We start from the raw sequence: 55300 nt of genomic DNA, 5'->3' as shown, positions 1-55300 counted from the left end.
GTCGGCCTGGCGCCGCTCGGACACCGCATCCCCGCCGGACTGGCCGTGGTGCCGCTGGCCGGCCTGGCGCCGAGCCGGGTGGTGGCGGTGTGGAACGAGGGCGACGCCAACCCGCTGATCCGCTCCTTCGTCGAGACCGCCGCGGCCGCGTACCGGCGCTGAACGGCGGGCTGAACGGCGGGCAGAACGGCGGTGGGCGAACGGCCTTTCCCTGCCCTCCGCAGGCGCATCGTCGCAGTTGGGAGGCGGTCTGTTCAGGGGCCCGACGGCCTGTCAGGCTTCGGCGCGCCGGACACGGACCAGAAGGGGCGCAGCAGATGACAGGACTTCGGACACTACTGACCAGGTGGATCACGGTGGCGGCCGTGCTGCTGGGCGCGTTCTCGCTCACCGGCGCGTTGCCGCTCACGGGCGCGCCGAGCGCCCAGGCCGTCGAGCAGGGTGCGACCACGACGATCTGCGGCTACACGCCGGTCCCCGCCGGCTGGGTGATCACCGGTGCGAACTGGGGCGGGTGCAACGGCTACGGGCTGTTCACCATCACGGAGTTGGGCGACGCCACCACCATTCAGGCCTGCTCGAACTCGCCGGTGCCCACCGGCTGGGTGATCACGGCGATGCAGAACGGCCCGACCTGCGGCAGCAGTTACCCGCTGTACTCGCTGCTGAAGGTCACCACCCAGACCACGCTGAAGGACTGCGCGCAGTCGGCGATCCTGCCCGGCTTCGTGATCACCGCGATCGAGACCGTCTCGGCGGCCTGCGGCACCTGGGGGACGTACACCGTCACGCTGATACCGCCCACCGCCACCTCCTACCAGGCGTGCGCGATCTCGCCGATCCAGGACGGCTGGGTGATCACCAGCTCGCAGAACAACGCCGGCTGCGGCAACTACCCGCTGTACTCGCTGCTGAAGGTCACCACCCAGACGACCCTGCAGGACTGCGGCCAGTCCGCGATCCAGCCCGGCTGGGTGGTCACCGCCGTCCAGCCCAACTCGCCCGCCTGCGGCACCTACGGGACGTTCACGGTGATGCTGGTGACCAACCAGACCTCGCTCCAGGTGTGCGGCAACTCGCGCGTCCCGGACGGCTGGGTGATCACTGCGATGCAGAACAGCTCGACCTGCGGCAGCTACTCGCTGTACTCGCTGGTCAAGCTCGCCGACCAGCCGACGCTCCAGGTCTGCGGCCCGTCCACCGTCCCGACCGGCTGGGTGATCACCGGGGTGCAGAGCGGCAGTTCGACCTGCGGCACGTACAACATCAATACGTTGACGAAGGTCACCACCCAGACGAGTCTCATCGTCTGCGGCCAGTCCCCGATCCCGACCGGCTGGGTCATCACCGGCGCCGGCAGCGGCTCCGGCCAGTGCGGCGTCTACACCGTGTACACGCTCACCAAGATCACCACCCAGACCAGCATGGTGGTCTGCGGCCCGTCCCCGATCCCCGCCGGCTGGACGGCCGGCAACCAGGTCAACGGCACCCAGTGCGGGGTCTACACCGTCCTGGTCATCACCAAGAACCCCTGACACCACCGGCCCGCCCGCGCCACCAGGCCCGGGCGGGCCGACACTTCGAGCCGCGCAGCGCTCCCGCGACGTCGGCCTCCGGTCCCGGGCCGGCAGCGGATCGTCCGGGGCGGGTGGGGCTGTCGCCGGGGGCTGTCGGTGGTGGCTGCGATGCTGCGGGGATGGCCATCTGGAACCTGATCGACATCGACCGTGCCCTGCGCGCGAGTTGGGCCGCCGACACCTGTTCGCCGGACGACCTGGCCCGCGCGGGGTGGCAGGCGGACAACCCGGCGTGGGGGCACTGCGACATCACGGCACTGCTGGTGAACGACCTGCTCGGCGGCGACCTGGTGGTCGGCGAGGTGCACCTCGGCGGGGAGCGCCAGGGCTTCCACTGGTGGAACCGGCTGCCGAGCGGTGCGGAGCTCGATCTGACGCGCGAGCAGTTCCGCGACGGGCAGCTGGTGACCGCGGCGCGGGTGGTCGAACGTCCGCCCGGGCGGCCGCCGCGCCGGTGGGAGGAGTACCTGCTGCTGCGCGAGCGGGTCGGCGCGCGCCTCGGCGTTCTGCCGGGGGAGCCCGGCTGAGCTGAGTGGCTGGGCCGATGGGTGCAGTGCGGCGGGCTCCGGCGGTGGGGGAGGGCGACGATCGGCGGACAGGAGGTCCGTGCGTCGGGTACGGGCGGAGAGGTGCGCCATGGGAATGGATCGTCGGCGGTTCCTGACCGTCGCCGCGGTGTCGGCGGCCGGGCTGGTCGTGGGGACGGGGCAGGCGGTGGCCGCGTTCCCCGCGCGGCCGCGCGGGTGGCGGGCCGCGCCGCCGGACTGGCAGGCGCTGCGCCGGCGGCTGGGCGACCGGCTGGTGCTGCCCGCCGACTCCGGGTACGCGACGGCGCGGCTCGGCTTCAACGAGCTGAACGACGGTCAACTGCCCGCTGCCGTCGCCAAGTGCGTCTCGGCGGACGACGTCCGGGCCTGCCTGGACGTGGCGCGCGGCCACGGCCTCCCGATCGCGGCGCGCAGCGGCGGGCACAGCTACCTCGGCTACAGCGTCCCGGACCGGGGCCTGGTGATCGACCTGCGCGGCATGGCCGCCGTCGAGGTCGCCCCGGACGGGACGGCGCACGTCGGCGCGGGCGCCCGGCTGATCGAGGTGTACGCGGGCCTCGCCGCGGCGGGCCGGCTGCTGCCCGCCGGGAGCTGCCCGACCGTCGGCGTCGGCGGGCTCACCCTCGGCGGCGGCATCGGCGTGCTGGCCCGCAAGTACGGTCTGACCTGCGACCGGCTCGGCGCCGCGCAGGTCGTCACCGCCGACTCCGCCCTGCACACCGCCTCGCCCGCCGGCGACGAGGACCTGTACTGGGCGCTGCGCGGCGGCGGTGGCGGAAACTTCGGCGTGGTCACCCGGTTCAGCTTCGACACCGCGCCCGCGCCCGCCCTGACCGTCATCTCGCTGGCGTTCCCCGCCGGGTCGGTGCCGCAGGTGCTCGGCGCGTGGCAGCCGTGGGTGGCCGGCGCGCCCGAGGAGCTCTGGGCGAGCTGCCAGATCGCCGGCGGCAACCCGCCGAGCTGCCGGGTCGTCGGCTGCTGGGTCGGCGACCCGGACGGCGCGAACCAGCAGGTCGACCGGCTGGTGAAGGCCGCCGCGACCACGCCGACCAGCCGCACCGTCGCGTCCAAGGACTACCTGGCGGCGATGAAGTACATGGCGGGCTGCTCGAAGGACACCATCGCCGAGTGCCACCCCACCTGGGAGGGCGGCCGGCTCACCCGGACCGGGTTCGTCGCGGTCTCCCGGATGCTCGGCCCCCGGCCGGTCGACCCGGCGAAGGTCACCGAGCTGATGACCGGTCACAGTGGCGTCGACCTGCTGCTCGACTCGCTCGGCGGCGCAGTCGCCGACCTCGCCCCGGACGCCACCGCCTTCCCCCACCGGCACTCGCTCGCCAGCGCCCAGATCTACGCGGGCGCCACCCCCGCCACCGAGGCCCGCGTGAAGGCCACCGTCGACGCGATCCGCGACGGCCTCGCCCGCCTCGGCGCGCACGGCGGCTACGTCAACTACATCGACGCCACCCTGCCGGACTGGGGACACGCCTACTACGGCGAGAACCTGCCCCGCCTACAGTCAGTCGCCTGCCGGTACGACCCCGACGGAGTCTTCGCCTTCCCGCAGTCCGTCACCGCGGCGGCGAGCGGGCTCGCGAAGGCCGCCTAGGGAGTCCAGGTCATCTCCGGATGTCGCCAACGGGCGGTCGGAGAAAGACACTTCGGTTGCCTCGTAGATGCAGTCGACCGTCAGGTCGGGGTCGGGTGCCTGGCGCAGGACCGATTGCCGGGAGCGATGGGGGAGTTCGTGGTGGGGGCGGTGGCGGTGGAGTTGATGGATCCGGGGCGCGAGGGGCTGAACGGCCGGTCAGGGTGTGCGGTGGCGGAGGAGGTAGATGCCGGAGGCGGCGGCGAGGGCGGCCATGCAGGCGGTGAAGATCAGGGCGGCGTGGGTGAGGCCGAGTGGGCCGGTGAGGAGGCCGATGCCGATGACGGGGATGGAGATGCCGAAGTAGGCGACGACGAAGAGGGCGGAGAGGACGCCGCCGTGGGCCTCGGGCGGGGAGGCGTCGGCGACCTGTCCGACGGCGCCGCGCAGGCCCATGCCCTGGCCGGCGCCGCCGACGAGCGCGGCGAGTACGAGGGGGAGGAGGGTCTCGGTGGCGAGGGAGAGGGCGAGGAGCGCGAGGCCGGCGATCAGGACCAGGCAGCCGAGCGGGATGGCGCGGGACGCGCCGAGGCGGGGGACGAGGAGCTGGCCGGCGGTGGAGGCGAAGAACGCCAGGAAGACGATCGCGCCGACGGCGGCGTGGTTGTGCACGTCGAGGTCCTGCGCGAGGAACGCCGGCGTGACGGAGGTGAAGACGCCGAGCAGCGCGAACCCGGCGAACGCGGCGATCGCGGAGGGCACGAAGACGCCGCGGACCTGCGGCGGCAGGCTCGGCCGGCGGGGACGGGCCTCGCGCAGCGGGCGGGCGGCGGCCACGGTCTCGGGCAGGGCCCAGGTGACGGCGAACGAGGCGGCGAGCAGGGCCAGATGGACCAGGTAGGGGAGCGTCAGCGGGTGGGAGGTGTACTCGGCGAGCAGCCCGGACAGCAGCGGGCCGAGGCCGAGGCCGCCCATGTTCGCGGCGGTGGCGACGAAACCGGCGCGGGCCCCGCGCCCGGACGGGGCGAGTTCCAGGACGTACGCGGTGGCGGTGCCGGTGAACAGGCCCGCCGAGAAACCGGACAGCAGCCGGCCCACGAACAGCAGCGGCAGCCCCTGCTCGGCGAGGAACGCGACCGCGGCCGCCGCCGCGCAGCCGAGGCCGACCAGCAGCACCGGCCGCCGCCCCACCTGGTCCGAGACGTTGCCGACCAGCAGCAGCACGCCGATCACCCCGAACGCGTAGACGGCGAACACCACCGTCACCATCAGCTCGGAGAACCCGATCTGCTCCTGGTACAGCCCGTACAGCGGCGTGGGCAACGTCGTCCCCGCCATGCACACGGCGAACGCGCCCGCCGCCCCCAGGTAGCCGGAACTCCGACGAACAGTCATTCGCCCACCGTAGCCGCGCGATCGACCCGCACGCCCACCGCAGGGCCGCCGGTCGGGGAGACGGGCGGGAAGTCGGCGCAGGACGGCCCGTTCCCGTCGGGTCCGCACCGGCGACGGCCGCCGCCGTGTTCCGGCGGGACGCCTCAGGCGGGGTAGAGCGCCGACAGGCGGGGCAGGCGGCGGGCCAGCTCCGCGCTGTCGTCGAGGTCGAAGTCCCAGTCCGGGTCCAGGCTCGGCCAGGGCGGGGTCGGGCCGGAGGACTGCGGGAGCTCGGTGGAGGTGGCCGCACGGTGGGCGGTCCAGGCGAGGGAGAGGACGTCCCCGCACTCGATGTCGAGGCCGTCCCGTGCACATGCGCGGACGGACGGGAGGGCGGCGAGGGTGTCGGGGTCGGCGAGGGCGCGTTCGAAGGTCTCGCGGCCCTGGGTGATCAGCCAGCCGCGGAAGTAGTCGAAGCCGTCGTCGGAACAGCCGCCGTTGATCAGATAAGCAGCGGCCCAGAGTGGGGCCAGATAGGAGTCGGCCATCAGACGGTCGAGGGCCTCCTGGGCGGCGACGATCTCGGCGGCGGGGCGCAGCGCGAGCAGCGCCACCGCCCGCTCGGCGACGGCGTTGCCGTCGCCGTTTCCGTCGTCGTTCCCGCCGTCGGGGTCCGGGGCCTGCGCGCGGGCCTGGTCGATCAGCTGCCAGAACTGCTGGTTGTCCATGACGGCCGAGCATGGCACGGGCCGCCGACAGGCTGGGCCGGGCGGGTGAGGACGGTGCCGTCCGAGCGTCGGTTGCGGGGGAGTCGGCGGGGCGGGTGCCAGAGTGGCGGGGGTTTTGATCGTCCAACGGGTGCGCGGCGTCCGGTGGATGACGCATTCGAGGCATTTCATCGCACTTCGAGCGAGGACGGTGCACTCCCATGTCCCGTGGCACCCCCCGGTCCTGGCGGTCAGCGGTGCTTCCGCTCGCCGTGGCGCTGCTGGTCGCCGCCGCCGCACCCGGCGCCGCCGAACCGGCGCCCCCACCCGACAGCGCGACCGCCGGAACGGCGCTCGACCAACTCGCCCACGACCTCGCCGACGCCCGGCACAGCGCCGAGTCGGCCGAGCAGCGCTCCACCGCCGCCGAGGCCCAACTCGGCAGCAAGCAAAGGGAATCGGCGGACGCGGCGAACCGGGCCGAACAGGAGCGGGCCAAGGTCGTCGAGGCCGAGGCGCAGGCCGCCGAACTGGTCGCCGAGCAGTACCGCAACGGCCCGCTCGGCGCACTCGGCTCGCTCGCGCGGCTCTTCCTCTCCGACCGCCCCGAGGACGTCCTCGGCCACCGCCAACGGGAGTTCGAACGGGCCCACACCGCCGCCGAGGTGCTGAACGACCTGCGCCAGGCCCGCGAACGGTTCGTCCTCGCCGCCGAACAGGCCCGGCAGGCCGAGGAGTCGGCGGCCGCCGCCGCGAAGGACGCCCAACAGGCCATGACCGAGGCCCGCACCGCCGCCGACCGCACCGCCCGCCTGCTCGACACCACCCCCGCCGACCAACTCGAACTACTGGAACGGCAGGACGGCGACCGCGCCGACCAGGCCCGCCAACAGGCCCTCGCCGCAGGGGTGTTCGGACCGGGCGGAAGCGCCTCCCGGGGCGGCCGGCGGGCCGTCGCCTTCGCCCTCGCCCAACTCGGCAAACCGTACCTGTGGGGCGGCGCCGGCCCCGACGCGTTCGACTGCTCCGGCCTCACCTCGCAGGCCTGGCAGGCCGGCGGCATCGGCATCCCGCGCACCAGCGAGGAGCAGTGGGCCGCCCTTCCGCGCATCCCGCTGCGCGAACTGCGCCCCGGCGACCTGATCGTCTACCACCACGACGCCGGCCACATCGCCCTCTACCTGGGCGGCGGCACCGTCGTCCACGCCCCGCACACCGGGACGGTGGTCAAGCTCGCGCCCGTCACCATGCTCCCCGTCCTCGGCGCGCTGCGCCCCGACCCGCAGGCCCCGTCCGACCCGCAGGCCCTGTTCGGCCCCTGACCCGCCCGGATGGATGGCTCAGCGGGTGGGGGCGATCGGCCGGACCTGGGTGCCGGGTTGCTGTGCGGCGCGGCGGTCCTGGGGGTTGGCGCCCTCCCAGTGGACGGTGAGGTGCCCGGTGTCGCCCGGCGGCGTCAGCACCATCGAGGTGACCTTGAACTCGTTCTGGCCGCGCTGCCCGCGCCCCCGGTACGGCAGGTAGTCGATCAGGACGTACGCCGTCCCGCCGGGCGGCAGGGTCACCGGCCGGGTCTGCGCCGCGCGGGCCCGGGGCAGGCTCCAGGTGGTGCCGTCGCTCACCAGGTCGACGCCCGGGAAGCCCTGCAGGGTGCAGGTGGACGCGCCGCGGTTGGCCAGCTCGATCCGCTCCACCACCGGCCCGTCCGAGGCCGTCGCCGCCGCACCCGCCGAGACCGTCGCCCGCAGGTCCGCCGCCGTGCACCGGCGCGTCCCGGCCGGGGCGGAAGCGGCGGGCGCGGAGGCAGCGGGCGCGGACGGGGTGCTCTCCAGGACGGGCGAGAGCGGGAGCTCCGCCGCGACCGGGGCCACCGGTCCGGCCGCGGCGACCGGACCGGACGGCCGCTGCTCGGCGCACGCGGTGAGGGACACGCCCAGGGCCGCCACCACGGCGGTCGCGGCGGAGAGCTGACGGATGCGCATGATCGGTTCCACCCATGATCCCGGCGGCCCCGCGACGGGGACCGCGCCGAAACTGACGGCCGATCACCCGTCGAACCCACCCCCGGGACCGGCACGTCCGCCATGGTGGCCCCCGCCGATCAACAACGGATCAACGCGGACGAGACGCGCGGGAGGCCGGTCGCAGCGGGGCCAGGCCCAGGTGGTCGCGGAGGGTGGCGCCCCGGTACTCGGTGCGGAAGACGCCGCGTTCCTGGAGCAGCGGGACGACCTTGTCGGCGAACTCGTCCAGGCCGGTCGGGGTGAGGTGCGGGGCGAGGATGAAGCCGTCGCTCGCGTCCTGCTGGACGAAACGGTTCATCTCCTCGGCGACCCGGGCCGGAGTGCCGATGAACGACTGGCGGCCCGTCACCTCGACGATCAGCTCGCGGACGGACAGCCGCTTCGCCTCGGCGATCTGCCGCCACTCGCGGGCGACGGCCAGCGGGTCGCGGTTCATCCGTACCGAGGCGCGGCCCTGCGCGACGGTGTGCTCGCCGAGCAGCGGGTCCTGCGCGGGGAGCGGCCCGTCCGGGTCGAGGTCGGACAGGTCGCGGTTCCACACCTGCTCCAGCAGCCGGATCGCGGTCTGCCCGCCGACCTGCTGACGGCGGATCAGCGCCGCCCGCTCGTGCGCCTCGGCGTCGGTGTCGCCGAGCGCGAACGTCACCGCCGGGAGGATCTTCAGTTCGTCCCACTGCCGCCCGTACCGGGCCAGTCGGCCCTTCACGTCCGCGTAGAACGCCTGACCGGCGGTCAGCGTGCCGTGCCGGGAGAAGATCGCGTCGGCGGAGGCGGCGGCGAACTCGCGGCCCTGGTCGGAGTCGCCCGCCTGGAAGATCACCGGACGGCCCTGCGGGCTGCGCGGCACGTCGAACCGCCCCGCGATGTCGAACTCGTCGGAACGGTGCGCGAACCGGCCCGCGTCCGGGTCGCCCAGGAAGGCGCCCGAGGCGCGGTCGGCGCGCAGCTCGTCGCCGCGCCAGGAGTCGAACAGCTGCCAGGACGCCTCCAGGAACTGCCGGGCCCGGGCGTACCGGTCCTCCTCCCGCAGGAAGCCGCCGCGCCGGAAGTTCTCCCCGGTGAAGGCGTCCCAGGAGGTGACCACGTTCCACGCCGAACGGCCCGCCGACAGATGGTCCAGCGAGGCGAACTGCCGGGCCACCTCGTACGGTTCGTTGAACGTCGAGTTGATGGTGCCGGCCAGGCCGAGCCGCTCGGTGACGGCCGCCAGCGCCGCCAGCACGGTGAACGTGTCGGGCCGGCCGACCACGTCCAACTCGTAGATCCGGCCGTTCTGTTCGCGCAGCCGCAGGCCCTCGGCGAGGAACAGGAAGTCGAACTTGGCGCGCTCGGCGGTGCGCGCGAAGTGCGCGAAGGACGCGAACTCGATCTGGCTGCCGGCCGCCGGGTCGCTCCACACCGTGGTGTTGTTCACGCCCGGGAAGTGCGCGGCCAGGTGGATCTGCTTGACGGGCTTGCGGGCCTCATCGGTCATGGTCGGTGGGATCCTTCCGGGCGTCAGACGGTGGCGGCGGGCGCGTAGCGGTTGGCGGGGCGCGGCAGGCCGAGCAGGCCGCGCAGGGTGGACGCCCCGTAGGCGGCGCGGAAGCGGCCGCGGCGCTGGAGCTCCGGCACCAGGTCGCGGGTGATCCGCTCCAGGTCGTACGGCAGCGCGCCCGGGCGGAGCCGGAAGCCCGTCACGCCGGTGGCGGCCAACTCCTCGATCAGGTCGGCGAGTTCGGCGGCCGTGCCGGTGAAGATCCGGGCGTCGCCGCGGTACTCGGCGCCGGCGAGCCCGTTCAGCCGGGCCAGCCGGTCGGCGGCCGCGCCGGGGCGCTCGTCCAGGAACACCGCCAGGTCGGCGAAGACGTGCACGGTCTCGGCGTCGCGTCCGGCGGCGTGCTGCGCGGCGCGGATCGCGGCCAGCGCGGCACGGGCGGCGTCCGGGTCGGGCGGGGTGATGAACGCCAAGTCGGCCGATCCACCGGCGAGTTGGAACGTCTCCGGGCCGTGCGCCAGGGACGCGACCAGCGGCTGCCCCTGCGGCGGGCGCGGGGTGATCGACGGGCCGCGCACCCGGAACCTCGGCCCGGCGAAGTCGATGTAGTGCAGCTTGTCCCGGTCGACGAACCGGCCGGTCGCGGCGTCGCGGATCTCCGCGTCGTCCTCCCAGCTGTCCCAGAGCCGGCGCAGCACCTCGACGTAGTCCGCCGCCTCCGCCAACTCCTCGGCCAGCACGTCGGATCGGGTCAGGTCGGGGGCCCGGCGGCGGCCGAAGTGGGCGGCCTCGTCCGGGCGTCCGGAGATCTTCACCCGCAGGCCGGCCCGGCCGGTGCTGACGAAGTCCAGGGTGGCGACGGCCTTGGAGAGGTGGAACGGCTCGGTGTACGGGACGACCGAGGTCGGCACCAGCCCGATGTGCCGGGTCAGCGGCGCGATCCGGGCCGCGACCAGCACCGAGTCCAGCCGGCCCCGCACCCGGTCGGTGCGGGCGTCCGGCGCGAACGGCTCGTCGGACTGGAGGCTCAGGCCGTCCTCGAAGGTCAGCAGGTCCAGCAGACCCCGCTCGGCCTCCGCCGCCAGGTCCGCCCAGTACCGGGCGGTGAACAGCTCCTCGGGCCGGGCCTCGGGCTCCCGCCACGCGGCGGGGTGCCAGCCGGCGCCGTCCAGCGCGACGGCCAAATGCAGGGAGGTGGACGTGGATTCGGGCATGGCGAACCGTTCCTGTTCACGGGTCACGGAAAGGGAAGGGAAGTGAAGGGCGAGAGCCGGACGCGTCGACGGCCGGGGGACGGCAGCTCAGACGGCGGGCGCGGGCGCCGGACAGAGCGCGGTGCTCACCCGCAGCAGATCGACGTGCAGCCGGGCGGCCAACACCCACCCCGGGCGGGCGACGGCCCTGCCTGTGTGCACGAACCGCACCGCCGCCACCTCCTCCGCCACCGTCTCCGTCGCACCGTAACCCCGCACCTCGGCCGCGCACAACGCTGTTCATCCAGCGGTAACGAACCGTCCGCCGAAGGCCGATCGGCAGACCCGGCAAGGGACTTGCGGCCCACCGGCGCCGGCGGAGCGGGGACGGACGGCCCCGGGCGGCGGGACGTCCGGGACCTACGGCGGCCGGCCGCCGGATTCGTAGCGTGGAGGCACGCCCGTGCGTGGGGTCCGTCGGCCCCGGGGCGAGGTGTACGGAGTCCAGGAGGACCGCAATGTTCTGTTACCAGTGCGAGCAGACCGACCGTACCGGGACGGTTCCCGGGTGCGCGGGCGCGATCGGCAACTGCGGCAAGGACGCCGCGACGTCCGACCTGCAGGACCTGCTGATCCACGCGGCGAAGGGCGTCGCGCAGTACGCCGCCGAGGCGCGCACGCTCGGAGCTCCGGACGACGAGGCCGCCCGGTTCCTGCTGTTCGCGGTCTTCACCACCCTCACCAACGTCAACTTCAACCCGTCCCGGTTCGGCGCGCTGATCCAGCAGGCCGTCGCCCACCGCGACCGCGCCCGCGCCGCCTACGAACGGGCCGCCCGCGCCGCCGGGGAAGAGCCCCGCGCACTCGCCGGCCCCGCCGCCTGGCAGCCCGCCGACGACCCCGACGAGTTCGCCCGGCAGGCCGCCGAGGTCCGCGTCGACACCGGCCTCGCCCTGGTCGGACCGGACGTCGTCGGCCTGCGCTCCCTGCACCTGTACGCCCTCAAGGGCGTCTGCGCGTACGCCCACCACGCGCACGTCCTCGGCAAGGAGAGCGCCGAGGTGTTCGCCGGCGTCGAGAACGCCCTCGCCCACCTGGCCGGCGAGCCCGCCGACGCCGCCGACCTGCTCGAACGCGCCGTCGGCCTCGGCCGGCTCAACCTGACCGTCATGGAACTCCTGGACGCCGCCAACACCGGCGCGTACGGTGCCCAGCAGCCCACCGCCGTGCGCACCACCCCCGTCGAGGGCAAGGCGATCCTGGTCAGCGGCCACGACCTGAACGACCTGGAACAGCTGCTGGAGCAGACCACCGGCCAGGGCGTCAACGTCTACACCCACGGCGAGATGCTGCCCGCGCACGCCTACCCGCTGCTCAAGGCCTACCCGCACCTGGTCGGCAACTACGGCGGCGCCTGGCAGGACCAGCAGCGCGAGTTCGCCGCGTTCCCCGGCCCGATCCTGATGACCTCCAACTGCATCGTCGAGCCCCACGTCAGCTACCGCCGCCGGATCTTCACCACCGGCCCCGTCGGCTGGCCGGGCGTGCGCCACCTCGCGCAGCGCGACTTCACGCCCGTCCTGCAGGCCGCCCGCGCGCTGCCCGGCTTCACCGCCGAGGCGGCCGCCGAACCCGAGCAGCTGCTCACCGTCGGCTTTGGCGCCGACGCCGTCCTCGCCGTGGCCGACCGCGTCACCGCCGCCGTCCGCAGCGGCGCGATCCGGCACTTCTTCCTGGTCGGCGGCTGCGACGGGCCCACCCCCGGACGCGACTACTACACCGACTTCGCGGTCGGCGCGCCCGCCGACTCCGTCGTCCTCACCCTCGGCTGCGCCAAGTACCGCTTCAACGGGCACCGGTTCGGCGACATCGACGGCATCCCGCGGCTGCTCGACCTCGGCCAGTGCAACGACACCCACTCGGCGATCCGGATCGCGGCGGCCCTCGCGGAGGCGTTCGAGTGCGAGGTGAACGACCTGCCGCTGACGCTGGTGCTGTCCTGGACCGAGCAGAAGGCCGTCGCCGTGCTGCTGGCCCTGCTCGCGCTCGGCCTCCGCGGCATCCACCTCGGCCCCAGCCTGCCCGGCTTCCTCACCCCGAACCTGGTGGACGCCCTCGTGCAGCGCTTCGACCTGCGGGTGATCGGCGACCCGGCCGCCGACCTCGCCGCCGCGCTGGAACCGGCCGCCGACCTCGCCGCCGCGCTGGAACCGGCCGCGAAGTGACCGGCCACCAGGTGGTCCTCACCACCGCCGACGGCGCCCGCCTGGAGCTGTGCTGCCCACCCGGCGCCACCGTCCTGGAGGCGGCCGCCGAGGCCGGGGCCGCGCTGCCCGCCTCCTGCAAGCAGGGCACCTGCGGCTCCTGCCACGCCACCGTCACCTCCGGCGCGTACGACCTCGGCCCGCACAGCCCGCTCGCCCTCCCGGACGACGAACTCCCGGGCGGCGGCGTCCTGTTGTGCCGCACCGTGCCCTGCGGGCCGCTGACCGCCACGCTCCCGTACCCGCAGTCGCGAATCCTGTACGGCGGCGTGCCGCAGCGGGCCGCCGAGATCGTCTCGCTCACCCCCGTAGCCCGGGACACCCTGCACCTCGTCCTCGCCCTCACCGACAGCCCCGACTGCCAGTTCGACGCCGGCCAGTTCGTCGAACTCGAACGGCCCGGCACCGGGATCCGCCGCGCCTACTCGCTCGCCAACACCGGCAACTGGGACGGCCGGATGGAGTTCTACCTCCGCCACCGCCCTGACGGCGCGTTCTCCGCACCCCTCGCCGAGCGGGCCCGACCCGGCGACCCGCTCACCGTCCACGGCCCGCAGGGCGCCTTCGGCCTCCACGAGACCGGGCTGCGCCCGCGCTGGCTGCTGGCCGGCGGCACCGGCCTGGCCCCGCTGCTCGCGATGGCCCGGCAGGCGGCGGAGTGGCAGGACCCGCAGCCGACCCGGCTGTTCCTCGGCGCCAACACGCCCGCCGACCTGTTCGGCGCCGCCGAACTCGACGCCGTCGCCGCCGAACTCCCGGGCTTCTCCCACGAGTTGTGCGTACGCGAGTCGGACGACGGCTGGTCGGGCCCGGTCGGCACCCCCGCCGACCTGCTCGCCCGGGCGCTGGCCGACCACACCGGCCCCGCCCCCGACCTGTACGTCTGCGGGCCGCCGCCGATGGTCGACGCGGTACGCCGCGCCGCCCCGGGCTGCCGGCTGTTCCACGAACGCTTCCTGGCCACCTGAAATTTTTTGGCAGGGAGGGCCGCGCGGCGAAGGAGGAGACGGTTTGACACGGAAGTGATCAGGAACCTACTTTCACTAATTAATTAGTGAAAGTAGGTTCCTGATGGAGTACCGCCTGCGGCGCGGCAGCAGCATGCCCGCCTACCAGCAGATCGTGCAGCAGACCGAGCAGGCCCTGCGGCTGGGCCTGCTCCGCCCCGGCGACAAACTGCCCACCGCCCGGCACGTGGTCGCCGCCACCGCGATCAACCCCAACACCGTGCTGAGGGCCTACCAGGAACTCCAGCGGGCCGGGCTGGTCGAATCGCGGCAGGGCCTCGGAACGTTCGTGGTCCGCTCGCTCGGCCGGGCCGAGACCATCGCCGGCTCCGGGCTGCGCGAGGAACTGGACGCCTGGGTGGACCGGGCCGCCGAACTCGGGCTCGACCGCGAGGACGTCCTGGCGCTCGCCGGCGCCGCGGTCGACGCCCGCCTCCCGCAGCAGGCCGAACCGGAACTGCCGCGATGACCGGCCGACGGACGGCGGTCGAAGCCCTCGGCCTCGGCATCCGCCACCCCCGCCGGGCGAACGACCCGCACCTGCTCGCCGACTGCTCCTTCCGCGTACCCACCGGGGCGGTCTGCGGCGTGGTCGGCCCCAACGGCGCCGGCAAGAGCCTGCTGCTGTCCGCCGCCGCCGGCCTGGTCCGCCCCACCGAGGGACGGCTGACCGTGCTCGGGCAGCCCTCCGACAGCGAGACGATGCTCGCCGACATCGCCCACGTCGACCAGGAACGCTCCCTCTACCGGCAGTTGAAGGTCGCCGAACTCCTCGACTCCGGCCGGTCGCTCAACGCCCGCTGGGACCGGGCCCGCGCCCAGGAACTGCTGGACCTGGGCCGCGTACCGCTCACCGCCCGGGCCGGCACCCTCTCCGGCGGGCAGCGCACCCTGGTACGGCTGGCCCTCGCCCACGCCACCACCCCCCGCCTGCTGCTGCTGGACGAACCCCTCGCCGACCTCGACCCCTTCGTCCGCCGCGCCGTCATGGGCCTGCTGCTCGCCGACGTCGCCGACGGCGACTGCACCGTGCTGCTCTCCTCCCACGTCCTCGCCGACCTGGACGAGGCCGCCGACCACCTCCTGCTCATCGACGCCGGCCGGGTCCGGCTGGCCGGACAGACCACCGAACTGCTGGCCGCACACCGCTACCTCGGCCCGGCCGACCGGATGCCGGACAGCGCGGAACCGGTGGAGCTCTACGGCTCCGCGAGCCACGGCACCGCCCTGGTCCGGATCACCGACGGACCCGCCCGGCCGGGAGACGAGGACGACCACCCCACCCTGGAGGAACTGGTCATCGCCTACGTGCGCTCGCCCCGGGCGGACTCCTGGCTGGCCCCCTCCATGCGGCCGCTGCCGCGAACGGGCCTGATCGCGGAACCGATCGCATGAGCACGGCCACGCCACGGCTGGTGCCGATCCGGCTCCGGCCGCCGCGCCCCCGCCCGCCCCGCATACCGCACCGCGCACTCGTCCGCACCGCCGTCCGCCAGCACCGCACCGTGCTGGCCGCCGCCGCGATCTGCCTCGCGGCGCTGTCCGCCTGGGCGCTGCGGACCGCCGCCACCACCGCGGACGTCCAGACCGCCCTGAACCGGACCGGCTGCCGGGGCCGCGTCTTCACCGACGCCTGCTCCTCGCTTGCCGACCCGGTCGGCCAGGCCCTCCAGACCACCCAGCAGGTGCAGTTCGCGCTGCTGGCCGTCCCCGTCCTGGTCGGCGCCCTGCTCGGCGCACCACTGCTCGCCCGGGAGTACGAACACGGCACCCACCGCCTCGCCTGGACCCAGTCCGTGCCGCGCCGGCGCTGGCTGACCAGCCACCTGATCGTCCTCGGCGGCGCGGCCACCACCATCGGCGCCGTCGCCGCACTCCTCGGAACCCGGATCCACGCCGCCGCCACCCCCGCGCTCGCCTACGGCTCCTCGGGCTTCGACGCCCTGCCGTACAACGCCTTCGGCCCCGTACTGGCCGCCGCCACCCTGCTGGCCTTCGCCCTCGGCGTCCTGACCGGCAGCCTGATCCGGCGCACCGTCCCCGCCATCGGCATCACGATCCTCGGCCACGCCGGCCTCACCGTCCTGCTGACCTGGCTGCGCCGCTGGCTCCAGCCGCAGCTCACCCGATTCCCCCCGCACGGCTACGACCTGAGCCCCGACGACTGGCTGCTCTGGGACGGCGTCCTCACGTCCGACGGACACCGGCTGCCGTACGCGCAGTGCCCGGACTCCGGATGCCCGGCGGACTCCCGCACCCTCGACGTCTACCACTCCGCCGGTCAACTCTGGCCGATGCAGTGGACGCAGGGCGCGCTGATGGTCGCACTCGCGGCGGCACTGCTCGCGGCGGCCTATCGCAGCATCCGCCGCAACCGGCTGTGACGTGCGACCGGCTGTGACCCGCAACCGGTTGTGACTCGCTGTCACGCCGACCCGCGCCGAACCATCCCGAACCATCCCGCCCTGCGCCGACCCACACCGAACCACCCTCCCACCGAAGAGCGGCACTGCCATGTCCACTCAGCTCCCTGCTCCTGCCCGCACCGGGCCCGCACCGGCCCTCCTCCCGCTCCGCCCGCCGCGCCCCGCCGCGCACGGCGCCCGCCTCGCCGCCGTCGACGCGCTGCGGCTGCTCGCCGCGCTTGCCGTCGCCGCCTACCACTACCTGGGCACGCCGACCCCCGACTTCTGGGGCCGCTTCGACCTGCCGCAGGCCCTGCCCGTCCTGCACCGGATCAGCAGCTACGGCTGGCTCGGCGTCGAAGCGTTCTTCCTGCTCAGCGGCTTCGCCATCTGCATGAGCTGCTGGGGACGGACCCCCGCCCAGTTCGCGGTCTCCCGGGTGACGCGCCTCTTCCCGCTCTACTGGGCGGTCGTGGCGCTGATCCTCGGCTCGGGGGCGGTGGCGGCCCTCGGCGGACTGGAGCCCTCGATCCCGACCGACCTGCGCACCAGCCTCGGCAACCTGACCATGATGCCCGGCCCGCTCGGCCTGGAGGCCACCGACGGCGTCGCCTGGACGCTGTGGGTCGAAGCCCGGTTCTACCTGCTGATGGCCGTCCTCATGCTGGTCGGCCTCACCTACCGGCGGACCATCGCCTTCTGCTTCCTCTGGCTCACCCTCGCCGCCATCGGCCGCGAACTCCACTCCGCGGTCCTGGAGGAGATCCTGCTGCCGCGCTACGCCGGCCTGTTCGTCGCCGGGATCGCCCTCTACCTCATGTACCGCTTCGGGCCGAACCTGATGCTGTGGCTGCTGACGGGCTTCGCCTGGTGCTACACCCTCACCCTGCTCGGTGAGCGCGTCGCCGAGCACGCCGTGCCCGCCGACCGGGGCGACAGCCCCGGCTGGGCGGTCTGCGCGGCCCTGCTGACCGCGTTCCTGGCCGCGCTGGCCCTCGCCGGACCCGGACCGCTGGGACGACTGCGTTGGCGGACCCTGGTCTACGCCGGCGCGCTCACCTACCCGTTCTACCTGGTCCACCAGAGCCTGGGCATACCCGTGGCCCGAGGCGTGATCAAGGTCGCGCCCGGCCTCGGCCTGCTCCCCGCCGTCCTCGCCGGGCTGCTGTTCTCCCTGCTGCTGTCCGCGGCCCTCCACCACGTCGTCGACCGCAGAGTCGCAGTCCGACTCCGCCACCGCCTCACCGCCTCGCTCGACCCGCCACCGCCGGACCGCCTCCTGCCGGCACCGGGTCGAACCTGACCGCCCCGGCGAACTCCTGTCTGCGTTGGGCGAGTTGGCCGAGGACGGCGGCGACGGGCGCGTGGTTCGACCGGCCGATATGACGGTGTCGGCGGTGGACTCGGTGACGGTGGAGCAACTCCCGCGAGTGCGGGGCCGACGGGTTGGTGCGGCGGGTCAGCCACTGCTGGAAGGAGCAACCCCCGCGTGTGCGGGGCCGACCACTCGCGGCGGGTGATGATCCGGCCGCAGCAGGAGCAACCCCCGCGTGTGCGGGGCCGACTTCTTCTTCTCGTCCGGGTGGGACAGGAGGCGGGAGCAACCCCCGCGTGTGCGGGGCCGACGTGCCGTGGAGGACCGCGGTCATCACCACCGTGGAGCAACCCCCGCGTGTGCGGGGCCGACACTTGCTGACCTGTGGGTCTTTGGGTCAGAGGGTGCTGTTTGGTTCAGTTCGATTGAACGGCTTCCTGGATGACAGCGGGTGTGTAACCGTCAACTCCGATTACTCCCGGGCTGGTTGTCAGTGCGGTGGCCTACGCTTCCGAAGCGTAGTCGCATGCGGAGGCCGAGATGGTGGTCGAGGACCGTTGGCGGGGATATCCGTCCGAGGTCGGGGGCTGGTTGGGTGCGCTGTGGGGGAAGTCGGCTGGGCGGGCAGGGGGGACGGCGAATCTTCTGCTGTCGCACATGCTGGACACCGCTGCGGTGGCCGAGGTGGTCTGGGACCGGTACCTCCCGCAGGTCACGCGGTGGCGTCTGGACGGCTTGGCGGGGGGCGTGGGGAAGGGACGGCGCCTGTTCGCGTGGTTGTGCGGGATCCATGACCTGGGCAAGGCCACTCCGGCGTTCCAGCATCTCGATGCCGCGGGTGAGGCGGCCGTCCGTCGGGCGGGGCTCACGTGGGACACGTATGCGGTGAAGGGATCGTCCTGGCGGCACGACAAGGCCGGTGCCCGGGTGCTGAGGGCACTCCTCGCCGAGGCGGGGTGGAGTGAGCAACAGGTCGGCTGGGTCTGGCCGTTGGTCGCAGGCCACCATGGTCTGGTCCCGACGATCGGGCAGCTCGGCCCGCCGAAGAAGAACGAAAAGCTGCAGGGACACAGCCGGTCCTGGAAGATCGCGCAGCAGGCGCTGGTGGAGGTGTTCTCCCGGGAGGTCGGCTACGACCGCGAGTCGCCGCTCGCCGGGGTGGAGCCCGCTCTGGTGCCGAGTCGTGCGATGCAGCTCCAGTTGTCGGGCTTCGTGGTGATGGCGGACTGGATTGCCAGCGACGAACGGCACTTCACCGGCGTGTCGGACCTGTCGAGAGTGACGATGTCCCAGGCTCGGCAGCGGGCCGCGGCGGCGTGGTCGAAGCTCGAACTGCGCGGCGGCTGGGGGGCGTTGGATGTTCCCGGACCGGAGGCGTTCCGGGACCGCTTCGGTCATGGGCCCAGGCCGTCGCAGGAGCTGGTCCTCGATGCGGTGCGTCGGACGGCCGGGCCTGGGCTGGTGATCGTCGAGGCGCCGATGGGGGAGGGGAAGACGAAGGCGGCGCTGGCCGCGGCGGAGGAGTTGGCGGCCCGCCACGGCGCGGACGGGCTGTTCCTGGGGATGCCGACCCAGGCGACCGCGGACCCGATGTTCAGCCAGGTGCGCTCGTGGCTGCGCGAGGTCGGGGACGGGCTGGAGGACCAGGTCGCGCTGCTGCACGGCAAGCGGATGTTCAACAAGGAGTGGCGTGGCCTGCTGGAGGGCGCGGGGGAGTGGGGGCAGGGCGCGGACGACCCGTTCTCCTCGGTGGGGGAGGACGAGTACGGTCTGCCGGCCGACTTCGTCGACGGGTGCGAGGGCGCGGCGCGCAGAGCCCCCGCGGAGTGGTTCCTGGGGCGCCGTCGTGGTCTGCTGAGCCCGTTCGCGGTCGGCACGATCGACCAGCTCCTGTATGCCGCGACTCGCACCAGGCACGTGATGCTGCGCATGGCAGGACTGGCCGGCAAGGTCGTGATCCTGGACGAGGTTCACGCCGCCGATGTCTACATGTCGCAGTTCCTGTTGGAGGGGTTGTGGTGGCTCGGGCAGGCCGGAGTGCCGGTGGTGCTGCTGTCGGCGACCCTGCCGCCCGAGCAACGGCGTCGTCTGGTCGCCGCGTACCTGGCCGGTACTCGGTCGGCGGAGGAACCGACGGGGCTGGAGCTTCCCGAGCCACAGGGCTATCCGAGCGTGACGGCGGCCTGGTCCGGACGTGACGGTCGGCCGGAGCTGCTGGTCGAGAGCGGAGAATCGTGGCGCGGCGACCTTCACGTCCGGGTCGAGCTGCTGAACGAGGCCCTGGCAACGGCCCGGAGCGACGACCCTGGAACGGCCGATGCCGCCGTGGCCGACTGCCTCAAGGACCGCCTGGCCGACGGCGGATGCGCCCTGGTCATCCGCAACACCGTGGCCCGCGCACAGGCCACGTACGAAGCCCTCCGGAAGGAGTTCGGATCCGACGTCCGCCTCCTGCACGGCCGCTTGCACGCCGGCCACCGGGCGGACCGCACGCAGGAGGTGCTGAACCTCCTTGGCGCGCCCCGTGAGGGACACCGGCGCCCCCAGCGGCTGATCGTCGTCGCCACCCAACTCGCCGAGCAGTCCTTCGACGTCGACGCCGACGTGCTGATCACCGACCTCGCGCCGATCGACCTGCTCCTCCAACGCATCGGACGCCTCCATCGCCACGACGGCGTGAAGCGCCCGCACAAGCTGGCCCGGCCCACCGTGGTCGTCACCGGGCTCCACCTTCACAGCGACGAAGCACCGGACATCCTCCGCGCCTCCGAGAAGATCTACGGCCGCTACCTCCTGATGCGCACGGCGGCCGAGATCGAGCGGGCGACGAAGGACGGCGGGAACACGTGGCGCATCCCCAGCCAGGTGCCCGACCTGGTCGCCCGCGTGTACGGCACGGACCCCGTCGTCCCTCAGGAATGGGTCGCGGCCGAGGCACAGGCCTGGCAGGACTGGGAGAAGCGGCAGGCCGAGCGCCGAGAAAGGGCCGCCCAGTATGTGCTGACCCGTGCCGGGGAGCACGCAGAGCCCACCCTGGCCGGCCTGCACTTCGGCGCCCACGGCAGGCTGACCGAGGGACAGTTCGAGGCACTCGTCCGCGACGGCGACCGGAGTGCGGAGGTCGTCCTGGTGCGCCGCACCGGGGACGGCTTCCACGCGGTGACGGGCCGCAAGCTCGGTCCGAACGGCGAGGTCGCCGCCGAGTTGCTGGACGACGTGCTCTGCGGAACGGTGCGCCTCCCCGCCAAGCTGACCGTTGCCGCCGAGCTGACGCTCGGTCCGCCGGCGGGATGGCGCGACCACCCCTGGCTGCGCCACAGCCTTGCCCTCGAACTCGACGAGAACGGCGAAGCGGCCCTCGGCGACTTCCGCCTGCGCTACGACGACGACCTCGGACTCGTCGTGCGCGGAGGACGCCACTACGGATGACGATGCGCAGGGGCGGGCCGGGAAGTCGCCGACCCGCCCCCTCAACCCCGCGATCGCGGGACCGACTCGTGCCCGCCGAAGACGCGCAAACACGGCCAGGGGCCATCCCCGCGCAAGGAACCCGCAGGGCCGAGGGCCAATTCAAGCATTCACCCCACAGTCGGCCGCGGTCGGTGCCACGATGAGTCAGCAACACGCTAAACAGGGCCAGTTGGGAGAACAGCGCGTGCCTGGTTACAACCTTGTCGACGAACCGTGGCTGACGGCGCGGCCCGTCGACGGAGGGCCTCCCGTCGAGCTGGGGATCGCCGAGGTCCTGGCCCGGGCCCACGAGTTCGAGGGCATCGTCGTCGAGTTCTCCACCCAGCTCCCGGCCCTCCTGCGCCAGGTCCTGCTGCCCGTCGTCGCCCATGCCACCGGAGCGCCCGGAAGCCTCAAGGAGAAGGGCGAACGACTCGCGCAGAACGGCGGCTTCACCAAGGACGAGCTCGACCGCCTCCGGGCCTATCTCGACGACCACCGCGCGAAGTTCGACCTCTTCGACCCGGTCGCCCCGTTCGCGCAGGCCGCCGGACTGCGCACCGCCAAGGACGAGACGAAGGGCTCCGCCGCCCTCGTGGCGACCGCGGCGAGCGGCAACAACGTCCCGCTGTTCGCCAGTCGCACGGACGCGGACCCGCTCGACCTGACGCCGGCCCAGGCCGCCCACTGGCTCGTACACGCCCACTGTTGGGACACCGCGGCGATCAAGACCGGCGTCGTGGGCGACGACCAGGTCAAGGCGGGGAAGACCATGGGGAACCCCACCGGCCCGCTCGGCCAGCTCGGCGTCATCGTCCCCACCGGGCGGACCCTGTACGAGACCCTCCTGCTGAACCTCCCGGTCACCCCGCCCAGCCGCTTGGGCGTCCCGCAGTGGTCGAAGGCCCCGCACGGCCCCGCCTGGACGGCGCGCGCAGCCGAGAGCCTGCTCGACCTGTGGACCTGGCAGGCCCGACGGATCCGCCTCGTCCCGCATCGGGACGGCGCCGGACGGCTGATCGTCGCCCGGGTGGTCATCAGCGCCGGCGATCGTCTCACACCCCTGCCGGAGCAGGAGCCGCACACCACATGGACGTTCACCGCCCCGACCAAGAAGTCGGCCACGGCCCGGCCCGAGCGCAGGCCGCGCCGACACACCCAGGGCAAAGCCGCCTGGCGAGGACTGGACGCCCTCCTCGCCCCCAGCCGGCAGAGTACCGACGGCTTCGAGACCAGCACCCTGCTCGACGAGGTGGCCGGCCTGCAGGAGAGCGGCAGCCTCCACCCCGACTACCCGCTGCGGGTCGAGACCTTCGGCATGGTCTACGGCACCCAGTCGGCTGTCGTCGAGGACGTGATTCACGACGCCATCCCCCTGCCACTGCTCGCCCTCCAGCAGGACACCGAGGCCCACCAACTCCTCCTGGACGTCGCCGAGCAGGCCGAACTCCTCGCCAGGGCCGTCAACAACCTCTCCGCTGACCTGCGCCGCGCCGCCGGCGCCGACCCCATCCCCTGGGACAAGGGCCAGCGCCCCGGCGACCTCCTCCTGCACACCCTCGACCCCCTGGTACGTCGCCTGCTCGGCGGCGCGCGGGACTCCGGCACCGACGAGGACTGCCTGGACCGAGGCCGACTGGCATGGGAGCAGATCGCCCACCACCACGCCTGGGACGCGGCGAACACGCTCCTGCTGGCCGCACCCGCCACCACGTTCGGCGGCCGCACGCTCGACCAGCCCGGCAGGGCGGGCAAGGCGCAGACCTACCGGCTCGGCACGTCCGGGGCCAACTTCCGGCGCCGGCTGAACGAGATCCTCCCCCGCCGTACCGACGCCGTCCGGCAGGCGGCCGCCGCCCGGGCAGCCGAGACCGGACCGGCCCCCGACTCGGACCCCGCGCTTGGAGCGGACTTTGACTACTGAGCACACCACCACCGCCAGGCAGCGCCGTTACTGGGACGACGTCACCGCCCCCGACCACACCTGGCGCATCGACCCCCGCACCAAGCAGCAGCGCCGGCCGCCCGGCGAGGACCTCGCGGCCATGCGCAAGGGCCTGGGACGCCCCGTCATGGACGTCTTCGCCATGAACAGGTTCTACAGCTGTGAGGTGGACGACGCCCTCGCGCAGCGCGACGAGGTCTCCGACGAGCAGAAGGCCGAGCACGCCGCCCTGGCCCTTTACGGCCTCCACCAGCAGAGCCAGGCCACGCCGATGCACCGCCGGGGCGTCAAGCTCGGTCAGGCACTCCGCGCCCTTCGCCGCAGCGGCAGGTTCAGCGAGGAGGCCCTCGACACCCGGGTCGCGCAACTCGCGGACGCGACCAGCGTGTCCGCGCTGCTGGTCCACCTGCGCGGCCTGATCACCCAACTGCGCACGGTCGGACAGCCGTTGGACTACAACCACCTGATGGCCGACATCCAGGCCTGGCACCACACCGACCGGCGCCCGCAGGTCCGCCTCAAGTGGGCCGTCGGCTACCAGGCGTGGAAGGAGACGCCGCCCGCCGACTGACCCCCCGGGCCCACCCCGCCGCCCAGACAGTCATCCCCGAGGAGAAGCGCATGACCGACCGCCTCTACATCGACGTGCACATCCTGCAGACCGTCCCGCCGGCCAACCTCAACCGGGACGACAACGGCAACCCCAAGGAGGCCCACTTCGGCGGCAAGCGCCGCTCCCGCGTCTCCTCCCAGGCCTGGAAGCGCGCCACCCGGATCCACTTCGCCGAGAGCCGCGACCCGCAGGACCTCGCCACCCGCACCAAGCGCATCGCCTCCCAGCTCGCCAAGGGCATCGCCCAGCGCACCACCGTCACCGCGGAGGACGCCCGGCGGATCGCCGACGCCCTGATCAAGACCACCGGGATCTCCGCCGGCAAGAAGGAAGGCGACACCGCCTACCTCCTCTTCTACGGGCGCCGCCAGCTGGACGGCATCGTCGGCCTCGTCGCCGACACGGCCGCCGACCTCGCCGCCCTCGACGCGAAGGCGCTGGAGGAGGCCGTCAAGGCCCTGCCGGTCAAGGAGCAGTTGCAGAGCGGCCACCCGGCGGACGTCGCCCTCTTCGGTCGCATGGTCGCCGACATCCCCGGCCTGAACGTGGATGCCGCCACGCAGGTCGCCCACGCGATCTCCACGCACGCCGCTGAGCTCGAGTTCGACTACTACACGGCCGTCGACGACGAGAACACCGCCGACGAGACCGGCGCCGGAATGATCGGCACCATCGGCTTCAACTCCGCCACCCTCTACCGCTACGCCACCGTCGGCCTGCACCAACTGCGCGACAACCTGGGCGACGACAAGGCAGCCATCGACGCCGTCGACCTCTTCGTCGACTCCTTCGCCCGCTCCATGCCCACCGGCTACGGCAACTCCTTCGCCCACCGCACCCGCCCCAGCCTGGTCGCCGTCGTCGTCCGCACCGACCAGCCCGTGAACCTCGTCTCCGCCTACGAGAACCCCGTCCCGGCGAGCCAGGGCATCGTCGCCGAGTCCGCACGCCGCCTCGCCGCGGAGTACGCCACCGCCACCGACCAGTGGGGCGACGACCCGCTGTACGTGGCCATCTGCCACACCCTCGGTACCGGCGGCGACGCGACGGGGCGGGAGCTGGCGGACGCGTTCGGGGCGAACCGCACCTTCACCGCGTTGCGCGACGGCCTGCGCGCGGCCCTCACCGAGCGGGTGAACGGCAACTGATGCCCGCCGACCCCTCACTCGTCCCGGCCCGGCAGGACGAGGATCTGGCGGTACTCGTCCTGCGCCTGGCAGGTCCGCTCCAGTCCTGGGGCGACCGCAGCGCGTTCAACCGCCGCGACAGCCGCCCCCAGCCGACCAAGTCCGGTGTCGTCGGCCTGCTCGCAGCGGCCGAGGGCCGCCCGCGCGAAGCCGACATCACGGACCTCGTCGGCCTGCGCCTGGGCGTGCGCATCGACCAGCCCGGCACCCTGCTGCGCGACTACCACACCGTCAGCGACTACCGAGGCCGCCCGCTGCCGCAGGCCGGCGTCAACGCCAAGGGCCTGCAGAAGCCGACCTCCCCGGCCAAGGACACCCACGTCACCCACCGCTACTACCTCCAGGACGCGGTGTTCGTCGCTGCCGTCCAGGGCCCGGCCGCCCTCGTCACGGCGCTCGCGGACGCGGTCCGCCGCCCCGCGTTCCCGCTCGCCCTCGGCCGCCGCTCCTGCGTCCCCACCCAGCCGATCGCCCTCGGCGCGATGCGCGGCACCACGCTGGAGGACGCCCTCGCCGAGGAGCCCTGGCAGGCGGGCCAGGCCGCGAGGAACGCCTACCGGCGGCGGGCCGAGCGGGCACCGGAACCGTTCTCCCCGCACCGGATCGACCTGGCCGCGACCTTCGACGACCTGTCCGGCGAGGACGTCCTCCAGGACGTCCCCCGCTCCTTCGCCCCCCGCGAACGCGGCTTCTCGACCCGGCGGATCCGCCACGCATGGCTCAGCGTCCCCACCGGCCTGCCCGCCCGCGCCACGTCCGACCGAGCGGCCGGCGAGACCGGCGGCCACGACCCGTTCGCCCTGCTGGGCTGGTGACCCCATGACCTACCTCTCCCGCGTCCGCATCAACCCGCTGCGCGCCGCCAGCCGCTCCCTGCTCGCGAACCCCCGCGCCCTGCACGGCGCCGTCACGGCCGGCATCCCCGACGCCGCCCCCGGGGACCGGACCCTGTGGCGCCTGGACGCCGACCACCCGCGCCGCCCCATGCTGCTCGTCCTCACCCCTTCCAAACCGGACTGGACCCATCTCGTCGAGCAGGCCGGATGGCCCGACGCCGACGGCGAGCACTACGCGATCCGCGACTACAGCCCGCTGCTCGCCCGACTCGCCGTCGGCCGCGAGTTCGCGTTCCGCCTCAAGGCCAGCCCCGTGCAGAACACGTCCAAGCCCGACAGGGCGAGCCCGCACCGCACCCGGACCGAGGCCGAACTGCGCCACCGCTCCTACCGGATGGCCCATCGCACGGCCGCCCAGCAGCTCACCTGGTTCCTGGAACGCACCACCCGCTGGGGCTTCACGATCCCCGAGGCACGGACCGACCGGCCGGCACCGGGCCTCGAACCGGCTCCCCCGGACACCGTCGTCGATGCGCAGCCCGCCCGGGAGGTGAGGATCACCGACCGCGGCCGCAGCACCTTCACCAAGCCCGGCACCCGCACCCCCGTCACCCTCACCACCGCCACCTTCGAGGGCCACCTGCGCGTCACCGACCCCGGCCTGCTACAGGCCGCCCTCCTCGCCGGGATCGGCCCGTCCAAGGCCTACGGCTGCGGCCTGCTCACCCTCGCCCCACTGCCGACAGGGGCACGCTGACCCGTGGCCGACATCTGGTGGAAAGCCCACCCCCACGACCTGCACCGCCTCGCCGACCGCGTCTCCAGCGTCTACGTCGAGCGCAGCCATGTCGACCGCGACGAGAACGCCGTCGTCGTCATCAACAAACGCGAGACCGTGCGCGTCCCCGCCGCCATGGTCGCCGTCATGCTCCTCGGCCCCGGTACCCGGATCACCCACGGCGCCGTCAACCTCCTCGCCGACTCCGGCACCACCGTGTGCTGGGTCGGCGAACAGGGCGTGCGCATGTACGCGGCAGGCCTCGGCCCCAGCCGCGGAGCCGCCCTCCTCAACCGGCAGGCCTGGCTGGTCAGCCGCACCAAGGAACGCCTCGCCGTCGCCCGGAACATGTACCGCATGCGGTTCCCGGGCGAGGACGTCGGCGCGGCCACCATGCAGCAACTGCGCGGCCGGGAGGGAGCCCGCATCCGCAAGCTCTACCAGACCGAGGCACGCCGCACCGGCGTCCCCTGGAACGGCCGGATCTACAAGGCCGGCGACGCCCACGCCGCGGGCGACGACCTCAACCGCCTCCTGTCGGCAGCCAATGCCGCGCTCTACGGCATCTGCCACGCCGTCATCACCGGCCTGGGCGCCAGCCCCGGCCTCGGCTTCGTCCACACCGGACTGGCCACCTCGTTCGTCCTCGACATCGCCGACCTCTACAAGGCCGAATACACCATCCCCCTCGCCTTCGACCTCGCCCAGCAGGGCCACACGGAAGAACGCGACGCCCGCCTCGGCTTGCGAGACCGCATCGCCCGGGACAAGCTGCTCGGCCGCATCGTCCATGACGTCAAGGCCCTCCTCGGCCCGGAGGGAACCGACATGCCCGACGCCGAGGCCAACGAACTCTGGGACGAACGCGCCGGCACCGTCCAGGGCGGCGTCAACTGGGCGGGAAGCGAAGGGGCACCAGTGGCGGCCGGTGTCTCCGACCCGGGCATGGCAGACGAACATCTCGCCATCATCGGCCCGGAGTTCACCCAGGACACGAGCAGCCCATGACCGTCATCATCCTCATCGCAGCCCCCGAAGGACTACGCGGACACCTCACCCGCTGGATGGTCGAAGTCAACGCCGGTGTCTTCGTCGGCACCCCCAGCCGCCGCATCCGTGACCGCCTCTGGGATCTCCTCGCCACCCGCATCGGCGACGGCCAGGCCGTCCTCGTCGAACCCGCCACCAACGAACAGGGCTGGACCGTCCGCACCGCCGGCAAGGACCGCTGGAAGCCCGTCGACTTCGACGGACTGATCCTCTCAGCCCGATCCCGCCGATAAATCCGCAGGTCACGAAGCATCGGCCCCGCACACGCGGGGATTGCTCTGTCCATGCGGCGCGGCTCCTGATGAGCGGCGCATCGGCCCCGCACACGCGGGGATTGCTCCTTCGGCCCGGCCCCGATGACCCACCGGCGCTAGTCGGCCCCGCACACGCGGGGATTGCTCCGCGGAGGGCGGTTGGCGCGAGGGCCTGAAGAAGTCGGCCCCGCACACGCGGGGATTGCTCCGCGTACGACGGCCGCACCCCGGCCGCCCGGACGTCGGCCCCGCACACGTAGGGATGGCTCCCAGCCGTTGCTCGCTGGCAGTTCCACGTCGTTGTCGGCCCCGCACGCGTGGGATTGTTCTTCAGGCCGTGATGCCGAGCTCCTCGGCCAGCCGGCAGCGCCGCACGCGTGGGGACCGTTGTGAGCTGGTCGCTCGTCCGCTTGGCGAGGGACCTGGCGGCTTGGCGGTGATGCTGGGGTGCTGAAGAACTCGCCGAGCTGGTTGGACGCTTGCGGTTCACGTGAGTCGGCGTGAGCTGCCCTGGGTCGGCGTCATGGGGTGAGCCCAGGGCCAAAGATCTGCGGGTTCGTCAACTGTAAGAATTTGACGGTTAGTTCAGGCCGAGGTCGAAGACGGCGGTGACGGGCGCGTGGTCGGACCAGCGCTCGGCGTGGGTCGCGGCGCGCTCGACGCGGGCCTCGGTGCAGCGGGCGGCCAGGCCTGGCGTGGACATGAGGTAGTCGATCCGCCAGCCGGCGTCGTTGTCGAAGGCGCGGCCGCGGTAGGACCACCAGGAGTAGGGGCCCTCCTGGTCGGGGTGCTTGGCGCGGAGGACGTCCACGTAGCCGTGGTCGTCGAGGACGCGGGTGAGCCAGGCGCGTTCCTCGGGGAGGAAGCCGGCCTTCTTCTGGTTGGCCTTCCAGTTGCGCAGGTCGGCCTCGCGGTGGGCGATGTTCCAGTCGCCGCAGACCAGCACCTCGCGGCCGTCGGCGGCGGCACGCTCACGGAGGGCGCCGAGGTGGACGAGGAACTCGGCCATGAACCGCTCCTTCTCGTCCTGGCGCTCGGTGCCGACCTCGCCGGAGGGGAGGTAGAGCGAGGCGACCGTCAGGCCCGGGAGGTCGAGTTCGGCGTAGCGGCCGGAGGTGTCGAACTCGGCCGAGCCGAAGCCGATCCGGACGGCGTCGGGCTGCTGGCGGGACAGCACGGCGACGCCCGCACGGCCCTTCGCCGCCGCCGGGGCCCAGACCGCGTGCCAGCCGTCGAGGCGGGCCAGGATGTCGCCGAACTGGTCGGCCTCGGCGCGAACCTCCTGGAGGCAGACGACCTCCGACTTGGTGTCGTCGATCCACTCCAGGAAGCCCTTCTTGGCGGCTGCCCGGATCCCGTTGACGTTGACCGTGGAAACACTCTTCACCCGGTGAGAGTACCGGGTCGCGGTTGCGCGCGGGTGCGCGAAACCGGCCAGGAACCCACTCCATTGGTCTTGACCATGTCCACGGGCACCCCCTACTGTCACTTACTGCAAAGACCTTTAATAAAGAAGGACGGATAAAGGCCGCCCTCCCCACCTGCTGAAACCGGGGAGCCGCGGCGGACCGTCGCTCTTCAGGGTGGAGGACACGGTGGGGCAAGGAACGCTCACGGCGACGGTTGCGGAGCCGAAGTACTGGCACCTGCGCACGGTGCTGCTGCGCACCATGAACACCGAGTTCTCCACGGGCCAGGTGCTCCCGAACGAGCGTGAGCTGTCGGCGCGCTTCGGTGTGGCCCGCGCCACGCTGCGGCAGGCCCTCGACCAGCTGGAGCTGGAGGGTCGCCTGGTGCGCCGTCGCGGCATCGGCACCCTGGTCGCCGCCCCGCGGGTCGGCGTTCCGGTGGGCGAGCGCGAGTCCGGCCGGGCCGGGGTCGTCCTCGGCCACGAGTGGAAGGCCGTCGACTGCACCACGGCCGCCGCCTCCGCCGCGCTGGCCCGCACGCTCGGCATCGCCGAGGGCGAGCAGGTGCACACGGTCCGCCGGCTGCGGGTCGTCCAGGGCGTGACGGTCGCCGTCGAATCGCTGCACGTGCCGACCGCCGGCCTGCCGCACCTGGCCGTCGTGGTGGACGGCGGCGACCGCGCCCGCGGCGTGCTGCGCCAGCTGGAGCGACTCGGCATCGACGGCGAGTCCCGCTCGGTGGAGCTGGGCGTGGCGGAGTCCGTCGAGGCCGGACTGCTGGAGCGCCCCCCGGGCACCCCGGTGCTGGTGGTCACCACCCAGTACGCGGCGGCGGGCCGGCTGGCGGCGTTCGGCGTCTCCACCTACCGTGCCGACACCTGCAAGCTGACCTTCGGCGAGTCCGGCGCGGCGGCCGTCCAGGTCGCGACCCCGGTCGCCGCCGCCACCGCCTCCTGACCGGGCGCTGATCTGTCGGGGCGGCCCGTTACGCTCCCGCTCACTGACGCAGATCGGTGAACAGGGGTGGTGCAGCGGTGAGTTCGCACGGCAGCAACGGCCGCGACATGAACGGCCACGGCAGCAATGATCACGGCAGCAATGATCACGGCAGCAACGACCACGGCAGCAACGACCACGGCGGTGCGCTCGTCGAGCGGGTGATCGCCGCCGTGGCCGCCGATCCGTCCCGCCCGGTGCCGGCGTACCACCGCTTCGCCGGGCCGTGGGTGGAGGGCGAGCCGCAGCCCCGCGCGGTCGGGGAGTTCCCGGGTGGGCACCCGCTGCCGCCGAGCCTGCGTGCCTGGTTGGCGTACGACGGCGGGATGTTGGAGCGGCACGGCTGGTTCGACGCCGACGGCCGGCTCGCGCCGCGCACCCTCGGGGAGATCGCGGCCGAGGAGTTCGGCGAGCCCTGGGACGCGTGCTTCGCCCCGTTCGAGGAGCGCTTCGGCGGGTGCTTCCTGCTGCCCGGCGGCTCCGACAGCCGCCGCGTCCTCTCGCTCGGGCCGAACGGCGAGCGCGACGAACTCGGCGAGTACCCGGTGTTCGCGCTGGACGTCGACGACCTGCCGTGCGCCGTGCTGATGTACCCGGGCTTCGACGCGTACCTCGCCGACACGGCCGGAATCCTGGACCCGGCCGGGGGCGAGGGCTACGACGCGCTCAAGAACGACCGCCGCTACGCGCACCGGATGCGCACCCACGCCCGCGACCGCTTCGCTGGCGACTACGAGCTGCTCTGCCTGCCGTAGAGCCGCGTCACCGGGCCGGCGGGTCGACCGCGAACAGCTGCTCCTCGACGTGGTCGAGGGCCACCCGCAGCGCGCCCATCGCCACCACCTCGGAGCCGAGCGCGGCGAGTTCGACCTCGGGCGCGCGCAGCGTGTAGCAGGCGAGCTGTTCGCGCAGCGGTTCCAGGACGCCGTCCAGGCCGGCCGCCCAGCCGCCGACCACGACGAGTTCGGGATCGAGGGCGAGGACGAGCGCGGTGACGTCGTGGACGAGGCGGCCGAGGAAGCGGTCCATGGCGACCTGCGCGACCTGGTCGCCCTCGCGGGCGAGCCGCAGGACGCGGGCCACGGCGGCCTCGTCCAGCGGGTCGAGGGGCTGGCCGGTGGTGGAGAGCAGGCGTTCGGGGGTGGCCTGGCGGCCGAGCAGGTGGAGGGCGCCGATCTCGCCGGCGGCGCCGCCGAAGCCGCGGTGGAGCCGCCCGCCGATCAGCGAGCCGGCGCCGGGGCTGAGGCCGGCCATCACGAACACCACGTCGCCCCTGCCGACGGCGGCGCCCTGCCAATGTTCGGCGATGGCCGCCAGGTTGGCGTCGTTCTCGATCACCACGGGGCAGCGGAACGAGCGGCGCAGCCGGGCGCCGAGGTCGAGGCCGGTCCAGCCGGGCATCGCGGTGCCGAGGCGGACGACGCCTTCGCGGTCGACGATGCCGGGGGTGCCGACGACGACCTCCCACAGGCTGTCGCGGGAGACCCCGGCCTTGCGGAGCACCTCGGCGACGGTGGTGCGGAGTTGGGTGAGCCGTTCCTCGGCCTCGGTCGACTCGTCGACCGGCTTGGCGTGGCTGGTGATCACCTCGCCGGCCAGGTCGGCGAGGACGACCCGCAGGTCGTGGACGCCGATCTCGATGCCGAGGACGTGTCCGGCCTCGGCGCGGAAGCGGAACCAACGGGCCGGGCGGCCGCGTTGACGGCCCGACTCCTGGACGTGTTCGACCTCGGCGACCAGGCCGGATTCCAGCAGACCTTCGATGACGCCTTCGACGGTGGGTCTGGACAGGCCGGTGTCGCCCACGAGTTGGGTGAGGGTGACGGCCTGCCCGTCGCGCAACGACCGCAGGGTGACCGCCGCGTTGATCCGCCGCAGCAGTGAGGAGTCCCCGCCGGTAAGACGATCCGCCAAGTCGCTTGCCCTTCCGCTTCGCGCGACTGCCCTGGCGCGCGGTGCCGTGAACGCGGGTCGCGGCGCACCGGCGTTCAGGTGCCGGGCACGCCCCCGTGCGAGCCGCCGCCCGCGGCCGGGCACGAGCATGTGCCGTGAACCGGGGCGTCTGCCCGGATCGTACTCGGGCGTCCCCTGCGGAGCGAGCGTTTCCGCAGCTCATCACGGCTTCGGTATCGAAACGGTACGTGGCCTGTGATCGCGCGGTGATCGTCCGGCCGTGTCGTGGCGGCACGGAAGCGGTGATCACTGCCCCTAGGCTGTGCGCCATGGGGAACGACGCCGCCACGTTGCGGAATGCTGCGGACTGTCAGATCGGCTCCGCCGACGCGGAGTTCGTGCGGGCCCACACCGAGCCCGGGCCGGTGCCGTTCGTGCCCGAGGTGCGGCTGCACATGGCGCAGGACGCGATCGCGCTCTGGGAGGTCACCGAGCGGGAGCGCGGCGAGATCGGACTGCCGCCGCCGTTCTGGGCGTTCCCGTGGGCGGGCGGCGTGGCGGTGGCCCGGCACGTGCTGGACCGGCCCGAACTGGTCGCCGGGCGCACCGTGCTGGACCTGGCGGCGGGCTCCGGCCTGGTCGGGGTGGCGGCGGCGCTGAGCGGCGCGGCCGAGGTGCGGGCGGCGGAGATCGACGCGTACGCGGTGGCGGCGATCGCCGTGAACGCGGCCGCCAACGGCGTGTCGGTGACGGCGGAGCTCGCGGACGTGCTCGACGGCGACGGCGGCGACTGCCAGGTGGTGCTGGCCGGCGACGTGTTCTACGAGCGGGCGATGGCGGCGCGCTTCCTGCCGTTCCTGGAGCGCGCCGCCGCCCGGGGCGCCACCGTGGTGGTCGGCGATCCGGGCCGCGCCTACCTGCCGCGCGAGCGTTTCACCGCGCTCGCCGAGTACGCCGTCCCGGTCGCCGCGGACCTGGAGGACACCGCCGTGAAGACCACCACGGTCTGGACGCTGCGCGGCTGACGCCCCGTCAGTCCGCTCGTTCCAGCGGGTACGGGGTGAGGCAACTGGCCGTCGGCGTGACGGCGTTCGCGGCCGCGGCGGCGCTCGACGGCGAGGGGGGCGGGGGCGTCGTGGCCGGGCGCGACGGGGACGGGGGCGGCGGCATGGTGAACGACCCGCACGGGACCGGGGCGCGCGGGCCGGTCAGCGTCACCGAACTCGCGTGGTACGCCTCCTGCCCGTACCAGCCGTGCACGTACACCGTCAGCCGGGTGGTGGTCGGGCCGGTGGTGACGGTGGTGGAGAGTCGGCCGCTGCTCGGGTAGTTGGCCCAGGTGTAGGTGTCGGGGGTGTCGCCGCCGACCGCGCCGAGGAAGACGTACGGCCCGGAGATCGAGGCCTCCAGCTTGTAGGTGGTGTGCTCCAGCACGGCGACGGTCTGCGAGCAGCGCGCGTAGTCGTCGCCGACGGGGTGGCCGGTGATGCCGGCGCCGTCCCGGGCCACGTTCGTGCACTGCCAGTTCAGGCCCAGCGGCCCGGCGAAGCCGCTGTCGATGAGCAGTTGGGCGTTGGACGGGTCGTCGGCGGAGGCACTGCCGCCGAGCGTCAGCGCGGCGGCGGTGGCCAGGGCGAGCGCCACGGCGGCCGCGCCGCGCAGGGGCGTGCCGCGCAGGGGGGTGCCGTGATGGTGCTGGGTCGGTGCACGCATGCCGTCTCCCGGTGGGGTCGGGTGGATGAGGGGCGGCGGTGCGAGGGAGTGGACCACACCCTGGAGGGCGGCACGGGCCTCCGTCAAGGGGGCGCGGGGAAGGCAAGGGTGCTGATGGTCCGTCAAGTTGCCTACGGCGAACGGATGATGGGGGAGGGCCGCGAAAAGGGCTGGTGCTCGGGGCATCGCCGCTGGTAGGAAGGCGTGCCATGAGCGAGTACGAACTGCGGGCCGCGGTGCCCGCGGACATCGACGCGGTGCTGGCGTTCTGGGCGGAGGCCGCCGAGGGAACCAGCATCAGCGACGACCGGGCGGGTGTGGCGCGGCTGCTGGAGCGCGACCCGCAGGCGCTGATCCTGGCCGAGCGGGGCGGCGCGATCCTCGGCACGGTGATCGCGGGCTGGGACGGCTGGCGCTGCCACCTCTACCGCCTCGCCGTCCACCCGTCGGCGCGCCGTCGGGGCATCGGGGCCGCGCTGCTGGACGCCGCGCACGAGCGCTTCGAGGCGCTGGGCGGCCGGCGGGCCGACGCGATGGTGCTGGAGCGCAACGAACTCGGGCAGTCGGCCTGGCTGGCGGCCGGGTACGGGCGCGAGGAGCGGTGGCGCCGATGGACCCGGCCGCTGGCCTGATGGATCGTCAACCCCTGTGTGTTCAAGCGGCCTTGAGGGTGCCGCCGTCGACCACCAGGTCCGCGCCGTGGACGTTGCCGGCCCGGTCGGAGAGGGCGAACAGGACGACGTCGGCGACCTCCTCCGGGGTGGAGAGCCGGCCGGACGCGGTACCCGCCTGGGCGGGCAGGCCGGCCAGCAGGTCGTCGAGCGGCACGCCCAGGGCGTCGGCCATCCGGCCGCCGTACCCGGCGGCGCTGGTCCACTGGTCGGTGGACGTCGGGCCGGGGGAGACGGTGTTGACGCGCACGCCGCGCGGCGCGAGCTCCTCGCTGAGGCGCTTGCCGAACTGGGTGAGCGCCGCCTTGGCCTCCGCGTAGCCGACCGGAGAGCCGCTGGGGATACGGGAGTTGATCGAGGAGACGTTGACGATCGCGCCGCGCCGCTCCAGCAGACTGGGCAGCGCGGCCCGGGTGGTGCGCACCGCGGACATCACGTTCAGGTCGAACAGCGACTGCCACTGCTCGTCCGGCGCGTCCAGCACGCCGCCCAGGGCGAACATCGACGGATCGCCCGCGCCCACGTTGTTGACCAGCAGGTCGATGCCGCCGAGCGCGGCCAGCGCCTGTTCGACCGCGCCCTCCGCGCCCCGGCGGGTGCTCAGGTCGGCGGTCGCGACGGCGGCGACGGCGGCCAACTCCGGGGTGGCGGTGCGGGTCGCGCCCACCACCGTCACGCCCTCGGCGGCGAGCGCGCGGGCTATGACGAGGCCGATGCCGCGGCCCGCGCCGGTGACCAGGGCGGTGCGGCCGTTGAGTCCGAGATCCATGGCTCCTCGTTTCCGGTCCGTCCTCGCGAGGGCGGCCGATGGTTTTTGAATCGTAGGTCAAATATCAAGGCGTGCGGGACCGCGCGGCTGCGCTGTCGCCGTGCGGTGTCCTCAGGGGTCGGTCGGTGGTGCCCGGTGTGCGGTCGGTGTGCGGTCGGCCGGCGGGTGATCAGGGTCCGAAGACGGTGCTGACGGTGGTGTCGACGACGTCCAGGACGGCGTCGCGGTCGTAGGCCCGGGCCATCACCCGCAGGCCCGCGAGCGCCGTCATCAGGAACCTGGCCTGCGCGGCCGCGTCCATCGACGCCGGGACGTCGCCCTCCAGCTTGCCCCGCTCGATGCGCGCGGCCAGCAGGCCGGCGCTGCGCTCGGTCTGCCGGCGCACCGTGCGGGTGGCATCCGCGTCCCGACCGCCCAGCTCCAGCGCGGTGTTGACGGCCAGGCAGCCGCGGCGCACCGGGCCGGCGAAGTCCCTCTCCACCAGCATCGCCAGGTAGGCGCGGATCGCCTCCTTCGCGGTGCCGGGGCCGGACAGGAACTCCTCGGTCAGCTCGATGCCGACCCGGTCGTACGCGTCCAGCGCCCGGCCGAAAAGCTCCCGCTTGGAGCCGAACGCGTGGTACAGGCTGCCCTTGCCGATGCCGGCCGCCTCGGCCAGCTCGGCCGGGGAGGAGCCGGCGTAGCCGTTCGTCCAGAACACCTGCATCGCCTGTGCGATCGCGGTGTCCTCGTCGAACTGCTTCGGTCGTCCCATGACCTGACGGTACGACATATTCGACCTTGAGGTCAACAACGCTTGCCCCGACCCCTTGCGCGACCCTTCCGCAGTCACCCGAACGGGTGGATTCTGAAGAGGCCGGCCCGTGTTGCCGGCGACGTGCCGGCGATGTGTCGACCGAGGGGGAATCAGGTGGATCTACGTCAACGGGTGCTGCGGCGCAGCCCGTTCGTCACCCGGACGCTCAACGCGATGCTGGGTGCGGCCGTCGTGCTCTTCGTCCACGCGATCGTCCGGCAGAACCTGAGCGGGGACTGGCTGCGGCAGTGGCCGTGGTCGTGGCAGCTGCTGGACGTGCAGAGCGCCACCGCCGGCCTGCTCGGCAGTGTCGGCGCGGTCGTCGCGCGCGCCCAGTACGCCCGCACCGTGCAGCCGCTGCTGGGCCTGATCGCCTGGGTCGCCGACGACCAGGCGCCCGGCGGCGTCCTCGCCTGGGCGTCGTTCCTCACCAACAACGGGAACGACGCGGTCGTCCTCCGGTCGATCGAGTACCGGGTGGACTTCATGGACCCGGCGGACCCGCGGACGCCGCCCACCACCACCGGCTGGGTGGACCGCGCCGGGGTGATCGCGGCCGCCGGCGCCCGCGGACTGAGCTCCGGCCGGCACTACCACTTCACCTCCACGGGCCCCAACGCCGTCCTCGCTGGCGGCGTGCGCATGCGGCTGGCCTGGTTCGCCGAGCCGGCCCTCGCCACGATCGTCGACGTGTACGTCCGGGTCGCCGTGCTGGACCGCGTCGGCGACCTCCACCAGCGCACCGTCTCCTGCCTGGTCGACGCCGAACGCGTCCCCACCCACGTCATACCCAGCCCCATCTGAGCGGCGGGATGCCCAACCTGCCTGTCGGTCAAAGGAGTCGGGCCTCGGCGGTGAGGCGGGCGGCGAGGGCTTCGGCGAGGTGGGCGCGGGGGGTGCGGCGGCGGCGGGAGAGGGCGAGGCCGAGGTGGCGGCGGGGGGCGGGTTCGGCGAGGGGGCGGGAGATCAGGTCCGGGTGGTCGGCGAGGGCGATCTGCGGGATCAGGGCGATGCCGATGCCCGAGCGGACCAGCGACTGGGCGAACTCGTAGTCCGTCGCGGTGCAGGAGATCCGCAGGTCGACGCCGGCCAGCGCGCCGAACCGGGCCAGCTGCCCGGCGGACTTGCGGCAGCCCAGGATCCAGCGCTGGTCGGCGAGTTCGGCCAGGTGCAGGACCGGCCGGTGGCCCAGCGGATGGCGGCGGGGGAGGACGACGAGCAGCGGATCCTCGACCAGCGGCGTCCAGTCCAGGCCGGAGCGGTCGCCCGCGCGGGCCGGCGGCGGGCCGTCCAGGTGGTAGGCGAGGGCGAGGTCGGCCCGGCCCTCGCGGACGGCGGGCAGGCTGTCCTCCGGCTCGGCCTCCACGATGGTCGGCTCGACCTCCGGATGCTCCGCGACGAACCCGGTCAGCGCGCCCGGCAGCAGCCGGCGGCCGCCGCTGGCGAAGGTCGCGACGGTGAGCGTGGTGCGGGCGGCGGTCAGCCGGGTGATCCGCTGCTCGGTGTCGGCGAGTTCGGCCGCGATCGCGTCCGCCGCCTCGACCAGCACCCGGCCCGCGCCCGTCAACGTGACGCCCCTGGTGGACCGTTCGACCACCGGCGCGCCCAGGCCGCGTTCCAGCGCCGCGATCTGCTGCGAGACCGCCGAGGCCGTGCAGTGCAGCGCCGCGGCCGCCTGGTTGAAACTGCCCCGGCGGGCCACCTCCCGCAGAACGGCGAGGCGTTGAACGTCGATCAACAGTTCTCCTGAAAAGGAGATCGTCGACCGGACACTACCGCTGGCGACCGGCTCCCGGCAGGCTTCTCACCGGAACGATCACCGGACGGAGAGGCAGTGGGCACCGTGAAGGAGCAGCAGGGGGAGCGCGGCACCCGCACGATCGGCGGGGTCCCGGTGGGGGCGATCGGGCTCGGTGCGATGCCGCTGTCCGTCGAGGGCCGCCCCGACGAGGCGCAGGCGATCGCCACCCTGCACGCCGCACTCGACGCGGGCGTGCGGCTCATCGACACCGCCGACAGCTACCACTGGCACGCCGACGAAGTCGGCCACAACGAACGGCTGATCGCCCGCGCCCTCGCCACGTACGGCGGCGACACCGACGGCGTGCTGGTCGCGAGCAAGGGCGGCCGGGGCCGGCCCGGCGACGGCTCGTGGACCGTCGACGGCGACCCGCGCCACCTGCGCCGCGCCGCCCACGCCTCGGCGGCGCGCCTCGGCGTCGACGCGATCGGCCTCTACCAGCTCCACAAGCCCGACCCCGCGGTGCCGTTCGAGGACTCGGTCGGGGCGCTGCGCGAGCTCGCCGACGAGGGAACCATTCGGATGATCGGCCTGTCCAACGTCGACTGCGCACAGATCCGCACCGCGCACGCCGTCCTCGGCGACCGGCTCGTCTCGGTGCAGAACCGCTTCTCGCCCGCCCACCAGGACACCCGCGACACCCTCGACCTGTGCACCGGACTCGGCCTGGCCTTCCTCCCCTGGAGCCCCCTCGGCGGCATCTCCCGCAGCGCCGTCGACGACCCCGCCGCCACCACCCCGCCGCCCACCACGCCCTTCCACACCCTGGCCGCCACCCTCCGGGTCAGCCCCCAACAGGTCTGTCTCGCCTGGCACTTGGCGCAGTCCCCTACCGTCGTCCCGATCCCCGGCGCCCGCCGCCCCGCCTCCATCCGCGACTCCGCCGCCGCAGCCACCCTCACCCTCGGCCCCACCGAACTCGCCACCCTGGGCCGCTGACGCCGCCGTCCGCGCCTGCCCGGTGGGGCCGCGTGCCCGAGCGCCCGTCAGGCGGCGGGCTCGGACCAGTCGATCCGGTGCCGGAGTGGCCGGGAGAGCTTCTCCTGGTTCATCAGCCTCATGCCGATCGGCATCAGTGTGTCGCGCAGTACCCGGCCGACGGGGCCGGCTGCCTTGTTGCTGTTGGTGTGCTCGGTCTGCTTGATGATCTGTTCGACGCGCGGGCGGCGCAGTTCCTCGTAGCGGTCGAGTGCCCGGGGCAGGGGCAGGGGCAGGTCGCGCAGGCAGCGGGCGAGTTCCACCGCGCTCTCGATCGCCAGTGCGGCGCCCTGGCCGGAGCTGGAGGACGGTGCGTGGGCCGCGTCCCCGGTCAGCACCAGCCGGCCGCGGCTCCAGTGCGGCACCCGGGGCATGTTCTCCATCGGGCCGGTCATCAGCAGCTCGGCCGGATCGGTGCGCCGGATCAGCTCCAGCGCCGGGGTGCGGTCGTCGGCGCAGGCCTCGGCCAGCACCTCCAGCCACCGCTCGGCTCCGCGGGCGACCGCCTCGGCCTGCGTCAACGGCTCCGGGTGCGGCAGGTTGACGAACCAGACGGCGTTGCCGCCGATCACCTGTAGTCCGAAGAAGGCCCGCTTGCCGAAGGTCATGAACATCTTCCCGCCGGTGTCCGGCACCAGGCCGGCCTCCGCGCTGACGGCGCCGAAGCCCTGTAGCCCGGCGTAGCGCGGCCGGGGGGCGGCCGGGTCGATCAGGGTGCGCACGGTGGAGCGGATTCCGTCGGCGCCGACGAGCAGTTCGCCGGTGGCGGTGGCGCCGTCGGCGAACCGCGCGGTGACGGAGCCCTCGCCACCGTCGGCCCCGGTCAGCCGCTTGCCGTGCTCGATCCGGATGCCCCGGCGGCGGGCCTCGTCGTAGAGCGCCCGGTAGAGGTCGCCGCGCATGACCAGCCGGGTGGGCTCCAGGGTGCCGGGACTGCCGATCTCGGCGAGCCGCCTGCCGTTCCAGCTCTGCAGCACGATCGCCTTCATCGGGTCGCCGAGCCGCCGGACCAGGTCGCCGACGCCGATCGCGTCCAGTGCGGCGAGCCCGTTGGGCGCCAGGCCGAGCGCGGCGCCGACGCCCTCGGCGGAGCCCCGGTAGGCCTCGTACACGGTGGCTTCGATGCCCGCCTGTTGCAGGCTGCTGGAGATGCTGCGCGAACCCAGGCTCGAATTCCCCGAGTTCCCGGTCGCCCTCTCCAATCTGATGCTGCTCGCGCCGGGCGAGATCGAACAGGCCCTCACCGCCCGCCTCGCCGCGGTGCGCGCCGGCCGGGCCGCCCAGGAGCGCTCGCTCGCCGATGCGGCGGCGCTCGGCGTCCCCCGGGTGGCGATGCTGGAGATCGAGTACACCCGCGCCCTCGCCGCAGCCGAGGACGACTGGTTGGAATCGGTCCTCGCCGACCTCCGCTCGGGCCGCCTCACCTGGAGCGACGAGGAACTGATCGCGATCGCCCGGGCCGGCGAGGCCCAGGCCTCGCAGTAGCCCACCCGGCGGCGTCGTCGTCCGCGGGCCTTCGCCGCGCGGGCCTTTCTCGGTGAACGGTCGGGGAGGGCTACACGGTCGGGCGGTAGGTGGTGAGGGTCGCGCCGTTGCTGAAGGCCAAGGTCTCGGTGGGGGTGAACGGGCGGGGGTGGAACTCGCCGGCGAGGGCGGGGATGCCGGTGCCGGCGATGACGGGGTAGCGCTTCCAGAGGAGTTCGTCGATCTCCGGGAGCAGCGCGCCCGCCAGCAGGCCGCCGCCGCAGAGCCAGATGTCGCCCTCGCCGGGCTGCTGCTTCAGCTCCCGGACCAGGCCGAGCGGATCGGTGCGGACCACGGTGATCGCGGGGTCGGTCGGCTCGGGCAGGGTGGAGGAGACCACGTACTGCCTGAGGTGCGGGTAGGGGCTGGTGATGCCGTGGTCGTACGCGGGGCGGTACGTGCCGAGGCCCATCAGGACGGTGTCGAAGCGCTTGTTGGGCACGCCGTCGAGACCGATGTGCGGCCGGACATGGCCCGGCATGGTCTCGGGGAGCTCGGCGCGCAGGTGTGCGACCAGGTCGTCGGGCTGGGGGTAGAAGTCGAACTCGCCGGACGGGCCGGCGATGAAGCCGTCGATGGAGACGGCGACGAAGTACACGAGCTTTCGCATCCTGATGCCTCTCGAAGAAGACCGGTGACCACTTGGTCTGTAGTACTCTGACTGAAGTGGTAAGACCGTAGCACTACGAGTGGAGTGGTTACAAGCAATGGCTCGAAGCAATCCCGAACGGCGCGCGGCCCTGCTCGACGCCGCCATCGAAGTCCTCGCCGACGAAGGCGCCCGCGGACTCACCTTCCGCGCCGTCGACCAGCGCGCCGCCGTCCCGGCCGGCACCGCCTCCAACTACTTCGCCAACCGCGACACCCTGCTCACCCAGTGCGCCGAACGCGTGTACGAGCGCCTCGGCGCCGACCCCGACACCCTCGCCCAGGGCCTGGCCGGCCCGCGCGACGTCGCCCGCGTCGCCGAACTGATGCACCAACTCGTCGACCGGATCGCCGACTTCCCGACCGGCTTCCTGGCCCTGCTGGAACTGCGACTGGCCGCGCTGCGCCGCCCCGAACTGCGCGAGACCGTCACCCGCCGGATCGGCGAGGACCTGAAGTTCAACATCGACTACCACCTGGCGTCCGGCCTGCCGGGCGACGCCACCGCCGTCCAGTTGCTCTACCTGGCGCTGAACTGGCTGATCCTGGAACGCCTCGCGCTGCCCGACCTGTTCACGCCCGAGCAGCGCGCCGAGCTGGTGAACGAGCTGGTGGCCCGCCTGATCGGCGAGCAGGGCGCGGCCGGCGGCGCGGGCGGCAGCGCGAGCGGGCGGTGACGGAACGCGGCACCCGGGCATGAAAAAACGGCGCGACGGGGGATTCCCGTCGCGCCGTTGCCGCGAGAGTCGGCCGTGGCGGCGGACTCAGCCGGGGCGGTGCGCCGTCGCGAACGCCTCGGCGTCCCAGTGGCCGCCCAGCGCAGGGGCGAGCGAGGACGCGGCCACCTCCCGGAAGGCCGGGGCGGGTCGGCCGGCCGCGCCCGCCGGCAGGGCGCCCAGCAGGGGCGCGCCGGCGGCGGACGGGAGGTCGGCGAGGTTGCAGCGGGCCGCGAGGTCCGGGTCGGCGGGCCAGCTGCCGACCACCACCCCGCGCAGCGCCAGGCCGCGGTGGCGCAGCGCCTCCGCGGTCAGCGCCGTCGCGTTGAGGGTGCCCAGGCCGGCCGCCGCGACCAGCAGGAACTCGGCCTGGACGCCTGCGAGTTCGCAGGCGGCGGCGAGGTCGGCGAGAGTCCGGCCCTGCTCGTCGTAGCGGACCAGCAGGCCGCCCGCGCCCTCCACCAGCACCGCGCCGAAACGGTCGGCCAGGTCGGCCACGGTCTTCGCCACCTCGTCCGGTGCGAGGGTCGGCAGGCCGGACCGGCGGGCCGCCGTGTCGGGGGCCAACGGCTCGGGGTAGCGGGCCAGTTCGACCCCGTGCACCAGCGGCCCGGCCAGCCGGGCCACCTCGTCGATGTCGCCCGGCTCGCCCGGCGCCAGGCCGGTCTGGCCGGGCTTGAGCACCGCCACCGGAGCGGTGTGCAGGGCGGCGAGGGCTGCGGTGGTGACGGTCTTGCCGACCTCGGTGCCGGTGCCGGTGACGAACAGAACGGACGACGACATGGTGCTCTTCCTCGGGACGCGGTGGTTCAGCCGCCGTGAGCGGCGCGGGATTCGGTGCGGGACGCGGTGCGGGACACGGCGTGGGACGCCGCGGCAGCGGCGGCGATGCCGCGGCCGATCGCGGCGATGTCCGCGTCCCCGGTGACGAACGGCGGCATGGTGTAGATCAGGTCGCGGAACGGGCGCAGCCACACGCCCTGTTCGGCGGCGGCCGCGGTCGCCGCCGCCATGTCGACCGGCGCGTCCAACTGCACCACGCCGATCGCGCCCAGCACCCGGACGTCCCGCACCCCGGGCTGGTCGGCGCACGGCGCGAGGGCGCCGTGCAGCGCGGTCTCGATGCGCTTGACCTCGGTGCGCCAGTCCTGGCGAAGCAGCAGGTCGATCGAGGCGTTGGCGGCGGCGGTGGCCAGCGGGTTGCCCATGAACGTCGGGCCGTGCGCCAGCACCGGGACCTCGCCGCGCGAGATCCCCTCCGCGACCCTGCCCGTGCACAGGGTGGCGGCCAGCGTCAGGTAGCCGCCGGTGAGCGCCTTGCCGAGGCACATCACGTCCGGGGAGACGCCCGCGTGGTCGGCGGCGAAGAGTTCGCCGGTGCGGCCGAAGCCGGTGGCGATCTCGTCGAAGACCAGCAGGACGTCGTGCGCGTCGCACAACTCCCGCAGCGCGGTCAGATAAGCGGGGGAGTGAAAGCGCATTCCGCCCGCGCCCTGCACCACCGGCTCGACGATCACGGCGGCCAGCTCGCCGGCGTGCCGCTCGATCAGGTCGGCCAGGTGCGCCAGGTACTCCGGGTCGGCAGGGGCGTCGTACCCGGCGGGCGGCTCGGCCGCGAACAGCTGCTGCGGCAGCACCCCGCCCCACAGGTGGTGCATCCCGCCCTCGGGGTCGCACACCGACATGGGGTGGAAGGTGTCGCCGTGGTAGCCGCCGCGCCAGGTCAGCACCCGCCGCTTCTCCGGCCGCCCCAGCGACTGCCAGTACTGCAGGCACATCTTCAGCGCGACCTCGACCGCCACCGAGCCGGAGTCGGCGAGGAACACGTGCTGCAACGGCTCCGGCGTCAACTCCACCAGTTTGACGGCGAGTTCGACCGCCGGGCGGTGGGTGAGCCCGCCGAACATGACGTGGCTCATCCGCTCCAGCTGGTCGCGGACCGCCGCGTCCAGCTCCGGGTGCCGGTAGCCGTGGATCGCCGCCCACCAGGACGACATCCCGTCGATCAGCTCCTCGTGCCCGCCCACCGGCTCGGCCAGCCGCAGGCGCACGCCCGCGGCCGACTCCACCACGAACGGCCGGACCGTTCCCGGCATCGGACCGTACGGGTGCCAGACGTGCGCCCGGTCCAGGTCGAGCAACTGCGTTGCGTCCCTCACGCGTTCGGCGCCAGTTCGGTGCCCGCGCCGCGACGGCGCACCCGCACCAGGTCGGTGCGCGCCTCGTCGTCCGAAGCCTGCGAGGCCTCCGAGGCCGCGCCGTCCAGGGTCGCGCCGTTCAGGGCCGCGTCGTCCGCTGCCTGCTCGGGAGCGTGCCCGCCGCACGGGCCGCAGGCGGTCGTCTCCTCGTGGCCGCCGCAGCCCGAGCCGCCGCCGCAGCCCGCCTCGGCCGACTCGCCGCCGCACACCGATCCGCAGCCGCCGCCGGTGGCCGCCGCGCGGTGGCGGGGCAGGGTGGTCTGCTCGGCGCCCTCGACCTCGAAACCGGCGTCCTTGATCATGTCGAGGTCGGCCTGCCCGGCCTGGCCCTCGCTGGTCAGGTAGTCGCCCAGGAAGATCGAGTTGGCGATGTGCAGGCCCAGTGGCTGCATCGAGCGCAGGTGCACCTCGCGGCCGCCCGCGATCCGCACCTCGATGTCGGGGCAGACGAACCGGACCATCGCCAGGATTCGCAGGCAGCGCTGCGGCGTCAGGTTCCACTCCTCGGCGAGCGGGGTGCCCTCGAACGGGATCAGGAAGTTCACCGGCACCGAGTCCGGGTCCAGCTCGCGCAGCGCGAAGACCACGTCGACCAGGTCCTCGTCGCTCTCGCCCATGCCCGCGATCAGGCCCGAGCAGGCCGACAGGCCCGCGCCGTGCGCCTTGGTGACGGTGTCCACCCGGTCCGCGTAGGTGTGGGTGGTGGTGATGTCGCCGTAGGTGCTCTCGGAGGTGTTCAGGTTGTGGTTGTACGCGTCCGCGCCGGCCGCCTTCAGACGCTCGGCCTGGTTGTCCGACAGCAGGCCCAGGCAGGCGCAGACCTCGACCTGCTCGTCCGCGCCCTTGATCGCCGCGATGGTGTCCGCGACCCGGTCGATGTCCCGGTCCGTCGGGCCGCGCCCGCTGGCGACCAGGCACACGCGCTTCGCGCCGCCCGCGACGCCCGCGGCCGCCGCCTCGGCGGCCTGGTCCGGCTTCAGCCAGGTGTACTTGAGGATCTCCGCCTTCGAGCCGAGGCGCTGCGAGCAGTACGAGCAGTCCTCCGGGCACAGGCCGCTCTTCAGGTTCACCAGGTAGTTGAGCTTCACCCGCCGCCCGAACCACTGGCGGCGCACCCGCCCCGCGGCCGCGACCACATCCAGCAAGTCGTCATCCGTGGTGGCCAGGACGGCCAGCGCCTCCTCGCGGGTGGGCAGTTCCCGGCGAAGGCCCTTGTCGGTCAGCGTGTCGAGGAGATCCATGAGCCCGATCCTGCCCGGGCTGCCCCACCGTTCGCCAGAGGGAACACGCCAGAAGATCGCCCGGAGCGTGTGCGAGTAGTCACAACGCCTGCTGACCTGCGGCGACGAACCGGGTGCGGAGGGGCGCACGGGCGCACGGCGCGGCCGGGCCCGGGCGGTCCGTCCGCGGACGGCAGACTCCGGCGAGGCGCTAGCAGGCCGTCCGGGAGGCGGCAAGGGGGCGGTCGCTGGCGGGATCCCGCCAGCGCGGCGAACGGGGTGATAGCGGGACATCACCGGCAGGCGGGCGGCCCGGCCCGGCCCGGTGGCGGGCCCTGGCCACTGTGCGGAGAGAAGCTGTCATTTCGCCCCATGTGTTGTCATGCTTCTGCCCAACTCCCGTTCGGCGGCCGTCCCCCCACCCTGACGGGCCGTCGAGGACCGCACGGGAGCAGCACGTCAGCGCCCGTACCGCCCCACGGCGCCAACCCCGGCGCCCCGGTGCGCGGCGCGACCGCGCACCTGCGGTTTCGTGGAAGGGACCCCGCACGTGAAGCGAATGCTGACAGTCGGAGCCGTACTCTCCGCCACCGCCCTGCTGGCGGGCTTCGTCCAGGTCGCCGCCGCCCCCGCGCAGGCGGGCGTGCCGTCGGCGGTGCAGCAGTACGACGCCCTGCTCGCACTGGCCGAGGCCCAGGCCGCCCCGGTCGCCGGGGCGCTCGCCCTGGGCGATCGGGAAAGACTCGTCGTCAAGGACGTGGTGACGGACGCCGACGGCACCCGTCACCTGCGCTACGACCGGACCTTCGCGGGCCTGCCCGTGATCGGCGGCGACCTGGTCGTGCACCAGCGGGCCGACGGCTCGATCGCCTCCGTCGACCGCGCCTTCGCCGGGCGGCTGTCGCTGCCGAGCCTCGCCCCGAAGCTCTCCGCCGACCGGGCCGCCGCCGGGGCGGCCGACGCCGTCCGGGCCACCCTCGGAGCGAACACGGCGCAGGAGGGCGCGGCGCTCGCGCAAGTCGGGTCCGCCGGCGAGGCGCAGCTGGTGGTCTGGGCCGGCGGCGACACCCCGCGGCTGGCCTACCGGACGGTGGTGCAGGGCGTGCGCACCGACGGCGTCCCCAGCAGCCGGCGGGTGATCACGGACGCGGGCACCGGTGCGGTGCTCGCCAGTGACGACGCCGTCCGGACCGCGACGGGCACCGGCACTGGCGTCAACGTCGGCGCCGTCACCCTGACCACCACGCAGACCGGCGCGACCTACCAGCTGAAGGACGCCACCCGGGGCAACCAGTTCACCGTCGACGGCGGCGTGCCCGGCAGCCCGCTGTTCACCAGCACCACCAACATCTGGGGCAATGGATTCCCCTCCAACCGCCAGTCGGCAGCCGTGGACGCCCAGTTCGACGCGGCCGCGACCTGGGACTACTTCAAGAACACCTTCGGCCGCAACGGCATCAGGAACAACGGCGTCGGCATCACCAGCCGCGTCCACGTCGGAAACAGCCTCACGGACCTGTACTGGGACGACACCTGCTACTGCATGAGCTACGGCGACGGCCCCTCCAACAGCAAGCCGATGACCGAACTCGACGTGGCCGCCCACGAGATGAGCCACGGCATCACCGCGGCCACCGCCGGACTGCCGTACTCCGGCGAACCCGGCGGCCTCGACGAGGCCACCTCGGACATCCTCGGGACCATGGTCGAGTGGTACGCCAACCTGCAGGCCGATCCGCCGGACTACCTCATCGCCGAGAAGCTCGACTTCATGGGCAACGGCACCCCGCTGCGCTACATGGACAAGCCCTCCAAGGACGGCTACTCGCGGGACTTCTGGTACTCGGGCATCGGCACCCTGGACCCGCACTACTCCTCGGGCGTCGGCAACCACTTCTTCTACCTGCTGTCCGAGGGCAGCGGCGCGAAGGTGGTCAACGGCGTGGCCTACAACAGCCCGACCGCCGACGGCTCGACGCTCCTCGGCATTGGCCGGGACAAGGCCGCCGCGATCTGGTACCGGGCGCTGACGATCTACTTCACCTCCACCACCAACTACCGCACCGCCCGCAACGCGACCGTCGCCGCGGCGAGGGACCTGTACGGCCAGCCGGAGATCGACGCGGTGGCCGCGGCGTGGAAGGCGGTCAACGTCAACTGAGGCCGCAACCCGGCCGGGCCCGGCTGGGCTGCGGGCCGCACCCGACTGCGGCCGGCGCCCGGCCGGGCCCGCCACCGGGTGGCGCACGTCCGGCCGGAACCGAGTTCCTCCCTCGGGCGTCCTCTTCCGACGACGGCGACCGGTGATCATGAATGCCACCGGTGCCCCCACCGGAGGAGCATCGTGGCTGACCGCAGGTCGGGAACCGGTTCACCCGCGCGGAGACGGTGGTGGCGTCCGAGCGCGACCACCCTGTGCGGCCTGCTGCTGCTCGGGCCGGCCGCACTCGCCGCGGTCCGCGTGCTGGGCCTGGACGACGGGACGATCCTCGCCCTGCCGATGGCCGGGCTGCCGTACGCGGCACTGCTGACGCTGCTGTCGGCGGCGGTGCTCGCCGTGCTGCGCCGCCGCTGGCTCGCGGTGTCGGCCGCCGCCCTGGTCGGGCTGCAACTGTGGTGGCTGGTACCGCGGTTCGTCCCCGACGGGGCGGAGGCGCCGGCCGGTGCGCCGCGGCTTCGGGTGGCCACCAGCAACGCGTACCTGGGCAACGTCTCGCCGCAGGCGCTGGTCGACCTGGTCCGGGCGCAGCGCCTGGACGCGGTTGCGGTCGAGGAGTTGAGCGGCTCGGCGGCGGCTGCGCTGGACGCGGCGGGCATCCGCGAGCTGCTCCCGCACCGGGAGATGCCGGACGGCACCGACACCGCGATCTACACCCGGCTGCCGGTGACGGCGGCAGCCGATCCGGCCTGGCCGACCACCAACGTGACGGTCACCGTGGACGGCCGGCCGGTCCGGTTGGTGGCGGTGCACACGTACTACCCCCTGGGCGACGCAGCCAAGTGGGCGGCCGGGATGCACGCGCTGCGGGATGCCGCGCCGGGACGCAGCCGCAACGCGGTGCTGCTGGGCGACTTCAACGCGACGCTCGACCACGCGCCGATGCGGAGCCTGCTGGCGACCGGACTCGCCGACGCGCACGCCGAGTTGGGGGCCGGACTGTTCCCGACCTGGCCGGAGCACAACCTGGACTTCCCGTACCTGCCGCCGATGATCCAGATCGACCACGTCCTGCACGGCCCGGCCCTGGTCCCGGTGTCGATCGGCGAACACACCCTGGCCCGGACGGACCACCGCGCGGTGGTGGCCGAACTCGCGGTCCGCGACTGACCCCGACATGCCCTGGCCTCTACGGCCATGAGCACGGGCATCTTCGGCGGCATCGAGCACCGCCACCCCGGCGTGGCCGCCGGGCACCTCGACGCCGACGACGCCGCACCCCGGGTCAAGGCCGTCGACCTGTGGCCGCTGTACGACCAGAGCGACTACGCGGCCTTCGGCTGCCTGTTCGGCGTGCGGAACGACGCGGGCTTCCGTCCGCTCGCGGCCCGTCGCGGTCTTCCGGACGACGTGTCGAGCGTCCTGCGGGCCGGACTTGAGGGGTGCGAGGGGGCCAGCTGGGTCGGCTGGGCGGAACTCGCCCGGCTCGACCCGGCGACCGCGCCCGACCACTTCGCCGGCCGCCTGAGCCTGCATCCGGAGTCCGGGCGGTCGCCGCTGCGTCAGCTGCTGGTGCCCGCGCAGTGGCCCGCGGACGTCCTCGCCGAGGTGGGGCCGCCGCCGGCCGGGCTCAGCCGCTCGACCGCGACGGAATGGACGGCCGGGGACGTGCGCTGCACCTACGAGCCGCTCACGGCCGGCTACCTGCTGGGCGGCGGCACGCACTGGCCGCACGTGTTCGCCGTGATGAAGGCGCTGGCGGACCGCTACGGGGAGGAGGCCGTCCGGCTCGTGGTGGCGTTCGACTGAGGGCTGCCTGCGGCTACCCGCGCAGGGCGGCTTCCTGGTGGGCGGTGAGCCGGCGGATCAGCAGGACGGCGAGGACGGCCGCGGCGAGGCCGGCGGCCGTGTCGAAGGCCGAGTAGCCGTAGGCGTTGTGCCCGATCTCGCCGACGATCACGCCGCCGACGGTCTTGGCCAGCCAGGCGGCCCACCAGGCGTTGACCAGCCAGACGCCGGTGCCTGCGGGCGAGGAGGCGCGCCAGATGTCGAGCGTGACGGTGCGCGGGATCCACAGCAGCGCCACCGGCGTGAACCAGGCGCCGACGGCCCAGCCCAGGGAGTAGCGGTGGGTCCCCGGAGCGAGGAGCTCGGCGTTGAGGCGGCAGCGCCGGAACCAGACGAGGAAGACCGCGACCGAGCCGAAGAACAGCAGGGCCGAGAGCGGTACGACCGCCCGGAACAGTGCCGAGCGGGTGCCGCCGGCCGCCGCGAGCACCAGTTGCAGGGCGGTTTCGAGGCCGATCAGCACCTGTGCGGCGAGCGCCAACTTCCGGACGGCGACGGGCGATCCGACGGGCGATCCGACGGGCGATCCGCCGAGCGGCCGGCCGGGCGGAGCGGCCTGCGGGCGCGGTATGTCGTGAGCGGTTTCGGAATGCACTGCGAGCCCCCACCGGACGTTACTGCGGTGCCGGTCGCACGCAGATTCGGCCTGAAGAATAGGGGGCGCGTTCGACTTGTCAAAGCGGAATCCGGCCGCCGGAGCCACCGGGGGGGGGTGAGCGGCCGTCACCGGGCCTTGCCGCGTACGGCAGTTACGGCTTGCGGGCCAGTCCGCAGGAAATCATCTGTTCCCACACCGTCAGTTCCCGCTCACCCGTGCCGGACCGGTCTCCGGAGGCCGATTCGGGCCGCCACAGCGAGCAGGGGACCAGCCCGGGTTCGAGCAGTTCGAGGTCGCCGAACAGGTCGGCGATCTCCCGGTCGGTGCGGAAGCGGCCACGACCGAAGGCGGACTGGAGTTTCCGTTCCGCGAGCCGGGTCTGCTCGTTGTGGCCGGAGCGGAAGTGCGAGAGGTAGAGCCGGCTGCCCGACGGCACCCGCTCCGCCCACCAGCGCACCAGCTCGCCAGGGCGTTCCTCGTCGTCGAGGTGGTGCAGCACGGCGCTGAAGACGACGCCCACCGGCTCGTCGAAGTCGATCAGCCGCGCCACCTCGGGGTGGTGGCGGACGGTCTCCGGCTCGCGCACGTCGGCCAGCACCACGGTGGTGCGCTCGTCGGCGGCCAGCAGGGCGCGGCCGTGGGCGAGGACGGTCGGGTCGTTGTCGACGTAGGCGACGCGGGCGTCGGCGCGGTGGCGCCGGGCGACCTGGTGGACGTTGTCGGCGGTGGGCAGCCCGCTGCCCATGTCGACGAACTGGCGGATGCCGTCCTCGGCCATCGCGGCGACGGCGCGGATCAGGGCCCGGCGGTTCTCCACGGGGACTTCCACCGAGCCGGGCAGGTCGTTGAGGAAGAAATCGCCGATCTCGCGGTCGACCGGGTAGTTGTCCCGACCGCCGAGCAGATAGTCGTAGATCCGGGCGATGCTCGGCTTCGACCCGTCGATCCCCGGGGTGTCGTCCGCCATCGAAACCACCCTGTCGGTCGGAAATTCGGAGCCCCAAGCCTAGTACCGCAATGGTGCCTACCGTGGCGGCTGCTGGGTTCGTTCGTCGGGTTGTTCATGGGTGGGGAGGTATCCCAGGTCGATGCTCGTCGTTGGTCCGACGGGCCGGCAGAGCTGCGCGAGCGGTTCGCGCACCGGTTCGCGCACCGGTTCGCACGGAGCGAGTCGCGGGAGTCGGCGCCGGCGTACATGCGGGGGCTGTTGGCGCCGTTGGAGCGCAAGAACGGGTGGTTCCGCAGAACAAGGAATGGCGCCGGCCTCGGTGATGCCGCACGCGGCCCCGGGTGGCCCCCACGACCGGTATGCCGGATTGACACACGGATCCAACTGCTACTAGCGTTGTTGCAGTTGAAATGGCGAGGCGATCGTCGTGAAGGGGGCGCGGTGAGCATCAGCAGCAGGAGTGCGGTCGCGATCCACGCGCTCACCATGCTGGGGCGTTGGGGCCGCTCGCTGACCTCCGCGGAGATCGCGGAGAGCCTGGCGAGCAATCCGGTTCTGGTGCGGCGGATCCTCGGCAGTCTGCGGGACGCCGGCCTGGTCCTGTCGACCGAGGGGCGCAACGGCGGCTGGTCGCTCGCCCGGCCCGCCCGCGAGATCACGCTCCACGACGCGTATGCCGCGGTGGAGACGGGACCGGTCCTTGCGCGGCACCCGCATCCGCCGAGCGCCGAGTGCGAGGTGGGGCGAAACATGCAGAGTCTGCTCGAGGCGGAGTTCCAGGACGCGGAGCGGGCCATGAAGGAACGGCTCGCGCGGACGACGATCGCCCACCTCGTCCGGCAAGTACTGGCCAGTGAGCGTGAAGTCGCACAACGCGTCACCAACTGACCGATGGCGGAGGCACTGTCCTCCGCCACCCTTTTGTCCTAACTGTAACTGTCATGGTGGCAGTAATCACCCGAAGGGCCTCGTATGACCTCCCCGTCGACAACGACCGAGCGGACCGGCTCGGAACTGGGCTTACTGGCCGTGCTGATGCCGGCGATCCTCGTCACGGTCACGGCCAGCGACATGGTCAATCTGATGCTTCCGGCGATCGGGTCCGAATTCGGGGCCTCCGAGGCCGAACTCGCCTGGGTCGTCTCCGGGTTCCTCCTGATGTTCTCGGTCGGCATTCCCCTGTACGGCCGCATCTCGGACCGTGTGAGCCTGCGCCGTCTCTTCGCCTTCGCGCTCCTCACCTACGCCCTCGGGAGCCTGATCTGCGCGATCTCCCCGAATCTGGGCGTGCTCGTGGCCGGGCGGATCGTGACGGGCATCGGCGCGGCCGCGATCCCCGTGCTCTCGATCTTCGCCGTCACCACGCTGCTGCCGCCGGAGCGGCGCGGTGTCGGGATCGGCGTCGTCTCCGCCGGTGCGGGCGTCGGCACCGCGGCCGGACCGGCGCTGGGCGGCGGCATCGGGGACGCGCTCGGCTGGCCCGCACTGTTCTGGATCATGCTCGTGGCCGCGCTGCTGCTCCTCCTCCCCGCCCTGCGCGTACTCCCGGACGGGACTGCGCGGGGCTCGGGTCGGCTCGACCTCCCCAGTGGCGCACTCCTGGGCCTCGGAGCCGGTCTCGTCCTGTTCGGCATGACCCGGGCACAGGTCTCCGGCTTCACCGACCCCCTGTCCTGGGGCAGCCTCCTGGCCGCGATCGTGGCGCTCGCACTCTTCGGGCTGCGCACCGCCCGGGTCGACCAGCCGTTCGTTCCGCCGTCGCTGTTCGCCAACCGCGTCTACCGGACGGGCGTCCTCGTCGCGTTCCTGGCCATGGTCGTCAACCTCGGCGGACTGGTGTTCGTCCCGTTGCTGTTGGTAGAGGTCGACGAACTCACCCCGGGCGAGGGCGCGTTGGTGATGATCCCGGCCGGGGTCGTGACCGCGCTGCTGTCGCCGTGGATCGGACGCCTCGCAGGCCGTGTCAACGCGCGGGTCCTGGTGCTCTGCGGGCTCGGCCTCATCGGACTGTTCTCGCTGTTCCTCTCGTCCTTCGCCGGCGGCTCCTCGGTGCTCTTCGCCGGAGTCGGGATCCTCGGGCTGAGCATCGGCTTCATGCTCGTGATGACCACCACCATCGGCGCCGCGGCGAGCGAGCTGCCCCCGGAACAGGTCGGCGTCGGCCTCGGGATCCTCCAGGGGGCCCAGTTCCTCGGGGCCGGCACCGGCCCCGCCGTGTTCGGCGTGCTGGTGTCCGCACGGCAGCAGGGCGGCAGTGGTGCCATCAACCCCCTCTACTCCGGCGCTGACGGCTCTGCCTACTCCGACGTCTTCCTGGCCATGGCCGCGGTCGTCGTCCTCACGCTCGTCGTCGCGTCACAGATGCGCCCCACGACCGGCTCCGGGGTCGAGACCGGACCCAATGTCGAGGCGGCACCGGTGGCCGCGCCGACGCAGGAGTCGAACAACGTCCACTAGGTTCTGTCCGGCGGCTCGTGTGACCTTCGGATGGTCGGATCGTTGTGCTGCTCATGGGGCGGGGAGATCTGACGAACGGCGGTCCGCCTATGGATTCGGACCCGATCCGCCGGACAGAATTCAGACCGTCGGCGCGGAGTGCCCGGGTACAGACACCGGACGGTGCCGGGCGGGATCCCCGTCGACGGACGGTCACATCCGGAACGCCGTTAAGGAGAACCACAGTGCCACACATCAGCATCGGCAACGACCTCCCGGGCATCAGCGGTCTGCTGGCCGACCGCCCCGACAGCGCCGCGCCGCTGAACCAGCTCGTCAACGTCCTGCTGCGCGGCCCCTCCCCGCTGCCCCGGGGAGAGCGCGAGCTGATAGCCGCCTACGTCTCCGAACTCAACCGGACCCGGTTCTGCTCCGACTCGCACGGTGCGTTCGCCGCCGCGCAGCTCGACGGCGGCGAGGAGTTGGTGACGGCCGTCCTGAACGACCTGGAGACCGCGCCGGTCTCCGAGCAGCTGCGGGCCCTGCTGCGGGTTGCCGCCGAGGTCCAGGCGTTCGCCCGCCCGGTCTCGGAGAAGGCCGTGGCCGCCGCCCGGGCGGAGGGTGCGGGGGACGACGAGATCCACGACACGGTGCTGATCGCCGCCGCGTTCTGCATGTACAACCGCTACGTCAGCTGCCTCGACACCGAGCTGCCGGCCGACCGGAGCTACTACACCGAGGGCGCCCAGCGGATCGTGGCGCACGGGTACGGCAGCCCGCGCTGACGACGCCCCCGGGCCCCGGTCGGTGGACCGGGGCCCGGGATGCGCGGCGGTGAGGAGAGAGCAATCGAGAAGTAGGCAGCGGACGCGAGGCCCGGAATCATGAGCCCTCACATCGTCCGCGTCGGGAGCAGCCCGCCCATGCCGCACACCGAGGCCAGCCCGCTCCACCCGCTGCCCGCCCCTTCGCCCGAGGCCGTGCGGTTACGTCGCCGCGCCGTCACCGCGACCGTGGTCGGGAACTTCGTGGAATCCTTCGACTGGCTGGCGTACGGTCTGTTCGCCCCGCTCTTCGCGGAGCGGTTCTTCCCCTCCGCCGATCCGACCACCTCGCTGCTGGGTGCCTTCGCGGTGCTCGGGGTGGGCGTGCTGGCCAGGCCGCTCGGCGGCGTGCTGCTGGGCCGGCTGGCGGACCGCCGGGGCCGCAAGCCGGCGCTGCTGCTGGCGATTCTCCTGATGACGGCCGGTTCGGTCCTGATCGGGAGCGCGCCGACCTACCAGCAGGCCGGGATCCTCGCCCCGGTGCTGCTGCTCTGCGCCCGGCTCGCGCAGGGCATCTCCTCCGGCGGTGAGTGGCCCGCCGCGGCGGCGTACCTGATGGAACTGGCCCCGCCTCGCCGCAGGGGCCTCTACGGCAGCCTGTTCTCGCTCACCACCGCCGCGGGCGCGTTCACCGCCGCGATGCTCGGCGGCATGCTGACCGGCCTGGTGGGTCCCGGGGCGATGGAGACCTGGGGCTGGCGGGTGCCGTTCCTGATCGGCGGCGTGCTCGGGCTGGTCCTGCTGGCGCTGCGGAGCCGGATCACCGAGAGCGAGGTCTTCCGGCGCGAGGTGAGCTCCCGTCAGGACCGCAGCCCGCTGCGCGAGGTCCTGCGCACCCACCGGCAGCAGGTCCTGCGCTCCGTCCTACTGGTGGCCGGGATGGCGACCGTCGGCAGCACCTGGACCTCGGTGATACCGGCGATGGGGCAGCGGCTGGCTCCGGACGGGACGATGTTCTGGGTCGTGGTCTGCGCCACCGCCGTAATGATCCTGCTCCAGGTGCCGATCGGCCTGCTCGCCGACCGGGTCGGGCCACGGCGGCTGCTGGTCGTGGCGAGCCTGCTCTTCGCCACCGGGGGCTCCTGGGCCTACCTCGCCATGACCGGCCGGTTCATCAGTCTGCTACTCGCCTACGGCAGCGGCGTGGTCTACCTGGTCTGCGTCACCACGGTCCTGCCCGCGCTGCTCGCCGAAATCTTCCCGCCCCGCGTACGCGCCCTGGGCATCGGCCTCCCCTACGCACTGACCAGCGCCGTCCTGGGCGGCACCACCCCACTCCTGGCCACCCACCTCGGCAAGAACGGCCCGTCCGGCTGGTTCATCGCCGGCGTGGTGGCCGCCGTCCTCCTCGGCCTCGCAGCCACGGCGACCTCCGGCGCTTCCGACACCGAACGATCCCAACCGGCGCACCCGGAGCCGGTGCCGATGGGCTAGGGCCTGTCCGGCAAGATCCGCCGGACAGGCCCCAGTGCCGGGGGCGGGCGGGGCTCGCGGCGCGCACAAGGAGGAGGACCGGGTCCCGCGGGGGGTGCACCACCCCGCCCCGGGCCGGGCCGAGCCAGC

Annotated in this window: 53 protein-coding genes, 1 pseudogene and 2 CRISPR repeat arrays (1 of these 56 cut by a window edge); of the genes and pseudogenes, 35 read left to right on the top strand and 19 right to left on the bottom strand. The window is 73.3% G+C overall.

Going from position 1 to position 55300, the window contains the following annotated elements; all coding sequences use genetic code 11:
* From ACFV4P_RS13870 to ACFV4P_RS13855, 4 genes are all read left to right on the top strand, one after another.
* On the top strand, positions 1–162 hold the 3' portion of the coding sequence (locus ACFV4P_RS13870; RefSeq protein ID WP_380470660.1) for a LysR family transcriptional regulator. It extends 690 nt beyond the left edge of the window; 162 of the gene's 852 nt are visible here — the last part of the coding sequence; its start codon lies beyond the left edge, outside the window; it ends in the stop codon at positions 160–162.
* A 155-nt stretch (positions 163–317) separates the two neighbouring features.
* Positions 318–1535, top strand: coding sequence for a hypothetical protein (locus ACFV4P_RS13865; protein WP_380470658.1), 1218 nt, complete (start codon positions 318–320; stop codon positions 1533–1535).
* Positions 1536–1696: 161 nt separating this feature from the next.
* On the top strand, positions 1697–2104 hold the full coding sequence (locus ACFV4P_RS13860) for a hypothetical protein (RefSeq protein ID WP_380470657.1): 408 nt from the start codon (positions 1697–1699) through the stop codon (positions 2102–2104).
* Between the two features lie 109 nt (positions 2105–2213).
* On the top strand, positions 2214–3734 hold the full coding sequence (locus tag ACFV4P_RS13855) for an FAD-binding oxidoreductase (RefSeq protein ID WP_380470655.1): 1521 nt from the start codon (positions 2214–2216) through the stop codon (positions 3732–3734).
* Between the two features lie 198 nt (positions 3735–3932).
* Here the strand turns inward: ACFV4P_RS13855 and ACFV4P_RS13850 are convergent, their stop codons facing one another.
* Complete coding sequence (locus tag ACFV4P_RS13850) at positions 3933–5108, bottom strand: MFS transporter (RefSeq protein WP_380470653.1); 1176 nt, start codon at positions 5106–5108, stop codon at positions 3933–3935.
* A 143-nt stretch (positions 5109–5251) separates the two neighbouring features.
* Complete coding sequence (locus ACFV4P_RS13845; RefSeq protein WP_380470651.1) at positions 5252–5815, bottom strand: DUF4240 domain-containing protein; 564 nt, start codon at positions 5813–5815, stop codon at positions 5252–5254.
* Between the two features lie 200 nt (positions 5816–6015).
* Here ACFV4P_RS13845 and ACFV4P_RS13840 point away from each other — a divergent pair, with 200 nt between their 5' ends.
* The gene (locus ACFV4P_RS13840; RefSeq protein WP_380470649.1) at positions 6016–7116 is read left to right on the top strand and encodes an NlpC/P60 family protein; all 1101 of its coding nucleotides are present in this window, start codon (positions 6016–6018) and stop codon (positions 7114–7116) included.
* Between the two features lie 18 nt (positions 7117–7134).
* Here ACFV4P_RS13840 and ACFV4P_RS13835 read toward each other — a convergent pair whose 3' ends face one another.
* From ACFV4P_RS13835 to ACFV4P_RS13820, 4 genes are all read right to left on the bottom strand, one after another.
* Positions 7135–7776 (bottom strand): DUF4232 domain-containing protein, encoded by a 642-nt coding sequence (locus ACFV4P_RS13835; protein ID WP_380470647.1) that lies wholly within the window; start codon positions 7774–7776, stop codon positions 7135–7137.
* Positions 7777–7906: 130 nt separating this feature from the next.
* Entirely contained in the window at positions 7907–9292 is a 1386-nt protein-coding gene (locus ACFV4P_RS13830) for an NtaA/DmoA family FMN-dependent monooxygenase (RefSeq protein ID WP_380470645.1), read from the bottom strand.
* Between the two features lie 23 nt (positions 9293–9315).
* Complete coding sequence (locus ACFV4P_RS13825) at positions 9316–10509, bottom strand: LLM class flavin-dependent oxidoreductase (protein ID WP_380470643.1); 1194 nt, start codon at positions 10507–10509, stop codon at positions 9316–9318.
* Positions 10510–10596: 87 nt separating this feature from the next.
* Positions 10597–10710, bottom strand: a complete 114-nt coding sequence (locus tag ACFV4P_RS13820; RefSeq protein ID WP_338015811.1) for a putative leader peptide — start codon at positions 10708–10710, stop codon at positions 10597–10599.
* 296 nt (positions 10711–11006) lie between these two features.
* Between ACFV4P_RS13820 and hcp the strand changes: the two genes are divergently transcribed.
* The 14 genes from hcp to cas2e all read left to right on the top strand — a co-directional run bounded on the left by hcp (position 11007) and on the right by cas2e (position 27571).
* Positions 11007–12713: a hydroxylamine reductase gene (gene hcp, locus ACFV4P_RS13815; RefSeq protein ID WP_380470641.1), complete on the top strand. Its 1707-nt coding sequence runs from the start codon at positions 11007–11009 to the stop codon at positions 12711–12713.
* Entirely contained in the window at positions 12710–13720 is a 1011-nt protein-coding gene (locus ACFV4P_RS13810) for a 2Fe-2S iron-sulfur cluster-binding protein (RefSeq protein ID WP_380470639.1), read from the top strand. Before hcp ends, ACFV4P_RS13810 begins: the two co-directional genes overlap by 4 nt.
* Positions 13721–13820: 100 nt before the next feature.
* Positions 13821–14228: a GntR family transcriptional regulator gene (locus ACFV4P_RS13805; protein ID WP_380470776.1), complete on the top strand. Its 408-nt coding sequence runs from the start codon at positions 13821–13823 to the stop codon at positions 14226–14228.
* Positions 14225–15154: an ATP-binding cassette domain-containing protein gene (locus ACFV4P_RS13800; RefSeq protein ID WP_380470637.1), complete on the top strand. Its 930-nt coding sequence runs from the start codon at positions 14225–14227 to the stop codon at positions 15152–15154. The genes ACFV4P_RS13805 and ACFV4P_RS13800 overlap by 4 nt, the downstream gene beginning before the upstream one ends.
* Positions 15151–16143: an ABC transporter permease gene (locus ACFV4P_RS13795; RefSeq protein WP_380470635.1), complete on the top strand. Its 993-nt coding sequence runs from the start codon at positions 15151–15153 to the stop codon at positions 16141–16143. Before ACFV4P_RS13800 ends, ACFV4P_RS13795 begins: the two co-directional genes overlap by 4 nt.
* Positions 16144–16273: 130 nt before the next feature.
* The gene (locus ACFV4P_RS13790) at positions 16274–17467 is read left to right on the top strand and encodes an acyltransferase family protein (protein WP_380470634.1); all 1194 of its coding nucleotides are present in this window, start codon (positions 16274–16276) and stop codon (positions 17465–17467) included.
* A gap of 111 nt (positions 17468–17578) precedes the next feature.
* Positions 17579–17851: direct repeats of the CRISPR family, unit length 29 nt; unit sequence GGAGCAACCCCCGCGTGTGCGGGGCCGAC.
* A 168-nt stretch (positions 17852–18019) separates the two neighbouring features.
* Positions 18020–20908, top strand: a complete 2889-nt coding sequence (cas3, locus tag ACFV4P_RS13785) for a CRISPR-associated helicase Cas3' (protein ID WP_380470632.1) — start codon at positions 18020–18022, stop codon at positions 20906–20908.
* Between the two features lie 226 nt (positions 20909–21134).
* Positions 21135–22853 carry a type I-E CRISPR-associated protein Cse1/CasA gene (casA, locus tag ACFV4P_RS13780; RefSeq protein WP_380470631.1) on the top strand — a complete coding sequence of 573 codons (1719 nt, stop codon included), beginning with the start codon at positions 21135–21137 and terminating at the stop codon, positions 22851–22853.
* The gene (gene casB / locus ACFV4P_RS13775; protein ID WP_380470629.1) at positions 22843–23445 is read left to right on the top strand and encodes a type I-E CRISPR-associated protein Cse2/CasB; all 603 of its coding nucleotides are present in this window, start codon (positions 22843–22845) and stop codon (positions 23443–23445) included. The genes casA and casB overlap by 11 nt, the downstream gene beginning before the upstream one ends.
* Before the next feature lie 50 nt (positions 23446–23495).
* Entirely contained in the window at positions 23496–24635 is a 1140-nt protein-coding gene (gene cas7e / locus ACFV4P_RS13770) for a type I-E CRISPR-associated protein Cas7/Cse4/CasC (protein WP_380470627.1), read from the top strand.
* Positions 24635–25489 (top strand): type I-E CRISPR-associated protein Cas5/CasD, encoded by an 855-nt coding sequence (gene cas5e, locus ACFV4P_RS13765; protein ID WP_380470625.1) that lies wholly within the window; start codon positions 24635–24637, stop codon positions 25487–25489. Before cas7e ends, cas5e begins: the two co-directional genes overlap by 1 nt.
* 4 nt (positions 25490–25493) lie before the next feature.
* Positions 25494–26267 carry a type I-E CRISPR-associated protein Cas6/Cse3/CasE gene (cas6e, locus tag ACFV4P_RS13760; protein ID WP_380470623.1) on the top strand — a complete coding sequence of 258 codons (774 nt, stop codon included), beginning with the start codon at positions 25494–25496 and terminating at the stop codon, positions 26265–26267.
* A 3-nt stretch (positions 26268–26270) separates the two neighbouring features.
* The gene (gene cas1e / locus ACFV4P_RS13755; protein WP_380470621.1) at positions 26271–27296 is read left to right on the top strand and encodes a type I-E CRISPR-associated endonuclease Cas1e; all 1026 of its coding nucleotides are present in this window, start codon (positions 26271–26273) and stop codon (positions 27294–27296) included.
* Positions 27293–27571 (top strand): type I-E CRISPR-associated endoribonuclease Cas2e, encoded by a 279-nt coding sequence (gene cas2e, locus ACFV4P_RS13750; RefSeq protein WP_331744407.1) that lies wholly within the window; start codon positions 27293–27295, stop codon positions 27569–27571. Before cas1e ends, cas2e begins: the two co-directional genes overlap by 4 nt.
* 19 nt (positions 27572–27590) lie before the next feature.
* Positions 27591–27981: a CRISPR direct-repeat array (repeat unit 26 nt; unit sequence TCGGCCCCGCACACGCGGGGATTGCT).
* A gap of 191 nt (positions 27982–28172) precedes the next feature.
* Here cas2e and ACFV4P_RS13745 read toward each other — a convergent pair.
* Complete coding sequence (locus ACFV4P_RS13745) at positions 28173–28979, bottom strand: exodeoxyribonuclease III (protein ID WP_380470619.1); 807 nt, start codon at positions 28977–28979, stop codon at positions 28173–28175.
* Between the two features lie 208 nt (positions 28980–29187).
* Between ACFV4P_RS13745 and ACFV4P_RS13740 the strand changes: the two genes are divergently transcribed.
* Entirely contained in the window at positions 29188–29958 is a 771-nt protein-coding gene (locus ACFV4P_RS13740) for a GntR family transcriptional regulator (RefSeq protein WP_380470617.1), read from the top strand.
* Positions 29959–30035: 77 nt separating this feature from the next.
* Positions 30036–30752, top strand: coding sequence for a hypothetical protein (locus tag ACFV4P_RS13735; protein ID WP_380470615.1), 717 nt, complete (start codon positions 30036–30038; stop codon positions 30750–30752).
* Positions 30753–30759: 7 nt separating this feature from the next.
* Here the strand turns inward: ACFV4P_RS13735 and ACFV4P_RS13730 are convergent, their stop codons facing one another.
* The gene (locus ACFV4P_RS13730) at positions 30760–31911 is read right to left on the bottom strand and encodes an ROK family protein (protein WP_380470613.1); all 1152 of its coding nucleotides are present in this window, start codon (positions 31909–31911) and stop codon (positions 30760–30762) included.
* A 308-nt stretch (positions 31912–32219) separates the two neighbouring features.
* On the opposite strand from ACFV4P_RS13730, the gene ACFV4P_RS13725 reads away from it, so the two are divergent.
* Entirely contained in the window at positions 32220–32915 is a 696-nt protein-coding gene (locus ACFV4P_RS13725; RefSeq protein ID WP_380470611.1) for a class I SAM-dependent methyltransferase, read from the top strand.
* Positions 32916–32922: 7 nt separating this feature from the next.
* Here the strand turns inward: ACFV4P_RS13725 and ACFV4P_RS13720 are convergent, their stop codons facing one another.
* Complete coding sequence (locus tag ACFV4P_RS13720) at positions 32923–33603, bottom strand: hypothetical protein (RefSeq protein ID WP_380470609.1); 681 nt, start codon at positions 33601–33603, stop codon at positions 32923–32925.
* A 209-nt stretch (positions 33604–33812) separates the two neighbouring features.
* Between ACFV4P_RS13720 and ACFV4P_RS13715 the strand changes: the two genes are divergently transcribed.
* Positions 33813–34235: a GNAT family N-acetyltransferase gene (locus tag ACFV4P_RS13715; RefSeq protein ID WP_380470607.1), complete on the top strand. Its 423-nt coding sequence runs from the start codon at positions 33813–33815 to the stop codon at positions 34233–34235.
* A 22-nt stretch (positions 34236–34257) separates the two neighbouring features.
* Here the strand turns inward: ACFV4P_RS13715 and ACFV4P_RS13710 are convergent, their stop codons facing one another.
* Together ACFV4P_RS13710 and ACFV4P_RS13705 are read right to left on the bottom strand one after the other, a co-directional pair.
* On the bottom strand, positions 34258–35043 hold the full coding sequence (locus ACFV4P_RS13710) for an SDR family oxidoreductase (RefSeq protein ID WP_380470605.1): 786 nt from the start codon (positions 35041–35043) through the stop codon (positions 34258–34260).
* Positions 35044–35212: 169 nt separating this feature from the next.
* Positions 35213–35797: a TetR/AcrR family transcriptional regulator gene (locus ACFV4P_RS13705; protein WP_380470603.1), complete on the bottom strand. Its 585-nt coding sequence runs from the start codon at positions 35795–35797 to the stop codon at positions 35213–35215.
* Between the two features lie 156 nt (positions 35798–35953).
* Here ACFV4P_RS13705 and ACFV4P_RS13700 point away from each other — a divergent pair, with 156 nt between their 5' ends.
* A complete protein-coding gene (locus ACFV4P_RS13700; RefSeq protein ID WP_380470601.1) occupies positions 35954–36643 on the top strand; it encodes a hypothetical protein in 690 nt (229 codons plus the stop codon).
* Between the two features lie 28 nt (positions 36644–36671).
* Here ACFV4P_RS13700 and ACFV4P_RS13695 read toward each other — a convergent pair whose 3' ends face one another.
* Positions 36672–37577, bottom strand: coding sequence for a LysR family transcriptional regulator (locus ACFV4P_RS13695; RefSeq protein WP_380470599.1), 906 nt, complete (start codon positions 37575–37577; stop codon positions 36672–36674).
* Positions 37578–37673: 96 nt separating this feature from the next.
* Between ACFV4P_RS13695 and ACFV4P_RS13690 the strand changes: the two genes are divergently transcribed.
* Positions 37674–38579, top strand: a complete 906-nt coding sequence (locus ACFV4P_RS13690; protein ID WP_380470597.1) for an aldo/keto reductase — start codon at positions 37674–37676, stop codon at positions 38577–38579.
* A 47-nt stretch (positions 38580–38626) separates the two neighbouring features.
* On the opposite strand, the gene ACFV4P_RS13685 is transcribed toward ACFV4P_RS13690, so the two are convergent.
* Entirely contained in the window at positions 38627–39730 is a 1104-nt protein-coding gene (locus ACFV4P_RS13685; RefSeq protein ID WP_380470595.1) for an FAD-dependent oxidoreductase, read from the bottom strand.
* Between the two features lie 10 nt (positions 39731–39740).
* Here ACFV4P_RS13685 and ACFV4P_RS13680 point away from each other — a divergent pair, with 10 nt between their 5' ends.
* Positions 39741–40103: a hypothetical protein gene (locus ACFV4P_RS13680; RefSeq protein ID WP_380470593.1), complete on the top strand. Its 363-nt coding sequence runs from the start codon at positions 39741–39743 to the stop codon at positions 40101–40103.
* 70 nt (positions 40104–40173) lie between these two features.
* Here the strand turns inward: ACFV4P_RS13680 and ACFV4P_RS13675 are convergent, their stop codons facing one another.
* Entirely contained in the window at positions 40174–40752 is a 579-nt protein-coding gene (locus ACFV4P_RS13675; RefSeq protein ID WP_380470591.1) for a dihydrofolate reductase family protein, read from the bottom strand.
* A gap of 97 nt (positions 40753–40849) precedes the next feature.
* On the opposite strand from ACFV4P_RS13675, the gene ACFV4P_RS13670 reads away from it, so the two are divergent.
* On the top strand, positions 40850–41467 hold the full coding sequence (locus ACFV4P_RS13670) for a TetR/AcrR family transcriptional regulator (protein ID WP_073815554.1): 618 nt from the start codon (positions 40850–40852) through the stop codon (positions 41465–41467).
* Between the two features lie 87 nt (positions 41468–41554).
* Here the strand turns inward: ACFV4P_RS13670 and bioD are convergent, their stop codons facing one another.
* From bioD to bioB, 3 genes are read right to left on the bottom strand one after another with little or no spacing between them, the layout of a single operon-like run.
* Positions 41555–42289: a dethiobiotin synthase gene (gene bioD / locus ACFV4P_RS13665; protein ID WP_380470589.1), complete on the bottom strand. Its 735-nt coding sequence runs from the start codon at positions 42287–42289 to the stop codon at positions 41555–41557.
* Between the two features lie 26 nt (positions 42290–42315).
* Positions 42316–43602, bottom strand: a complete 1287-nt coding sequence (locus tag ACFV4P_RS13660; RefSeq protein WP_380470774.1) for an adenosylmethionine--8-amino-7-oxononanoate transaminase — start codon at positions 43600–43602, stop codon at positions 42316–42318.
* Positions 43603–43661: 59 nt separating this feature from the next.
* Positions 43662–44945, bottom strand: coding sequence for a biotin synthase BioB (bioB, locus tag ACFV4P_RS13655; RefSeq protein WP_380470587.1), 1284 nt, complete (start codon positions 44943–44945; stop codon positions 43662–43664).
* Positions 44946–45483: 538 nt separating this feature from the next.
* Between bioB and ACFV4P_RS13650 the strand changes: the two genes are divergently transcribed.
* The 3 genes from ACFV4P_RS13650 to ACFV4P_RS13640 all read left to right on the top strand — a co-directional run bounded on the left by ACFV4P_RS13650 (position 45484) and on the right by ACFV4P_RS13640 (position 48891).
* Positions 45484–47085 (top strand): M4 family metallopeptidase, encoded by a 1602-nt coding sequence (locus tag ACFV4P_RS13650; RefSeq protein ID WP_380470585.1) that lies wholly within the window; start codon positions 45484–45486, stop codon positions 47083–47085.
* Between the two features lie 183 nt (positions 47086–47268).
* Entirely contained in the window at positions 47269–48252 is a 984-nt protein-coding gene (locus ACFV4P_RS13645) for an endonuclease/exonuclease/phosphatase family protein (RefSeq protein WP_380470583.1), read from the top strand.
* Between the two features lie 27 nt (positions 48253–48279).
* A complete protein-coding gene (locus ACFV4P_RS13640; protein ID WP_380470581.1) occupies positions 48280–48891 on the top strand; it encodes a hypothetical protein in 612 nt (203 codons plus the stop codon).
* Between the two features lie 13 nt (positions 48892–48904).
* Here ACFV4P_RS13640 and ACFV4P_RS13635 read toward each other — a convergent pair whose 3' ends face one another.
* Together ACFV4P_RS13635 and ACFV4P_RS13630 are read right to left on the bottom strand one after the other, a co-directional pair.
* Positions 48905–49411, bottom strand: a complete 507-nt coding sequence (locus tag ACFV4P_RS13635; RefSeq protein ID WP_380470579.1) for a DUF4328 domain-containing protein — start codon at positions 49409–49411, stop codon at positions 48905–48907.
* A 268-nt stretch (positions 49412–49679) separates the two neighbouring features.
* Positions 49680–50495 carry an SAM-dependent methyltransferase gene (locus tag ACFV4P_RS13630; protein WP_380470577.1) on the bottom strand — a complete coding sequence of 272 codons (816 nt, stop codon included), beginning with the start codon at positions 50493–50495 and terminating at the stop codon, positions 49680–49682.
* Positions 50496–50591: 96 nt separating this feature from the next.
* Here ACFV4P_RS13630 and ACFV4P_RS13625 point away from each other — a divergent pair.
* From ACFV4P_RS13625 to ACFV4P_RS13605, 5 genes and pseudogenes are all read left to right on the top strand, one after another.
* Positions 50592–50765: pseudogene (locus ACFV4P_RS13625) on the top strand (IS701 family transposase); the annotation flags it as partial.
* Positions 50766–50918: 153 nt separating this feature from the next.
* Complete coding sequence (locus ACFV4P_RS13620) at positions 50919–51365, top strand: Rrf2 family transcriptional regulator (protein WP_380470772.1); 447 nt, start codon at positions 50919–50921, stop codon at positions 51363–51365.
* 84 nt (positions 51366–51449) lie between these two features.
* Entirely contained in the window at positions 51450–52934 is a 1485-nt protein-coding gene (locus tag ACFV4P_RS13615) for an MFS transporter (protein WP_380470575.1), read from the top strand.
* A 224-nt stretch (positions 52935–53158) separates the two neighbouring features.
* Complete coding sequence (locus ACFV4P_RS13610) at positions 53159–53698, top strand: carboxymuconolactone decarboxylase family protein (RefSeq protein ID WP_380364223.1); 540 nt, start codon at positions 53159–53161, stop codon at positions 53696–53698.
* Between the two features lie 138 nt (positions 53699–53836).
* Complete coding sequence (locus tag ACFV4P_RS13605; RefSeq protein ID WP_380470573.1) at positions 53837–55171, top strand: MFS transporter; 1335 nt, start codon at positions 53837–53839, stop codon at positions 55169–55171.
* Positions 55172–55300: the final 129 nt, after the last annotated feature.

It is taken from the genome of Kitasatospora sp. NPDC059795 (assembly GCF_042732175.1).
Lineage (GTDB): Bacteria > Actinomycetota > Actinomycetes > Streptomycetales > Streptomycetaceae > Kitasatospora.
Note: the sequence above shows the minus strand (reverse complement) of the source record. Positions and strands in the feature narration are given on the sequence as shown.

What these genes read in the sequence shown, in the direction of transcription:
- ACFV4P_RS13865 (WP_380470658.1), top strand. Translation starts at nt 318, where the DNA reads ATGACAGGACTTCGGACACTACTGACCAGGTGGATCACGGTGGCGGCC.
- ACFV4P_RS13860 (WP_380470657.1), top strand. Translation starts at nt 1,697, where the DNA reads ATGGCCATCTGGAACCTGATCGACATCGACCGTGCCCTGCGCGCGAGT.
- ACFV4P_RS13855 (WP_380470655.1), top strand. Translation starts at nt 2,214, where the DNA reads ATGGGAATGGATCGTCGGCGGTTCCTGACCGTCGCCGCGGTGTCGGCG.
- ACFV4P_RS13850 (WP_380470653.1), bottom strand. Translation starts at nt 5,108, where the DNA reads ATGACTGTTCGTCGGAGTTCCGGCTACCTGGGGGCGGCGGGCGCGTTC.
- ACFV4P_RS13845 (WP_380470651.1), bottom strand. Translation starts at nt 5,815, where the DNA reads ATGGACAACCAGCAGTTCTGGCAGCTGATCGACCAGGCCCGCGCGCAG.
- ACFV4P_RS13840 (WP_380470649.1), top strand. Translation starts at nt 6,016, where the DNA reads ATGTCCCGTGGCACCCCCCGGTCCTGGCGGTCAGCGGTGCTTCCGCTC.
- ACFV4P_RS13835 (WP_380470647.1), bottom strand. Translation starts at nt 7,776, where the DNA reads ATGCGCATCCGTCAGCTCTCCGCCGCGACCGCCGTGGTGGCGGCCCTG.
- ACFV4P_RS13830 (WP_380470645.1), bottom strand. Translation starts at nt 9,292, where the DNA reads ATGACCGATGAGGCCCGCAAGCCCGTCAAGCAGATCCACCTGGCCGCG.
- ACFV4P_RS13825 (WP_380470643.1), bottom strand. Translation starts at nt 10,509, where the DNA reads ATGCCCGAATCCACGTCCACCTCCCTGCATTTGGCCGTCGCGCTGGAC.
- hcp (WP_380470641.1), top strand. Translation starts at nt 11,007, where the DNA reads ATGTTCTGTTACCAGTGCGAGCAGACCGACCGTACCGGGACGGTTCCC.
- ACFV4P_RS13800 (WP_380470637.1), top strand. Translation starts at nt 14,225, where the DNA reads ATGACCGGCCGACGGACGGCGGTCGAAGCCCTCGGCCTCGGCATCCGC.
- ACFV4P_RS13795 (WP_380470635.1), top strand. Translation starts at nt 15,151, where the DNA reads ATGAGCACGGCCACGCCACGGCTGGTGCCGATCCGGCTCCGGCCGCCG.
- ACFV4P_RS13790 (WP_380470634.1), top strand. Translation starts at nt 16,274, where the DNA reads ATGTCCACTCAGCTCCCTGCTCCTGCCCGCACCGGGCCCGCACCGGCC.
- cas3 (WP_380470632.1), top strand. Translation starts at nt 18,020, where the DNA reads ATGGTGGTCGAGGACCGTTGGCGGGGATATCCGTCCGAGGTCGGGGGC.
- cas7e (WP_380470627.1), top strand. Translation starts at nt 23,496, where the DNA reads ATGACCGACCGCCTCTACATCGACGTGCACATCCTGCAGACCGTCCCG.
- cas5e (WP_380470625.1), top strand. Translation starts at nt 24,635, where the DNA reads ATGCCCGCCGACCCCTCACTCGTCCCGGCCCGGCAGGACGAGGATCTG.
- cas6e (WP_380470623.1), top strand. Translation starts at nt 25,494, where the DNA reads ATGACCTACCTCTCCCGCGTCCGCATCAACCCGCTGCGCGCCGCCAGC.
- cas2e (WP_331744407.1), top strand. Translation starts at nt 27,293, where the DNA reads ATGACCGTCATCATCCTCATCGCAGCCCCCGAAGGACTACGCGGACAC.
- ACFV4P_RS13725 (WP_380470611.1), top strand. Translation starts at nt 32,220, where the DNA reads ATGGGGAACGACGCCGCCACGTTGCGGAATGCTGCGGACTGTCAGATC.
- ACFV4P_RS13720 (WP_380470609.1), bottom strand. Translation starts at nt 33,603, where the DNA reads ATGCGTGCACCGACCCAGCACCATCACGGCACCCCCCTGCGCGGCACG.
- ACFV4P_RS13715 (WP_380470607.1), top strand. Translation starts at nt 33,813, where the DNA reads ATGAGCGAGTACGAACTGCGGGCCGCGGTGCCCGCGGACATCGACGCG.
- ACFV4P_RS13710 (WP_380470605.1), bottom strand. Translation starts at nt 35,043, where the DNA reads ATGGATCTCGGACTCAACGGCCGCACCGCCCTGGTCACCGGCGCGGGC.
- ACFV4P_RS13705 (WP_380470603.1), bottom strand. Translation starts at nt 35,797, where the DNA reads ATGGGACGACCGAAGCAGTTCGACGAGGACACCGCGATCGCACAGGCG.
- ACFV4P_RS13680 (WP_380470593.1), top strand. Translation starts at nt 39,741, where the DNA reads ATGCCCGCCTGTTGCAGGCTGCTGGAGATGCTGCGCGAACCCAGGCTC.
- ACFV4P_RS13675 (WP_380470591.1), bottom strand. Translation starts at nt 40,752, where the DNA reads ATGCGAAAGCTCGTGTACTTCGTCGCCGTCTCCATCGACGGCTTCATC.
- ACFV4P_RS13670 (WP_073815554.1), top strand. Translation starts at nt 40,850, where the DNA reads ATGGCTCGAAGCAATCCCGAACGGCGCGCGGCCCTGCTCGACGCCGCC.
- bioD (WP_380470589.1), bottom strand. Translation starts at nt 42,289, where the DNA reads ATGTCGTCGTCCGTTCTGTTCGTCACCGGCACCGGCACCGAGGTCGGC.
- ACFV4P_RS13660 (WP_380470774.1), bottom strand. Translation starts at nt 43,602, where the DNA reads ATGCCGGGAACGGTCCGGCCGTTCGTGGTGGAGTCGGCCGCGGGCGTG.
- bioB (WP_380470587.1), bottom strand. Translation starts at nt 44,945, where the DNA reads ATGGATCTCCTCGACACGCTGACCGACAAGGGCCTTCGCCGGGAACTG.
- ACFV4P_RS13650 (WP_380470585.1), top strand. Translation starts at nt 45,484, where the DNA reads ATGCTGACAGTCGGAGCCGTACTCTCCGCCACCGCCCTGCTGGCGGGC.
- ACFV4P_RS13640 (WP_380470581.1), top strand. Translation starts at nt 48,280, where the DNA reads ATGAGCACGGGCATCTTCGGCGGCATCGAGCACCGCCACCCCGGCGTG.
- ACFV4P_RS13630 (WP_380470577.1), bottom strand. Translation starts at nt 50,495, where the DNA reads ATGGCGGACGACACCCCGGGGATCGACGGGTCGAAGCCGAGCATCGCC.
- ACFV4P_RS13615 (WP_380470575.1), top strand. Translation starts at nt 51,450, where the DNA reads ATGACCTCCCCGTCGACAACGACCGAGCGGACCGGCTCGGAACTGGGC.
- ACFV4P_RS13605 (WP_380470573.1), top strand. Translation starts at nt 53,837, where the DNA reads ATGCCGCACACCGAGGCCAGCCCGCTCCACCCGCTGCCCGCCCCTTCG.